48 protein-coding genes and 1 tRNA gene (2 of these 49 cut by a window edge) are annotated in these 57,671 nt (G+C 34.9%); 26 read left to right on the top strand and 23 right to left on the bottom strand.

The genetic code is table 11. The annotated features are described in order from the left end of the window. Together rlmN and SLW70_RS06075 are read right to left on the bottom strand one after the other, a co-directional pair. Positions 1–357, bottom strand: the beginning of a protein-coding gene (gene rlmN / locus SLW70_RS06080; protein WP_320891166.1) for a 23S rRNA (adenine(2503)-C(2))-methyltransferase RlmN. 687 nt of this gene lie to the left of the window's left edge; only the first 357 of its 1,044 coding nucleotides appear in the window; its start codon is at positions 355–357; its stop codon lies off the left edge, out of view. A gap of 194 nt (positions 358–551) precedes the next feature. Next, positions 552–6,362: a T9SS type B sorting domain-containing protein gene (locus SLW70_RS06075; RefSeq protein ID WP_320891165.1), complete on the bottom strand. Its 5,811-nt coding sequence runs from the start codon at positions 6,360–6,362 to the stop codon at positions 552–554. A gap of 314 nt (positions 6,363–6,676) precedes the next feature. Here SLW70_RS06075 and SLW70_RS06070 point away from each other — a divergent pair, with 314 nt between their 5' ends. From SLW70_RS06070 to SLW70_RS06060, 3 genes are read left to right on the top strand one after another with little or no spacing between them, the layout of a single operon-like run. Beyond that, the gene (locus SLW70_RS06070) at positions 6,677–8,977 is read left to right on the top strand and encodes a gliding motility-associated C-terminal domain-containing protein (protein ID WP_320891164.1); all 2,301 of its coding nucleotides are present in this window, start codon (positions 6,677–6,679) and stop codon (positions 8,975–8,977) included. Between the two features lie 53 nt (positions 8,978–9,030). Beyond that, a complete protein-coding gene (locus tag SLW70_RS06065; RefSeq protein WP_320891163.1) occupies positions 9,031–9,951 on the top strand; it encodes a type IX secretion system membrane protein PorP/SprF in 921 nt (306 codons plus the stop codon). A gap of 10 nt (positions 9,952–9,961) precedes the next feature. After that, on the top strand, positions 9,962–11,893 hold the full coding sequence (locus SLW70_RS06060; protein WP_320891162.1) for an OmpA family protein: 1,932 nt from the start codon (positions 9,962–9,964) through the stop codon (positions 11,891–11,893). A 100-nt stretch (positions 11,894–11,993) separates the two neighbouring features. Here SLW70_RS06060 and obgE read toward each other — a convergent pair whose 3' ends face one another. The 4 genes from obgE to hpt all read right to left on the bottom strand — a co-directional run bounded on the left by obgE (position 11,994) and on the right by hpt (position 15,713). Then, positions 11,994–12,995: a GTPase ObgE gene (gene obgE / locus SLW70_RS06055; protein WP_320891161.1), complete on the bottom strand. Its 1,002-nt coding sequence runs from the start codon at positions 12,993–12,995 to the stop codon at positions 11,994–11,996. Between the two features lie 75 nt (positions 12,996–13,070). Then, positions 13,071–14,294 carry a hemolysin family protein gene (locus SLW70_RS06050; RefSeq protein ID WP_320891761.1) on the bottom strand — a complete coding sequence of 408 codons (1,224 nt, stop codon included), beginning with the start codon at positions 14,292–14,294 and terminating at the stop codon, positions 13,071–13,073. Positions 14,295–14,494: 200 nt separating this feature from the next. After that, entirely contained in the window at positions 14,495–15,067 is a 573-nt protein-coding gene (locus SLW70_RS06045; RefSeq protein ID WP_320891160.1) for an adenylate kinase, read from the bottom strand. A 115-nt stretch (positions 15,068–15,182) separates the two neighbouring features. Continuing rightward, positions 15,183–15,713, bottom strand: a complete 531-nt coding sequence (gene hpt / locus SLW70_RS06040) for a hypoxanthine phosphoribosyltransferase (RefSeq protein WP_320891159.1) — start codon at positions 15,711–15,713, stop codon at positions 15,183–15,185. Between the two features lie 279 nt (positions 15,714–15,992). Between hpt and SLW70_RS06035 the strand changes: the two genes are divergently transcribed. From SLW70_RS06035 to SLW70_RS05985, 11 genes are all read left to right on the top strand, one after another. Further along, positions 15,993–16,541, top strand: a complete 549-nt coding sequence (locus SLW70_RS06035; RefSeq protein WP_320891158.1) for a hypothetical protein — start codon at positions 15,993–15,995, stop codon at positions 16,539–16,541. A gap of 146 nt (positions 16,542–16,687) precedes the next feature. Further along, positions 16,688–18,340: a DUF1800 family protein gene (locus SLW70_RS06030; protein ID WP_320891157.1), complete on the top strand. Its 1,653-nt coding sequence runs from the start codon at positions 16,688–16,690 to the stop codon at positions 18,338–18,340. Between the two features lie 27 nt (positions 18,341–18,367). After that, positions 18,368–20,005, top strand: coding sequence for a DUF1501 domain-containing protein (locus SLW70_RS06025; RefSeq protein WP_320891156.1), 1,638 nt, complete (start codon positions 18,368–18,370; stop codon positions 20,003–20,005). A gap of 131 nt (positions 20,006–20,136) precedes the next feature. After that, positions 20,137–21,291: a 5-(carboxyamino)imidazole ribonucleotide synthase gene (locus tag SLW70_RS06020; RefSeq protein WP_320891155.1), complete on the top strand. Its 1,155-nt coding sequence runs from the start codon at positions 20,137–20,139 to the stop codon at positions 21,289–21,291. Between the two features lie 87 nt (positions 21,292–21,378). Further along, positions 21,379–21,609 (top strand): ribbon-helix-helix domain-containing protein, encoded by a 231-nt coding sequence (locus SLW70_RS06015; RefSeq protein WP_220759720.1) that lies wholly within the window; start codon positions 21,379–21,381, stop codon positions 21,607–21,609. Then, positions 21,599–21,940 (top strand): type II toxin-antitoxin system PemK/MazF family toxin, encoded by a 342-nt coding sequence (locus SLW70_RS06010; RefSeq protein WP_220759718.1) that lies wholly within the window; start codon positions 21,599–21,601, stop codon positions 21,938–21,940. The genes SLW70_RS06015 and SLW70_RS06010 overlap by 11 nt, the downstream gene beginning before the upstream one ends. A 30-nt stretch (positions 21,941–21,970) precedes the next feature. Further along, positions 21,971–22,453 carry a 5-(carboxyamino)imidazole ribonucleotide mutase gene (purE, locus tag SLW70_RS06005; RefSeq protein ID WP_320891154.1) on the top strand — a complete coding sequence of 161 codons (483 nt, stop codon included), beginning with the start codon at positions 21,971–21,973 and terminating at the stop codon, positions 22,451–22,453. 43 nt (positions 22,454–22,496) lie between these two features. Continuing rightward, complete coding sequence (locus tag SLW70_RS06000; RefSeq protein ID WP_320891760.1) at positions 22,497–24,524, top strand: M3 family metallopeptidase; 2,028 nt, start codon at positions 22,497–22,499, stop codon at positions 24,522–24,524. Positions 24,525–24,816: 292 nt separating this feature from the next. Beyond that, positions 24,817–26,691, top strand: coding sequence for a gliding motility-associated C-terminal domain-containing protein (locus SLW70_RS05995; protein WP_320891153.1), 1,875 nt, complete (start codon positions 24,817–24,819; stop codon positions 26,689–26,691). A gap of 36 nt (positions 26,692–26,727) precedes the next feature. Beyond that, on the top strand, positions 26,728–27,657 hold the full coding sequence (locus tag SLW70_RS05990; RefSeq protein ID WP_320891152.1) for a type IX secretion system membrane protein PorP/SprF: 930 nt from the start codon (positions 26,728–26,730) through the stop codon (positions 27,655–27,657). Positions 27,658–27,672: 15 nt separating this feature from the next. After that, positions 27,673–29,508 carry an OmpA family protein gene (locus tag SLW70_RS05985; protein WP_320891151.1) on the top strand — a complete coding sequence of 612 codons (1,836 nt, stop codon included), beginning with the start codon at positions 27,673–27,675 and terminating at the stop codon, positions 29,506–29,508. A 54-nt stretch (positions 29,509–29,562) separates the two neighbouring features. On the opposite strand, the gene SLW70_RS05980 is transcribed toward SLW70_RS05985, so the two are convergent. Together SLW70_RS05980 and SLW70_RS05975 are read right to left on the bottom strand one after the other, a co-directional pair. Then, a complete protein-coding gene (locus SLW70_RS05980) occupies positions 29,563–30,675 on the bottom strand; it encodes an ATP-binding protein (protein WP_320891150.1) in 1,113 nt (370 codons plus the stop codon). Between the two features lie 125 nt (positions 30,676–30,800). Next, positions 30,801–31,613 carry a hypothetical protein gene (locus SLW70_RS05975; protein ID WP_320891148.1) on the bottom strand — a complete coding sequence of 271 codons (813 nt, stop codon included), beginning with the start codon at positions 31,611–31,613 and terminating at the stop codon, positions 30,801–30,803. Between the two features lie 226 nt (positions 31,614–31,839). Between SLW70_RS05975 and gcvP the strand changes: the two genes are divergently transcribed. The 3 genes from gcvP (at position 31,840) to SLW70_RS05960 (ending at position 36,762) form a co-directional block, all read left to right on the top strand. Continuing rightward, a complete protein-coding gene (gene gcvP / locus SLW70_RS05970) occupies positions 31,840–34,689 on the top strand; it encodes an aminomethyl-transferring glycine dehydrogenase (RefSeq protein ID WP_320891146.1) in 2,850 nt (949 codons plus the stop codon). A 232-nt stretch (positions 34,690–34,921) separates the two neighbouring features. Then, positions 34,922–35,980 carry a ketoacyl-ACP synthase III gene (locus SLW70_RS05965; RefSeq protein WP_320891144.1) on the top strand — a complete coding sequence of 353 codons (1,059 nt, stop codon included), beginning with the start codon at positions 34,922–34,924 and terminating at the stop codon, positions 35,978–35,980. A 257-nt stretch (positions 35,981–36,237) separates the two neighbouring features. Next, positions 36,238–36,762, top strand: a complete 525-nt coding sequence (locus SLW70_RS05960; RefSeq protein WP_320891142.1) for a methyltransferase — start codon at positions 36,238–36,240, stop codon at positions 36,760–36,762. Here the strand turns inward: SLW70_RS05960 and SLW70_RS05955 are convergent, their stop codons facing one another. Continuing rightward, entirely contained in the window at positions 36,763–37,581 is an 819-nt protein-coding gene (locus tag SLW70_RS05955; RefSeq protein WP_320891141.1) for a polysaccharide deacetylase family protein, read from the bottom strand. It lies immediately after the preceding gene. A gap of 105 nt (positions 37,582–37,686) precedes the next feature. Here SLW70_RS05955 and SLW70_RS05950 point away from each other — a divergent pair, with 105 nt between their 5' ends. The 3 genes from SLW70_RS05950 (at position 37,687) to SLW70_RS05940 (ending at position 40,119) form a co-directional block, all read left to right on the top strand. Further along, positions 37,687–38,544: a glycosyltransferase family A protein gene (locus SLW70_RS05950; RefSeq protein WP_320891139.1), complete on the top strand. Its 858-nt coding sequence runs from the start codon at positions 37,687–37,689 to the stop codon at positions 38,542–38,544. 67 nt (positions 38,545–38,611) lie between these two features. Further along, the gene (locus SLW70_RS05945) at positions 38,612–39,361 is read left to right on the top strand and encodes an ABC transporter permease (RefSeq protein ID WP_320891138.1); all 750 of its coding nucleotides are present in this window, start codon (positions 38,612–38,614) and stop codon (positions 39,359–39,361) included. Next, complete coding sequence (locus SLW70_RS05940) at positions 39,358–40,119, top strand: ABC transporter ATP-binding protein (RefSeq protein ID WP_320891136.1); 762 nt, start codon at positions 39,358–39,360, stop codon at positions 40,117–40,119. The genes SLW70_RS05945 and SLW70_RS05940 overlap by 4 nt, the downstream gene beginning before the upstream one ends. A gap of 64 nt (positions 40,120–40,183) precedes the next feature. Here SLW70_RS05940 and SLW70_RS05935 read toward each other — a convergent pair whose 3' ends face one another. The 9 genes from SLW70_RS05935 to SLW70_RS05895 form a co-directional block, all read right to left on the bottom strand. Further along, entirely contained in the window at positions 40,184–40,783 is a 600-nt protein-coding gene (locus tag SLW70_RS05935; RefSeq protein WP_320891135.1) for a SprT-like domain-containing protein, read from the bottom strand. Positions 40,784–40,896: 113 nt separating this feature from the next. Next, positions 40,897–41,574, bottom strand: a complete 678-nt coding sequence (locus tag SLW70_RS05930; RefSeq protein WP_320891134.1) for an SDR family oxidoreductase — start codon at positions 41,572–41,574, stop codon at positions 40,897–40,899. Positions 41,575–41,717: 143 nt separating this feature from the next. Further along, positions 41,718–42,914: a T9SS type A sorting domain-containing protein gene (locus SLW70_RS05925; RefSeq protein WP_320891133.1), complete on the bottom strand. Its 1,197-nt coding sequence runs from the start codon at positions 42,912–42,914 to the stop codon at positions 41,718–41,720. A gap of 177 nt (positions 42,915–43,091) precedes the next feature. Beyond that, complete coding sequence (locus SLW70_RS05920; protein WP_320891132.1) at positions 43,092–43,751, bottom strand: hypothetical protein; 660 nt, start codon at positions 43,749–43,751, stop codon at positions 43,092–43,094. 3 nt (positions 43,752–43,754) lie between these two features. Further along, positions 43,755–44,765, bottom strand: a complete 1,011-nt coding sequence (locus SLW70_RS05915; RefSeq protein ID WP_320891131.1) for a D-alanine--D-alanine ligase — start codon at positions 44,763–44,765, stop codon at positions 43,755–43,757. Positions 44,766–44,817: 52 nt separating this feature from the next. Further along, positions 44,818–45,528, bottom strand: a complete 711-nt coding sequence (locus SLW70_RS05910; protein WP_320891130.1) for an NRDE family protein — start codon at positions 45,526–45,528, stop codon at positions 44,818–44,820. Next, entirely contained in the window at positions 45,516–46,004 is a 489-nt protein-coding gene (locus SLW70_RS05905; protein ID WP_320891128.1) for a DinB family protein, read from the bottom strand. Before SLW70_RS05905 ends, SLW70_RS05910 begins: the two co-directional genes overlap by 13 nt. A gap of 23 nt (positions 46,005–46,027) precedes the next feature. Beyond that, on the bottom strand, positions 46,028–46,489 hold the full coding sequence (locus SLW70_RS05900) for a YHS domain-containing (seleno)protein (protein WP_320891127.1): 462 nt from the start codon (positions 46,487–46,489) through the stop codon (positions 46,028–46,030). Positions 46,490–46,720: 231 nt separating this feature from the next. Further along, on the bottom strand, positions 46,721–47,857 hold the full coding sequence (locus tag SLW70_RS05895; RefSeq protein WP_320891125.1) for an acyl-CoA dehydrogenase: 1,137 nt from the start codon (positions 47,855–47,857) through the stop codon (positions 46,721–46,723). 160 nt (positions 47,858–48,017) lie between these two features. On the opposite strand from SLW70_RS05895, the gene SLW70_RS05890 reads away from it, so the two are divergent. From SLW70_RS05890 to SLW70_RS05865, 6 genes are all read left to right on the top strand, one after another. Beyond that, positions 48,018–49,085 carry an anhydro-N-acetylmuramic acid kinase gene (locus SLW70_RS05890; protein WP_320891124.1) on the top strand — a complete coding sequence of 356 codons (1,068 nt, stop codon included), beginning with the start codon at positions 48,018–48,020 and terminating at the stop codon, positions 49,083–49,085. A gap of 68 nt (positions 49,086–49,153) precedes the next feature. Further along, entirely contained in the window at positions 49,154–49,858 is a 705-nt protein-coding gene (locus SLW70_RS05885) for a MotA/TolQ/ExbB proton channel family protein (protein ID WP_320891122.1), read from the top strand. Positions 49,859–49,860: 2 nt separating this feature from the next. Next, positions 49,861–50,253, top strand: coding sequence for a biopolymer transporter ExbD (locus SLW70_RS05880; RefSeq protein ID WP_320891121.1), 393 nt, complete (start codon positions 49,861–49,863; stop codon positions 50,251–50,253). Positions 50,254–50,288: 35 nt separating this feature from the next. Further along, entirely contained in the window at positions 50,289–51,086 is a 798-nt protein-coding gene (locus SLW70_RS05875; protein WP_320891120.1) for an energy transducer TonB, read from the top strand. 43 nt (positions 51,087–51,129) lie between these two features. Then, positions 51,130–52,350, top strand: coding sequence for a folylpolyglutamate synthase/dihydrofolate synthase family protein (locus SLW70_RS05870; RefSeq protein ID WP_320891118.1), 1,221 nt, complete (start codon positions 51,130–51,132; stop codon positions 52,348–52,350). 86 nt (positions 52,351–52,436) lie between these two features. Further along, a tRNA-Val gene (locus tag SLW70_RS05865) sits at positions 52,437–52,511 on the top strand. A gap of 166 nt (positions 52,512–52,677) precedes the next feature. Here SLW70_RS05865 and SLW70_RS05860 read toward each other — a convergent pair. The 5 genes from SLW70_RS05860 to SLW70_RS05840 form a co-directional block, all read right to left on the bottom strand. Next, on the bottom strand, positions 52,678–53,631 hold the full coding sequence (locus tag SLW70_RS05860; RefSeq protein ID WP_320891742.1) for a transposase: 954 nt from the start codon (positions 53,629–53,631) through the stop codon (positions 52,678–52,680). Between the two features lie 13 nt (positions 53,632–53,644). Beyond that, a complete protein-coding gene (locus tag SLW70_RS05855; protein ID WP_320888229.1) occupies positions 53,645–54,007 on the bottom strand; it encodes a transposase in 363 nt (120 codons plus the stop codon). A 123-nt stretch (positions 54,008–54,130) separates the two neighbouring features. Continuing rightward, entirely contained in the window at positions 54,131–56,356 is a 2,226-nt protein-coding gene (locus tag SLW70_RS05850; protein ID WP_320891117.1) for a glycoside hydrolase family 3 N-terminal domain-containing protein, read from the bottom strand. Positions 56,357–56,479: 123 nt separating this feature from the next. Next, positions 56,480–57,547 (bottom strand): glycoside hydrolase family 16 protein, encoded by a 1,068-nt coding sequence (locus SLW70_RS05845; protein ID WP_320891116.1) that lies wholly within the window; start codon positions 57,545–57,547, stop codon positions 56,480–56,482. 54 nt (positions 57,548–57,601) lie between these two features. Beyond that, positions 57,602–57,671, bottom strand: partial view of a cellulase family glycosylhydrolase gene (locus tag SLW70_RS05840; RefSeq protein WP_320891115.1) — the 3' end only. Its footprint extends 1,673 nt past the window's final position; the window shows 70 of its 1,743 coding nt (coding positions 1,674–1,743); the start codon falls outside the window, past its right edge; its stop codon occupies positions 57,602–57,604.

Below are 57,671 nucleotides of genomic sequence, written 5' to 3'. Positions count from 1 at the left end.
ATTACAATCTAAACTGCAACCTACTTGACTAGAAACACAGGCAGTTGTACGTGTTTCTGTTGGTATCAATACCGATTCCACCACTAAACCGTCATGTAGACGAACCGCATTTTTAACCGTCCCGTCTTCGGACCGTTGCATGGTATCTACTTTGATATGATTGATTACAAAATTAGTTTCCAGCATCAATCTTGTGGCTTTCGCCAAATTAGTCATATCCTCAAAACTGTGAGCTCCCTTGCTCCACAACCATTCATAAACCTGATTCCCACGGAATGATTTATCACCATTGGCAACAAAAAAATCACGTAATTGTTCTTTTGATAAGGCGCGTATGTCTTTTTTTTCCATTTGCATGGCGCAAATTTAAGGTTTTTTGATGATTTTATTCTTTGTTGAAAATTTAAAAGCACACATTATTATTCTTATATAAAAAATAAAGTAATACTAACCCTTTTAATCCTAAAACATTTTTAAGAAAAAAAAGAGGTTGCCTTTTATGGCCACCTCTTTTTTTTGAATAAAACTATAAAATCAAACAAAGGCAGCAATTATCTCTTTAAAGAGAAATGCCCTTTTATTATTCTACCATCTTTTAATTGCAAAGTGTACCAATAATCATCCGCAGGTAAGGAGTATCCGTTGTAGTTACCATCCCATCCTGGTCCCGAAGTATTTATCTCCTTGACCAATTTCCCATACCTATCAAAAATATTAATTTGTGAACCTGCATTTGCTGTTGCTTCAATACCTTTTACATTCCAAGTATCGTTGATTCCATCATTATTGGGAGTAAAGAACTTTGGAGCACCTACTACAGCAATTGTCTGACTTACAATTCCACAACCATTTTTATCTTTCACAAATACATCGTGAATTCCAGGCTGAACATCATAAAAATAAATTGATTCTTGGTAAAACCCTGATATATCATCTAAGTTATAACCATATTCACCAGACCCCGTTGCATGCACTGTAACTGTGTTAATATCGCTAAAATCTACAATATCGATAGATTGAATGGTAGCTATATTTGAAGCCTTCACTTTGATGCTTCTAATTCTACTACAACCAGAAGCATTGGTTACTTTAACTCTATAAATCCCTTCGGCATTCACATTGTTCAAATTATAGGAAGTTGCTCCTGCTATGTCAATACCGTTTTTAGACCACTGATAAGTATAACTACTTATTGGTGAATTATCTTGAATTCCTGCATTTAGTTGCAATAATATTCCAGGGCTATCAGAACAAATCAATTCATCTTCTCCACCATTAGTATTCAAGTTAATATTAGGCAACGGATTAACAACAAACGATATCGATTCGGTAGCAGGACAACTTGTATTTGCAGCATTTTCTACCCTAACCGTTATATTTTGCGTTCCTGATAAGAAAGGATTAGGAAGCGGACTTGGCAAAGCATTACCCGCTTGATCAAAATATTTAACGATCATTCCTGTTTGATTTCCTAGTATAGCAGATTGAACAGAAGAGGTGTTAAAAGGAAATTTTCCATCTTGCAACAAAGGATCCAACTCATTATCACAAGCTATTAATGGAGCCACTGGATTTGCTACTGGCTTAACATCAACCGTAAACACAATAAGTATTGAGTCAGAACAAGCTTGTGGCGTATTATTAGCCACTACTGCTTTAATGGTTTGTGATGCTGTAGTAAATGTAGCAGGAAATGGACTTGGCAAAGTATTACCAGCTTGATCAAAATAGGTTACTATCTTATTAGTTTGTCCGTTTAACACTGTACTATGTAAGGTACTCGTATTGAAGGTCAATATTCCATCTTGATTATCATCACATTGTCTTGGTACGACTACTGGATTTGCAGTAGGTTTAGCCTCTACAGTTAAAGTAATATAAGGACCAGCACTAAAACAACTAGGACTTAAAGTGTTGTTAACGCGTACCCATATTTGTTGGGTATTTGAGTAACCAACGTTTCTATAACTTGAAATATCAGTTATCGCATTGATTTGTGCGGTAGCGTCTGCTTGATTCCTATAGTAAGCAATAGAATATCCAGCAGGAGGCAAAAGCGCCTCCATAGTTGTTTTTGTAGCACTAATATCAAAAGTAGTAACTCCATCTCGATCATCATCACAAACTGCTGTTATAGGAACATTGTACCCAGAAGGGAAAGCTACAACAACATTCAAGGTAATCTTTGCCACACTTGGACATCCATTAGCGCTCACGACCCTAGCCCAAACATCCATACTATGTTTAGTGGTATTCGTAAAAGCTGTTTTATTTGCTATTAAATCTGCAGGAGTCCCGTTCATAGCACCAGCCTGAGTAGTATAATAATCAAACGTTTCACTCGCAGCATTTGCAGAAATTTGGTTATTATTTGCAGTCAAATTAAAACTAGCAAAACCATCTAAATCTGTATCACAAATTGTTATGGCTGTGTTGTTAACAATTGGAGCTGGATCAACTGTAAAAGTAATAGCAGTTTGAGCCGAACAACTTTGTGCGGTATTGTTTGTCACAACCGCTTTTATTGTTTGTGAACTAGTGGTAAAAGTCGCTGGAAAAGGACTTGTGATTAAAACACCATTGGCATCCTTTAGGGGATTGTTAGCTGCATCAAAATAAGTGACAATTTTATTGGTTTGCCCATTCAATAAAACACTCTCTAAAGTAGAAGTGTTAAAAGTCAACTTACCATCTTGGTCGTCATCACATTGTCTAGGAATGTTAACAGTATTAGCAACAGGTAAAGCTTCTACATTCAATGAAAAATACGTACCTAAGCTATAGCAATTACCAAAATCAGCTGTATTGTTGTTATTCACTCGAACCCATATAGGTTGTGTGTTGGCAATTGTATTTCTATAATTCGACAGATTGCTTATTGGAGATGTTTGTGCAGTTGCATCAGCTTGATTGCTATAAAAAGAAACTGTATAACCTGTAGCTGGAAATAATGCTTCAAATGCTGCTTTGGTTGTTGTTAAGTTAAAACTAGTGATGCCATCTTGTACTGCATCATCGCAAACCGGCGCTGGTGGCGATGCAAAAACAAATCCAGTAGGGATTTTAGCTCCCACTTGAAGTGCAATTTTAGCAACATTAGAACAACCAGCAGCATTTTCAACTCTTGCCCATACATTCATATTATGTGCTGTTGCATTTGTATACCCAGCGGGATTTGAAATTAATTCAGCGGGATTGGCACTATTTGCACCTGCTTGTGATGTATAATATTTAAACGTTTCTACAGTATAATTTGCTGAGATTTGAGGCTCTTTAGAAGTTAAATCAAAAGCCATCTTCCCATCTAAATCAGTATCACATTGTACCATAGTAACATCAGTCACTACTGGGGAGCCACTTAGATTTAAAGTCACCTCCGAAGAAAGTACAGGACATGAATTACCTGTTTTACTCAATTCTACTCGGTATTTATAGCCATTTGTAGCTGCAGAAATAGTTAAGGTATTTGTAGTTGCTCCAGAATAGGTTGCATTATTTGAAACCGAAGTCCAAGTTACACCATTGTCTGAGGAAACTTGCCAAAGATAACTGTTTCCACCATTGTCAGCTATGTTAATGACAGCACTCTGCGTAGTACAATCTGTCGAAACTTGTGGTTGTGTAGTGATTACAATTGGAGCTGAAACGAGATAATTACCGTTTGGGGTGGTATAACCATCTGTTCCACTAGTTACTTTTCCTCTTGCATCTATAGTCGCAGGAACGTTGCCTAATATACCATCGCCATTTGCATCTGTAAATCCAGCCTCGATAACATCATTACATAAATCTCCATCACTATCTAAATCACGAAAATTTTTAATACCATCATTATCCGTATCAATAGCTTTTTCGGCTGAATCTAAAATACCATCGTTATCGCTATCTAAATCCAAATAATCTGGAACACCATCACCGTCAGTATCAACCGGCGCAGTAAAAGGTTCGAAATTATCATCAAGTCCATTTTTATTAGCGTCTAGATTGGCTAATACTTTATTCCCAGCTTGTGCTTCAACGATATCCAAAATACCATCGTTATCACTATCAGCATCTAATTGATCTGGTATTCCATCTCCATCCGAATCCTTAGGAACGCAAGCAGCAAAGAAGCGCAAACTAGAATTGGTCGTATTAGTATATGACAAGTTTTTATGCGTGAATTTAATTTTATTAGCCAAATAACTAAAAAATTTAAATGTTGCTATTGCAGGGTTCAATGAGGTAGCACCATTGATTTTAAATCTAATTTCAAATGAGGTAAATTCTTTTACACCACTCTCATATATACCATCATAATTTGTATCAATCAACAATTGATCATCTGGATTTAAAACCGTGATTGTTCTGCCAATATCTGAATTTAAAATATAATCCGAATCAGTATTCAAATAATTAGCAGGAAGTGTAGTTGGTGCGTAGTCTATCCCAATCGTTATAGGATTAGCAAAAATCATTTCATAAGACACCCAATTGAATGAGCCTGCAGGTACACTTGTTACAAAGGTTCCATCAGCATTTCCAGCATATGGAACAGCAGTAGCTTGAGAGGAAGTAGTACGTATTCCTGTAAAGCTATTGGAATATGCTCCCGTACCAGCTGTTATCGTACCAGCTGTATAAGTTAAAGTATTTACAGGCACATCTCCATATGATTCTGTACAATTTGTAATTCCGTCATTATCATTATCGTTATCAATATTATCATTCACAAGATCTCCATCGCTATCTGTTGCACAAACACTAACCGGAATCGGATCTGATAAAAGTGAGTCGCAACCAGTCACGGTTCTTTTGACAGTATAATAACCTGGAATCGAAGGGGTCATTATACTGGTGTTGTTTCCAGATATGGGGGTATTATTAGCAGGATTGTTGTCTAAAATCGAGTTTACGTACCACGTAAAAGTGTCTGCTGGATTTGTTACAGTTGCCGTTAGTGTCACATTAGGAATACAGAGTGAAGTTGCAGAAACTGGCGGATAAGAAACGACCGGTTTGGTATCAAAACCCGAATAATATCCACCATAAGAAGCATCGTTATTAACCCCATTGTACGAAACGTATAATTGTGAAGTCGATTCAATTTTTACATTTCCAGTCAATGAAACAGAATATCGTACAAAACTCGGACTCGTTTTGCCTGTTACTGCAATAGGGGTAGCAGTTGTATTGACTCCGTTTATTGTAACGGTCGAACCTGCTTCGGTAACAATATTCACATTCCCCGTAAAAGTCAATGTCCCTATTTTATCTATTAAAGGAATATTGTTTACTATTTTAGGTGTAGCACAGTTTAGCGGAGGCACAAAAAACATATTTTGTTTTTTCTCAGGCTCAGAATTATTAGCAGTAACACTTTGGTAAGCAAAAACAGCTTCTGAGGTATTTACATACATATTGCCATTGATATAACTACTACCATCTAGAGCAATATAATCCCCTGGATTCGCAAGAGTAGTAAATGGCGTTGTACTACCATTTAAGTATATTTCTGTATTTGGTTTGTTTGCAATTAATAAAACACGTTCGTAGCTGTTACTGGTAGTTCCTCCACCTCTAACAAAAATATATTCTTTACCTGTTTTTTCATAAGACACAATTTGATCAAAACCTAAATCTCGTCCATTTGTGGTTGTGTTATTACTTCCAGCGATTGACCCACAATTGACCACAACAAGTTTGTTAGTCTGTACCAAACCTCCAATCATTTTTGAGCTATTGCTAATAGCACTTCCATTAATTCGGCTTAAATTCAAAACATAGGTTTCATTCTTTTGTAAAGTGACCGTCAACGGTACTGGAATTAATGATCCATCAGGAAACTGAGCACCTGCACCAAGATTGGTAATAGTTACAATTGTATTATTTTCCGTAGCAAGAATAGAAGCAAAATTGGTGTTTCTTGTGTCTCCTGCATTTGGATTTAGAAAACCTCCTAGTCTAAATTCCTTACCTAACCCACTTGTTCCTTTACTCACTAAACCTCCTGCATGATCACTTCCTGAAGCTTTTACACGTGCACTTACAAACACTTCTTCTGCAGCTTCAATAATGTATCCTTTGTTCAAATTGATTCCAAAGTTTGCATTGTCAACAAACAAAGGAGTATTGATACCTGTACCAATTGAAAGAACATATGGCAAACCATTTCTAACTTGAGCGGTAATAGGTGTACCTCCAATGGGTGTAATTGTTAGGTTAACCCAGCCAACAGTTGGTGTCGAAATGTAAAGGTAATGATCGGAAGGCACCACATTTGACGCCGTAGTCAAAGGCGGAATGTAGTGTGTCTTACTTAATTGCGAATAAGAATTAAATACGCCAATTAATATAAACGATAGAACGATTATTTTTTTCATTTTATTAGTACTATTTTGGTTGTTAATCTTTCACTGCCATAAAACCCCTTGTTTGTTAATTTTAACAAAACCCAGTTGTTTTGTTAAAGCATGTCAAAAAACAGGCTCAAACCACTGTATTATACTCTTTTACACTAGTTTTTTTTAATTGAACTTTTTAATAAAAATTAAATATATATATTATATTTGGATTTCCAAACTGGTATACCAATTTATTTAAGATTGATTTTTTAACACTTTGCTTAAAAAAATGAAGTCGAATTAACAGTTTACTCGACTTAATTAATAATTATTTTAATCTATATTTTTTTATTATGACAGAAAAAACAACAAAATCAATTTTGGAAAGGCTTAGGCCTTTTTTTACGTCAAAAACTTCACAGTTAATTCTTCTGACGTGTTTTTTTGTATCGACAATAGCTCAAACAGTCTTACAATTGGATATAGGCAAAAACAGAAGTACTATTTCGACTCAAGCTCTAGCTGTAGATCCACTAGATATTGATGGAGATGGAGTTCCCAATAATATTGATTTAGATGATGATAATGATGGGATTTTAGATGTAGATGAGTCAAAAGTAAATTATGTAACATTAGATGGTTTTTCTCCCTTTAGCCCCTCCACAATCCCTTCAAGCGGATTAGTAGTTGGAAACAGACTGATAAAACCAAATGCACTTAGCTCTTTAGGCTTTACTTATGATGCTATAGTCGAAATAACAGGCGTATCACTAGGCACATCAGGAAGAGTTACTATCGAATCAACAGGAAATATAGTAATTCAAAATGTAAATGCTGTTGAAAACCCATACTTCACTTATTCACTTAAATTTGTACCTGCAGGCTCAGCATCTGCTTCAGGGCCTATAACACCTTCAACTGTTGGACATATCACATTATCTCTTGCAGATATAGATGGCGATGGAACTACAAGACCCTTCGGAGAAGTTGTAGGATACGCAAACACAAACAACATAAAAGGAGCTCCTATTGTAGGGTCAACTTTAACAGCAGCTGGTTTTACTTTTGGGAACACTGGCATTGGAGGTCCTGGAACCAACTTTAATTATTATAGACCAGCAGCATTAACTTCAACTGTTGGTATTCCTAATCATTCAAATTCTGACTATAACAATGCTAATTACAGTTTAATTCTTTCATATGATTCACATACTGAAAGTAATTATGTTTTTGGTATCACTGGAACGTACACAACCTTAGTTGGTGAAAGAAAAACAATAATGTTAGCTAGTATAGGAAATGCTACGGATACTGACTTAGATGGAATTCCAAATATTTATGATTTAGATTCAGATAACGATGGTTGTTCGGATTCAAATGAATATTATTTTTCTAACACAGCTGCAGCACCAGGACAACAATATGGTATGACTAATGGAGCAGTAGCGCCAGTAGATTCTCAAGGTAGAGTTCTAGGCGCATCCTATTATGGAACCTATGATTTAGCAATTATACCTAGCAAAGTCAATGCACCCTCAGATCAATTATTAGCCACAGGTGTAACAACAGCTACCTTCACAGCAACAACACAAGGCCTATCAACTAACCCAACCTATAAATGGCAGTTAAGCACAAATGGAGAAGCAAACTGGTCCGATATTTCAAATGGAGGTAATTATAGTGGTGCCAACACCATTAATTTAAACATCACTGGTGTAACTCTTGCGATGAAGGACTATAGATACAGAGTTTTAGTAACATCAGATGACTACTTATGTGGAACTATCACTTCATTGTCTGGTAAACTAGGTTTCTTGAACATTCCACCAATAGCTAATAACGATAATGCTACGACATTAATGGGAACTTCAGTGATTGTTCCAGTAGCAAGTAACGATACTGATAGTGATGGAACTATTAATGCGACAACAATAGATCTAGACCCATTAACAGCTGATATTCAAACTTCATTTACTGTTACAGGTCAAGGAACATATACTGCTAATAGCAATGGAACTGTAACATTTGTTCCAGTAGCTACTTTCAAAGGAAACTCATCTATAAGTTATGTTATTCAAGATAATTTAGGGGCAGTATCCAATGTAGGTACGATACAAGTAGTAGTAACATCTTGTTTTGATAATCCAAATTTAGACTGCGACAATGATGGTTTATCAAATTCAGCGGAGGTCAGCAGAGGAACAGACCCTGCAAATCCAGATTCCGATGGAGACGGAGTAATTGACGGCACAGAGGTTACAGATAACACTAACCCTTTAGATCCTTGTAATTCAAACCAATCACATGCAACACTTCCAAAGTCAGGACTTTATTTATCCACAAGTTGTGATATCGAAATTTTTAATGGAGTCTCTCCTTTAAGTAATGATGAGGACAACAGAGTCTTTATGATTAGAAATATTGAAAAATACCCTAATAACTCACTACAAATATATAACCGATGGGGAGTTGTTGTTTATGAGGCAAATGGTTATGGAATTGGAAATAAATATTTCAGAGGAGTATCAGAAGGTAGAACTACGGTATCCGCATCCACTGAATTACCAGAAGGGACATATTTTTACGCACTTAAGTATGTAAATTCTAATGGAGAAACAAAGGAACGTTCAGGGTATCTATACATCAATCGATAAAACTATTGTATAACTGTTTATTGTAAACAGGTTCTCAATTTTAAAAAAAATATATGAAGACAAAATTTATAGGATTCGTTTTAGTGCTTTTATCAAGCATCAGTTATGCCCAGCAAGATGCACAGTTCACTCAATATATGTACAATACTATTGTAGTCAATCCTGCTTATGCTGGATCAAGAGAAACCTTGAGTGTATTTGCTTTGCATCGTACACAATGGGTAGGTCAAGACGGTGCACCAGTGACCAATAATTTATCACTTAACACACCTATTAGTAAGAATCTAGGACTAGGAGTATCTATTCTAAATGATCGAATAGGCCCACAAGACAAAAATAATATCGCAGTAGACCTTTCATATAGCGTACCAGTTTCAGAAAACTACAAATTGTCTTTGGGTATAAAAGGAAGTGCTAGTTTACTGAATGTAGATTTTACAAAATTACATCTTGCAAATCCAGGAGACCCAAGGTACCAAGAGAATATTGACAATAAGTTTTTACCAAACATTGGTGCCGGTATTTATTTACATTCTAACAAAGCCTATGTTGGATTTTCAGCACCTTATATCCTAGAGAGCAAACATTATGATGAATCAGGAAGTACATCAAGCTTTATCGCCACTGAAAAAATTCACTATTATTTCATTGGGGGATATGTGTTTGATTTGTCTCCAAGCCTTCAATTCAAACCTTCTTTGCTTACAAAAATTGCACAAGGAACTCCTTTACAAGCGGATTTATCAGCTAATTTCTTGATTAATCAAAAATTCACCGCTGGTCTTGCTTACAGATGGGATGCTGCTTATAGTGCTCTAGTTGGTTTTCAAGCAAGCAATTCATGGTTTATAGGATATGCTTATGACAGGGATGCCACAAAGTTTGCGAATAACAATTCAGGCTCACATGAAGTATTCCTTCGTTATGAATTATTTACAAAGAAAAACATAATAATCTCTCCAAGATTCTTCTAAAAGTACAATTATGAAAATACAAAAACTCGTATACAGTGCACTTTTGCTAGCTGTTGTTTTACAAAACGGATACTCCCAAAAAGCTCAAGTAGAAGCAGCCGATAAAAAGTATGAAGATAATTCTTTTGTTGACGCTATTGCTACCTACGAGCGAATAGCGGAGAAAGGTTATAAAAATGAAAAGATGTTTCAAAATTTAGGAAACGCTTATTATTTTAATGCGGAACTGCCGAAAGCCGAAAAATGGTATGGAGAGCTTTTTGCGATGAATAAAAATCAAGAAGCTGAATATTATTATCGTTATGCACAATCCTTAAAATCAACTGGCAAATATGATAAATCCAACGAAACGATGGATCAATTCAATAAAAAGTCAGGTAACGACAAAAGAGCAAAACTTTATGCCAGTCATAAAAATTACCTTGAAGTTATCAAAGCCAATTCCGGTCGATATACAATCGAAAATGCAGGAATCAATTCAGAATCTTCAGATTATGGTAGCGCCTTAGTCGGAAATAAATTGATATTCGCCTCTGCAAGAGAGGGAAGCACAGGAAAAGTTTTTGAACAAACCAATGAATCCTTTACTGATTTGTATGCTTCGAAAATTTCACCTAATGGAAAATTAGAAGAACCTAAACCTTTTGGCGGGAAGAATATCAATTCAAAGTTTCATGAATCGACGCCTGTATTTACAAAAGATGGTAAAACGGTTTATTTTACTAGAAACAACTTTTTGGATGGTAAAAAAGGTAAAAACGCGGACAAAGTTACCATGTTAAAATTATACAAAGCGACCTTAGTAGGCGATACTTGGGATAATGTTACTGAACTTCCTTTTAATAGTAATAATTACAGTGTTGCTCACCCTGCATTAAGCCCAGATGGTAAAACCTTGTATTTTGCTTCGGATATGCCAGGAACTTTAGGACAATCAGACTTGTATAAAGTAGCTATCAAAAATGATGGGAGTTTTGGAACCCCAGTAAACTTAGGAGCCACAATTAATACTGAAGCGAGAGAATCATTCCCTTTCATCTCAGATGACAATAAATTATACTTTGCGAGTGACGGACGTCCGGGATTAGGCGGTTTTGATGTTTTTGTTTCTAAAATAGAACAAGATGGAAGCTTCAAAGAAGTTCAAAATGTAGCCGCTCCCATCAATGGTCCTCAAGATGATTTTGGATTTATCATAGATAGTAAAACAGGTACTGGTTTTTTTAGCTCCAACAGAGCTGGTGGAAAAGGATATGATGATATTTACAAATTTGCTGAAACTCGTTGCAACCAACAAGTAGAAGGAGTTGTAACCGATTTAGAAACAAACATGGTGCTTCCAAATGCAAAATTAAGTTTGTTTAATGAAAAGTTTGAACTTCAAAAAGAATTCACGTCTGATGCACAAGGACATTATGCTTTTGAGGCAGAATGTGGAAAAACATATTACGTGAGAGCTACTGCTGCAAATTATGTTACTAAAGAAAGTAAAGTGGCTACTAGCACCATCACTGGTAAAACAAATCAACCGATGGCGTTAGAAAAAGTAGGTTGTCAAATTGTAATTGGCGGTGACTTAGCAAAATGTTTTGGCATCAAAGTAATATACTTTGACTTGAATAAAGCTAATATCACTAAAGAAGCTGCATTCGAACTAGAGAAAATATTAGATGCAATGAAACAACATCCAAAAATGAAAATTGATGTTCGTTCGCATACTGACAGTCGTCAATCTACTTCATACAATGAAGCCTTATCAAACAGAAGAGCTAAATCAACGATAGATTGGTTAGTTAAAAATGGTATTAATGCCAATAGATTAACCGGTAAAGGCTATGGTGAATCTCAATTAGTAAATAAATGTTCTAATGGTGTGGAATGTTCTGAAGAGGAACATCAAGCCAACAGACGAAGTGAGTTTATTGTGACTGCAATGAATTAACAAACTTACTTCCTGAAAAGGAAAGTATTAAATCAAAAAACCACTATGAAGCGACTTGCAACATAGTGGTTTTCTTAATTTATGTAGAGACAAATTGAATTTACTCATTCAACATCTGCCATAATTTGTCTTTCAACTCCGTCAACCCTTGTTGTGCGACTGAAGACACAAACAAATAAGGAATATCTTTAAAAGCTACGTCTAGTTCCACTTTCAGTTCTGCTTTTAGTTCGTCGTCTAACATATCACATTTTGTGATAATCAACAAACGTTCCTTATCGAGCATCTCAGGATTATACTTAGTTAATTCATTCACTAAAATATCATATTCCCCTTTGATATCAGGAGTATCTACGGGTACCATAAACAACAAAGTCGAATTACGCTCAATATGACGCAAGAAATAATGACCCAATCCTTTTCCTTCGGCAGCACCTTCGATAATTCCAGGAATATCAGCTATTACAAAAGATTGAAAATCTCTGTACGCCACAATACCTAAATTAGGTTTTAAAGTTGTAAAAGGATAATCCGCAATCTTAGGTTTTGCAGAAGTTAAAACAGAAAGTAAGGTTGATTTTCCAGCATTAGGAAAACCTACTAAACCTACATCAGCTAAAACTTTTAATTCTAAAATCACATCCATCTCCGTTCCAGGCAAACCTGGTTGAGAGTAACGAGGTGTCTGATTCGTTGAGCTTCTAAAATGCCAGTTTCCTAATCCTCCTTTACCACCACGAGAAAGAATTCGTTTTTCACCATGCTCGGTAATCTCAAATAAGATTTCACCCGTTTCTTTATCTTTTACTACAGTTCCTAATGGTACTTCGATAAATTTATCATCACCATCAGCTCCTGTACTACGATCTCCTCCACCATCACCACCGTGACCTGCTTTGATATGACGAGCAAACTTGAGATGAAACAACGTCCATAGCGCTTTGTTTCCCACTAAAATTACGTGACCTCCACGTCCTCCATCACCTCCATCAGGCCCACCTTTCTCAATAAATTTTTCTCTATGTAAGTGAGTAGATCCTTTTCCTCCTTTACCAGACGAAACAAATATTTTTACGTAATCTACAAAATTCCCTTCAGTCATATTCTTTTGTTTAAAGTTTAAAGTTCAACGTTTAAAGTTCTGCAGAGAACTTGAAACTTGAAACCTGAAACCAATTTAATTCTTAATAGCTTTCACCATTACTTTATCAATCTTTGCGCCATCCATATCGACGACTGTTAATTCCATTTTTTGCCAAATCAAGATTTCGCCTTCTTTTGGAATATGTGTTAATTCGGTCATGATTAATCCACTTACCGTGGTTACTTCATAGTCATTGGTTAAATCGTCTAACTCAAAATACGTTAAAAAATCGTGTAATGAATAATGACCATCTACAAACCAACTCCCATCTGGATTTTCAATTAACTTGAATTCCTCTTTATGAAAATCTGAAGCGTCACCTACTAAGGCTTCTAATATATCATTGATGGTTATCATTCCTTGAAAAACTCCATATTCATCGGTTACTAAGGCATAGCGAATATTTGATTTTTTAAATTCTTCTAATGCCTTATAAGCTGTAGTGTGCTCCATCATAAAAGGAGGTTCAGCCATAATACTTTGCAAACCAAAGTCGGCATTTTCAATTGTGGCAAAAATATTTTTCAAATCCACTACCCCAACTATATCATCGTAATTTTCTCCATAAACAGGATAAACTGAATGCAATTCCTCTAGAACACTTGCTCTCACTTGGGTTTTATTTGCATTTAAAGGCAGTAAAACCACCGCTTTTCGGTGCGTCATTAAGGAATTAATCTTTCTATCTCCAATATGAAAAACACGTTCTACGATATCCTGTTCTATTTCTTGAACTTCTCCCCCTTCGGTTCCTTCTTTGATAATGGCTTTGATTTCCTCTTCGGTTACACGACCGTCAGCAGAAGGTTTTATTTGGAAAAAATTCAATAAAAATTCAGTAGAATTTGTTAGTAACCAAATAAATGGTGCGGTTACAATCGAAACCATTTTCATGGGCATAGCCACCAATTTGGCAATCTTCTCAGGATAATTTAATCCGATGCGTTTAGGAACTAACTCTCCTAACACTAAAGAGAAAAAGGTCAAAACCACTACTACTAGTCCAACGGCAATCGAGGAAGCATAGGGTTTTAATATTTCAAATGAACTCACAAACAACTTTACATCGGTAGTGATTTTATCTCCAGAATAGATACCTGTAAGAATTCCGATTAGTGTGATTCCGATTTGAACTGTTGACAAAAACTCATTAGGTGAATTGGCTAACTTAAGTGCCATTTTAGCACTTTGATTTCCTTTTTTTGCCGATGATTCTAATCTGTTTTTTCTGGCAGAAATCAAGGCGATTTCGGACATGGAGAAAATTCCATTTAGTAGTATCAGAAAAAATATGATGAGTATTTCCATTGTTTTAATTAGCCCAGATGGTAGTGAAAAGCCCGGAGTACTTACCACTTATTTTTCTTGCTAGAAAAGAGCGACCGGAGGAAGCTCCTTTTATGGCTTAGAAAAATAGGTGGTAAGAACGAGGACTTGTAACGTACAGCTGGAAATTGCTACAAATTATCAATAACTTGCGATAATCTCTCTGTAATTTCTTCAATTGTTCCTATACCGTTTACGGCGTGAAACTTATTTTGTTCCTTATAGTACCCGATTAATGGTGCTGTTTTTTCGTTGTATTCGTCGTAACGATTACGGATTTTTTCTTCGTCTTGGTCATCAGCTCTTCCAGAAGTTTTTCCTCTTTCAAGCAAACGTGCCACAAGAATATTATCATCAGCCTCTAATGCTACTGTCCCGGTAATGTTCCATCCTTTAGATTGCAAAAATGCATCCAAAGCATCTGCCTGAGCAATTGTTCTAGGGAATCCATCAAATAAAAATCCTTTTGAATCCAGGTTATTATTCACCTCATCCTCAAGCATTTTAATGGTTACTTCATCTGGAACCAATTCTCCTTGATTGATATATGATTTTGCCAATTTTCCTAAATCAGTGTCATTTTTCATGTTGAAACGAAAAATATCTCCTGTTGAAAGATGTGTCAAATTGTATTTTTCTTTCAAAAATTCGGCTTGTGTTCCTTTTCCTGCACCTGGTTTCCCAAATAAAACAATGTTAATCATATTCTTTTTTAAATTTTAATTTTTAATGTAACAAATTGAAAACAGTTAAAAAAACCAAAAGAAGTAAACTCCATAAATTTAGCTTTTTTATATCTTTTCGATTATTTTATTTTTTTTATTCTACTACTTGATAAACTTCGGGTAAATTGCGCCCTAATTCATTATAATCCAAACCATATCCTACGATAAACTTATTTGGAATTCGGATTCCTACGTAATCAATTTTGATGTCTTTTTTATAAGCTTCAGGCTTCAAGAAAAGGGTAGCAATCTTAAAATGTTTTACATTTTGTTTTTTGAACAGTGCTTTTAACTCCTCTAATGTATTTCCAGTATCGATAATATCTTCGATAATGACAACGCTTCGTCCCGCTAAATCTTGGTTCAAACCAATGAGTTGTTTTACTTCCGCTGTCGAGCTAGTTCCTTCATAAGAAGACAACTTAATAAAACTTAGTTCACAAGCGCCTTTATATTGCTTCATAAAATCAGAAACAACCATAAAAGAACCATTGAGCACACCAATAAAAACTGGGGTTTCACCAACAAAATCATTTTCAACCATTCGCACCATTTGTTCAATTGCAAACTCTATTTCTTTTGCAGAAATAAAAGGTTCAAATTGTTTGTCGTGTAGTTGAATCATTGTTTTGTTTTGAATAATCGACAAAGATACAGAATTGTGTTTACTAAAAAAAGGTTTTACTTGTGGTTAGCGCTTTGGCATTGAAAAAGTTCAAACACTAAGAGCACAAAGGAGACACTAAGATTCACAAAGCTTTTTTAAAATCAAAAACAGTAATACTTTGTGTAACGCTGCGGCTCTTTGTGAATCTTTGTGAAACAACTTCATCAATGTTTGATTTTCAATGAAAAATTTGAATCTTTGTTTTGAAAACTGTTTTGAAATAAATTTTCATACCAAATGACGGAATTAGAATCCATTATCGAACAAACTACAGGCTATAAAAATAGTCGGCAAAGCACTGCTGATTATATGTTGGCTCGCCCTGAGTTACTCGATCTATTTCTTTTTTCTTGTTTCGAAATTGACAATCCCAATCACTACAAAGCCTGCTGGGCAATGGAATTGATGGCGTATGAAAAACTAGAATGGTTTCAACCCTATTTAGATTTGATTTGTTCCAAGTCTCAAAAATTAACGAATGAAAGTGCCATTCGCCCTATTGCCAAAGTGCTTTATTTACTTCTTGAAGCGCATTATAAAAAAACTGACGATAGAATCACACTAACAGAAGAACAACGTCAAGACCTTATTGAAACAAATTTTGACTGGTTAATCAACGATGCTAAAGTCGCTGCAAAAGTATACGCGATGCGTTGTTTATATTTGTTAGGCAATGAATACGATTGGATTCATCCCGAATTAAAAACGATTTTGGTAAAAGATTTCAGCACTCATACGGCAGCCTACAAGGCCGTTTCAAAACATATTTTGAAGAAGTTAAAATAGTACTTAAATTTTACTCTCAAACATGGTAACACAGTTACTTATTATCTCGATTTAGTAGCGCCCTATCTTTTTTTAAAAACCAATGGAACTTTTAATTATATTTGAACAACCAAAAATCAAATAACTAAGAACCAACCCATTACACCATGGCTTCACTAGCTACAAACTCCTCCGTTTTAGGTAAAAAAAATGCGCGCCATTTATTACGACGCGCCACCTTTGTTTACACTAAAAGTCTTGTTGACCAATATGCCTTATTGACGCCTACTCAAGCATTAGATCTTTTATTTCAGGAAAAGCCATTAGCTGTAAACCTGCCTTATGACACTAGTTTATACAATGGAGTCGAGGCTGGTTTTTGGACTGAAACTGTACCTGTAATCAACTATACCAACGAAAATGTAAAATCCCGAATCGTAGCTGGATGGTGGTGGTACAATGCAATTAACAGTCCCAACCTTAAATTCAAATTATCGTACTTTTTATCCACTCGATTCACGGTCAATAAAGAGGATGCTGTAGGGAAACGTTCAACTTCCTTTTTCCATCATTTACGACTATTGCTTCATTATTCGTTTGGTAATTACAAAACATTGGCAAAAAAAATGTCCTTGGATAATTCCATGTTGTATTATCTAAACAACAATACAAACACCAAGACAGCGCCCAACCAAAATTATGCTCGAGAATTTCTAGAACTTTTCACCATTGGTAAAGGCCCTCAAGTAGGCCCTGGAGACTACACCAATTATACTGAAAATGATATTGTGGAAGCCGCGAAAGTATTAACTGGCTTCAGACAAAAAACAGATACTTATGTCAATGATCCTGATACCAATATCCCAAGAGGCTATTATGATTTTACGCGTCATGATGTAACCACAAAAAGATTCAGCGCCGCTTTTGATAGCGCTTCCATCTCCCCAGCAACAAATGCAACAGATATGGATAGAGAGCTGAATGACTTTGTTGAAATGATTTTTAACAAACAAGCTACAGCGCTTAACATCTGTCGAAAACTATATATTTACTTCGTAAAAGGAACCATTACATCAGAGGTTGAAACAGATATTATCATACCTCTTGCTACCGAATTGAAAGCAAATAATTACGAGCTTGCACCTACCGTGAGGCGCTTATTACAAAGTTTGCATTTTTACGACCTAGATGATAGCGATAGTAATGACGAAACTATTGGTGGAATTATCAAATCTCCTATTCAACAAGTTTCTGAAATTTGCACCTATTTGAGTGCTACTATCCCAAATCCAAATACCAATCCAAACGATTATTATATCCGTTTTTGGAACGGATTTGTGCACAATACCTACCTTACTTTATCAGACATGCTTATTTTTAGCCCTGAAAATGTTGCGGGACATTTTGCTTATTACAAAGCACCTGAGTTTGACAAAAACTGGATATCGGCAGCCACTTTGATTGCCCGTTATCGTTTAGGCGAATCAATGATTGAAGGCAAAAACCTCATCAATGCCAACAATAATATTTACGCTAAAATTGACATCATACCTGTAATCAAAAACAGCGGTATCATTTCCGACCCTAGTGATGCTTTCACGCTCACCTCTGAACTTTGCAAAGCTTTATTTGCACAAGAACCTGATACGGATCGAATCAATTACTTTATGAACGCCTATTTGCTTCAAGACCTAGCAACCTTCTACTGGAAATCTGCTTGGACAGACTATATCAATACGGGCAATATTAAAGTCATCGAACCGCGTTTAAAAGCATTATTGACTGCTATTTTACGCGCACCCGAAACTCAAATATTTTAATTTTTCATCGCCTTCAATATTTATCCCATGAAAAGAAGAAACTTTATAAAATTGACGTCCTCCGCCAGTGCACTATCGATGTTGCCTACAGAGGTATTTGCTCTTTTCAAATCAGCAGGCATGAATGCTTGTCCTGATCTTAGTGCTAAAAAAATAGTTCTTATCCAATTATCAGGCGCCAATGATGGACTCAACACCTTGGTCCCTATTAATCAATATGACAAATACGCTAGCTTACGCCCTACTATTAAACTCAATAATTCGGGTGCCAATGGCATTATCCAACTCGATTCTACCTTGGCTCTTAATGATCAAGTAGGATTACACCCTGCATTGACGGCTTTCAAAAGTTTATACGATCAAGGATTAATGCGAATTATTCAAGGAGTAGGTTATCCCAATCAAGATAAATCTCATTTTGGCTCTACTGATTTATGGCTAAGAGGCGGTGATGGAACCCAAGCCAACTCTAATTTACAAGACGGCTGGATGGCTCGATTTATTGAAAATTTTTATGCTAATTTTTTAAACGCTAATTTTCCACTTGGAATTCAATTAGGCAGTAATGACAACTCATTAGGTTTTCACGATACTAGCGGCAATACTTTATCAATCAATATTAACGGTCAAAACCCTGCTGGTTTTTATTCGGTCATCAATGGATTAGGAGGAGCAGCTCCTACGAATATCCCAAATTCTGAATACGGGAATTTAATTAAATACATTTTAGAAAACGACACTACCACCAAAACCTATGCAGAAACCATTTCAACTGCTTTCAATAACGGTTCAAATTCTGTTACTTATTCCAGTTCTAGTTTATCCAACCAATTAAAATCAGTAGCTCGATTTATTTCTGGAGGATTAAAATCCAAAATTTATTTGGTGAAAATTGGTGGATTTGACACCCATGCTGCTCAAGTGGCTTCCACAACCGATTCCCATTTAGGAAAACATGCCGACTTACTAACAGAACTATCGGATTCCATCAAAAACTTCGTTACCGACCTAAACAATCAAAATTTAGGTGAGGATGTGGTCACGGTTACTTTTTCTGAATTTGGTCGAAAAGCAGGCGGAAATGCCAGCCTTGGAACGGACCATGGTCAAATTGCCCCTATGTTTGTTTTTGGAAAATCCATTAATCCTGGTATTTCAGGAACCAATGTGAATCTTGACGAAGCCAAATCTACTAATGATTACCAACTATATACCGTTCAACACGATTATCGAAGAGTATATAGTACCATTTTGCAAGATTGGTTAGGAGCTAGCAACCGAGTTTTAGACTTGACTTTTTACGACAAAACCAATAATTCTGGCTTCTCAAATAAAAAAGTAGCCCAAGTAATCAAAGAATCTCAAACTGTTGCTGAAAGTTGCTATATCGACAACATTCTAGGAGTGCGTGATTTTAAAACTGAAACATCGATTGTAATCTTCCCTAATCCAACATCTGAAAGCGTTACAGTTAGCACCGTAAATAACACTATTAATGCTATAACCATAAATACTATGGACGGACGCGCTTTACACAGATATTTGAATCCAGAAACTGCTACGCAATTCACCATCAGTACTAGCCAATTGGCGGTAGGTATTTATATTTTAAAAATTGAGACTGACAATGGGGTTTTAACTAAAAAAATTATTGTTCGTCGTTAATGTTGTTGTTTTTGAGTTTTAACTCTTTTTAATATTCCCAATTAAAAAGTATCTTTGCCCGCAACAAACAAATTACAATGACACGAGCGGAGCGACTGCATTTGACCGTTAATAAACAATAACATAAACAAATGAATTATTTTTCTTCTGATTTTAAATTGGGAATTCTAGGTGGTGGACAACTAGGTAAAATGTTGTTATTTGACACACGTAAGTTTGACATTCAAACCTATGTTTTAGACCCTAGTGAAGACTCACCAAGTAAAGTAGCTTGCAATCAATTCTTCCAAGGAGATTTGATGGATTTTGAAACCGTATATAATTTTGGAAAAAAAGTCGATGTTTTGACTTTCGAAATTGAATTGGTCAATTTAGAAGCCTTAGAAAAATTAGAAGCCGAAGGATTACCTGTTTATCCTTCGCCAAAAACCCTTCGTTTGATTCAAAACAAAGGCGTTCAAAAAGATTTTTACACCCAAAATAATATCCCTACAGCGGACTACAAGCGTTTTCCTGATTTGAAAGCCTTGCAAAAAGCAGTCGAAAGAGAAGAAGTCTTGATTCCGTTTGTATGGAAATGCACCGAATTTGGTTATGACGGAAACGGTGTGAAAATAATTCGCGCCACTTCGGATTTTGAGAATATGCCTAACGTAGAATGTATTGCCGAAGAGATGGTGCCGTTCAAGAATGAATTGGCCGTTATCGTGTGCCGCAATCCTTCTGGCGAAATCAAAACCTATCCTGTGGTCGAAATGGAATTTCATCCAGAAGCCAACCAAGTGGAATATGTAATTTGCCCTGCTCGTATAGACGATTCCCTAGCCGAAAAAGCCAGAGCCATCGCATTGAATGTGTCAGAGAAATTCAATCATGTGGGATTATTGGCCGTTGAAATGTTCCAAACCGAAGATGACCAAGTAATCGTAAACGAAGTGGCTCCTCGCCCACACAACTCCGGTCATTATTCTATTGAAGCAAGTTATACTTCCCAATTTGAGAATCATTTACGCGCCATCTTGGACTTACCATTAGGAAATACCGACAGTAAAGTGGCCGGAATCATGGTAAACCTAGTGGGAGCCGAAGGTTTTTCTGGAAATGTGGTTTATGAGAACATCGAAACTATTTTAGGATGGAACGGTGTAACTCCTCATATTTATGGTAAAAAACAAACGCGCCCTTTTAGAAAAATGGGCCACGTAACCATCGTCAACGAAAACATGTCCGAAGCCCGAAAAATTGCTGAGGAGGTAAAAAATACAATTAGAGTGATTAGTGGTTAGTAAAATGATATCGGTTATGCAATTTTATATTATTATTATAATTAGTATATACTTTTTATATATACCTTTATAGAAAATAATTGCGTTATGAAAACGATATCTTTAAAAATTGATGACGAAATATTTGGCGAAACTGAAACTATTTTGGAATCACTCAATAAACCTCGAAATCGCTACATCAATGAAGCAATCGAGTTTTATAATAAACTGAATAGAAAAAGTTTATTAGCTAAAAAATTAAAATTCGAATCCAAATTAGTAGCTGAAAACTCAATGGATGTTTTAAAAGAATTTGAAGATTTTGATTATGAAAATTAATCAATACGAAATTTGGCTTGCCGATTTAAATCCTCGAAATGGTACTGAATCAGGAAAAATAAGACCTGTATTGATTATTCAAACAAATTTACTCAATGAAGCTAATCATCCTTCAACTATTATTTGTCCTTTGACCACTATTGTACAACCTAAAGCTGAAATTTTACGTGTTCATATTCCCAAAGGAATTGCAAACACCGAAAAAGATTGCGACATTATGATTGATCAAATCAGAGCAATTGACAACACGAGACTTATAAAGAAAATCGGTGTTTTACCGAACAAACTAGCTCAAAAAGTAAAAGAAAATTTAAAAATAATATTGGAATAATAAATTTCAAAAAGCATAAAAAAAAAGAAAATGAAAGTAGCCGTAATCATGGGAAGCATCTCCGATATGCCCGTAATGCAAGATGCCATCGATATATTAAAATCATTTGATATTGAAGTAGAAGTGGATATTGTATCCGCACATAGAACTCCTGAAAAATTATTTGATTTCAGCAACAACGCTCACAATCGTGGCATTTCAGTAATTATTGCTGGTGCTGGTGGAGCGGCGCATTTACCAGGAATGGTGGCTTCGATGTCACCACTACCTGTTATTGGAGTTCCTGTAAAATCAAGCAATTCAATTGATGGCTGGGATTCGGTTTTATCTATTTTGCAAATGCCAGGAGGAGTTCCTGTAGCCACTGTAGCACTTAATGGAGCTAAAAACGCTGGAATCTTAGCTGCACAAATTATAGGAAGTGCTAATACTGAAATTTTAAACAAAATTGTGGCTTATAAATTAAGCCTAAAAGAAGCCGTTATCAAGGCCTCGGAAGGATTGAAAAAATAATTAAACAATGTACGGACAGGTCGCGACCTGTCCCTTCAAAAATATGGAAATACTTACTCAACATTTCGATACCAAACACAATACCGCTCCTTTTTCAAAAATAAAAATCGGCGATTATTTGCCTGCGATTCAAGAAGGAATTGCTTTGGCGAAAGCCGAAATTGACGCCATTGTAAACAATCCTGAAACGCCTACATTCGAGAACACTATCGAAGCTATGGATTACTCTGGAGATATCTTGGACAGAGCTTCTAGTATTTTCTTCAATTTGAATTCGGCAGAGACCAATGACGAAATGCAAAAAATCGCTCAAGAGATTTCGCCTTTGTTATCAGAATTCGGGAATGACATCCGTTTGAATCCGGAATTATTTGCTCGTGTTAAAACGGTTTATGAAGCCAAAGATTCATTGGACTTAACTCCTGAACAAAGCACTTTATTAGATAAAAAATACAAAAGCTTTTCGCGCAACGGGGCTAATTTATCCGAAGACAAGAAAAATAAACTACGTGAAATCGACAAGGAATTGTCGAAATTGAGTTTGCAATTTGGCGAAAATGTTTTGGCAGAAACCAATGCTTTCCAGATGCATTTGACAGACGAAAAAGACTTAGCTGGTTTACCGGAAGGCACTATTGAAGCCGCACGTTCTTTGGCGAAAGCCCAAGACAAAGAAGGCTGGATTTTCACCTTAGACCACCCAAGTTATATTCCGTTTATGACCTATGCGGATAATCGTGAATTGCGCAAAAAATTAGCGATTGCTTTTGGCGCAAGAGGATTTCAAAACAATGAATACGACAATCAAGAAATTGTTTTAAAAATTGCCAAACTGCGTTTTGAGCGCGCCCAGTTATTAGGTTATGCTACGCATGCTCATTTTGTACTAGAGGAACGTATGGCCGAAAGTCCTGAAAAAGTGACTTCTTTTTTGAATGATATGTTGGCCAAAGCCAAACCCGCAGCCCAAAAAGAGTTTGCTGAACTGTCTGCTTTCGCCAAAAAACTAGACGGAATCGAAACCTTGGAAAAATGGGATGGTGGCTATTATTCGGAAAAATTAAAACAACAGCTGTTTAATTTGGATGATGAAAAATTAAAGCCTTATTTCCAACTAGAAAAAGTCTTGAACGGGGCTTTTACGATTGCTAAAAAATTATACGGACTTACTTTTACCGAAGTATTTGATATTGACAAATACCACGAAGAAGTGATGACTTATGAAGTTACCGACGAAAACAACAAGCTGGTTGCTATTTTCTACGCCGACTTTTTCCCAAGAAAAGGAAAACGCAACGGTGCCTGGATGACTTCGTTCAAATCGCAATATGTGAAAGATGGCGTAAACGAAAGGCCACATATTTCGAATGTTTGCAACTTTACCAAACCTACGGAAACTAAACCGTCCTTATTGACTTTTAACGAAGTAACTACTTTATTTCATGAATTTGGACATGGATTACACGGCATGCTGGCTAACACTACTTACCCGAGTTTATCTGGAACCTCAGTATATTGGGATTTTGTTGAATTGCCGTCTCAGGTGATGGAAAACTGGTGTTACGAGCCAGAAGCCTTGGCTATATTCGCCACGCATTACCAAACGGGCGAAGTGATTCCGCAAGAATATGTTGAAAAAATCAAAGAAAGCGCCAGTTTCCAAGAAGGTTTAGCCACGTTACGCCAGTTGAGTTTTGGATTACTCGACATGGGTTGGCACGGACAAAACCCAACAGCGATTACAGATGTAAAAGCATTCGAAACCGAACAGTTCAAAAACACGCAATTATATCCAGATGTAGCCGAAAATGCTATGAGTACGGCGTTCTCTCACATCTTTCAAGGAGGCTATTCATCAGGCTATTACAGCTATAAATGGGCCGAAGTTCTAGATGCTGATGCCTTCGAATATTTCCAAGAAAAAGGGATTTTTGACAAAGAAGTGGCTACCAAATTCAAAGAAAACATTCTCTCTAAAGGAGGCACTGAACCACCAATGGAATTATACAAACGCTTTAGAGGTCAAGAACCAAAACCAGATGCTTTGTTGAAAAGAGCGGGGCTTTTATAGAAATTAAATACAAATACAAACCGAAGTAGTGATGCTTCGGTTTTTTTTGTAAACTAAAAAAGATCTTGACATTATGCAACATTACCTCAATAACGAATGAAAAAAATTTAATCTCCACAAAATTCATCTAATATTATTAATATTTCTTCATATAACTATTCCTTTGTCTAGTTTAAATATAGTTCTTAAAAATTTTTTTAAGCGAATTACCCATTAGGTTTGTAACAGTAATAGTGGCAAAATCATTATTAATTTTCATCAAATATAACCTGTTAACTAAGCAATTAACCAAATGAAAATAACTAACTTAAAAAAAATATTTCAAATAGGAATACTCCTTATTTGGAATTTTTCATGGACTCAAAACGTTAAAGTAGAATTAACTTTTACTTATTTAAACTCTGTTACAAAGACTTATACAGTAGCAGATTTAAAAGTTATTGATTTACCATCAGGTTCCACAGCTACCTGGTATGATACCCTAACTGGAGGAAATGCATTATTACCCACAACACCACTTCAAAGTGGTAAAACCTATTATTTACAGACAACTCCTATTGCTCCCATTGGAACACGTTTACAAACTATTGTTTATGAAATTTCTCCAACAATTTCAGCTAATAAATCAAACCCTGTTTGTGCTGGAAATGTGGTAAAAATAACTGCCAACAACATTCTTTCTGAAGAACAGTTTACCGCAGAAAACACGAATGGCAAGGGTTTAAATTTAATCAAAATAACTCAATTCGGAAACTCAACTTATTATATAAAACCCACTGCCATGACATGGGAGGATGCCAATACCCTCATTAGCTCTATTCCAGGAGCTTCAATGTACATAATAAACAGTCAATTAGAAGAAGCCACAGTCTATACGGGATTACAAAGTAAAGGATATACAGGTGATGATAATATTGCTCTTTGGCTAGGTTTAAAGCAGTATGAAAATGCCTCAGACTACTCAGAGGCAAAAGACACATTTGGTGGTTGGTATTGGATAAATGGTACTAAAGTAACTTCATCATATAATAATTGGTCTGCTACAGAACCTAATAACTATTATCCAAACCCAGGAGTGCCTCCAGGATATTTGCTATACCAAAATAGCCCTGGAAATATTGAAGGATATGCTCAATTTGAATTCCAAAATAGGGGAGCTCAATGGAATGATGCCGGAAATACTAATGTGCATTTTTCTTATCCTATTTTTGAGTTTACAGCTACAACAGGTCTTCAATGGTATAAATTAAATACGACAACTAACTTATACGAAATAATTTCTGGAGAAACTAAAGCAGACTTAACTATAACCGCAACAGCTGGCAGTCAAAAATATAGATTAGATATGCTAACTAACGGAATAACATTACAGTTATTTTATGAAGTTATTGCAGATGCCATACCAACAACTCCAACTGGGAAAGCAATACAAAATTTCTGTTCAACACAAAATCCAATAGTTGCTAATTTAACAACGACAACTGGCACAAACATTTCGTGGTATGCTACCGAAACTGGAACAACTGCCTTGAATTCGTCAACAAAGTTAACTGAGGGTGATTATTGGGCAGAGGCAAAATCTACAAATGGTTGCCCAAGTCCTTCACGATTAAAGGTGTCTGCTTCAATTACTACTGCTGGAGACGTTACAGTGCCTAATGATGAAATGGAATTTTGTCCTGCGCCAAAAATTCCAACAATTGCTGACTTAATCGCATCGACAACTGAAGGAAATTCTATTTTTTGGTATGAAACTGAAACGGGGACTACTTCAATATCACAAACTACAGAACTAAAAGCAGATCAAATTTACTGGGCAGCAAGTAAAAATGATGGAACAGGATGTGAAAACCCTACAAGAAAATCAATCACTATTAAATATAAATGTCCTGAAGATGTGATATATACTGGATTTTCCCCTAATGATGATGGCGTAAACGATACTTATTCTACATCTTATATTAAGAACCTATACCCTAATTTTACTATTGAAATTTTTAACAGATGGGGAAGAACAGTCTATAAAGGAAATGCAAACACTCCAGAATGGAACGGAAGAAAAGATGGAACGGGAGATTTAGTTCCAGTAGGTGTTTATTACTTCCTTATTACATTTAATATAGACGGCAAAGAACCAACTTCAGGAGAATTATACTTGAGTAGATAATTCTAAAAATTAAAAAATCATCTAATAAAGTTGAAAATGACTAAAATTAAAATAATCATAATATTATTAATCGTTGGTTTTTCTTTTAATGTAAAAGCCCAACAAACACCACAATTCACTCAATACATGTATAATATGAGTATTATAAACCCTGCTTATACAACAGGACAGACAGAAGCTATAAACTTTGGTTTAATTCATAGAAAACAATGGACTGGTTTAAATGGACCGTTAACAACCTCATTCTTTGCTCACAAAGCGTTTACAGATAATGTTGAAGCAGGCATATCTTTTACTAATGATAAAGTTGGGAATTTTTTACATTCTAAAAACATAAATGCTGATTATGCTTATAAATTGAATTTGGGAAACCAAAGAAGTTTATCTTTTGGTATTAAAGCGGGAGTAAATATCTATGATACTGACTTTAGCTCCGTAGAATTAGAATCAACAACTCCTGACAAAGCTTTTGAGAATGATATTTCCAAAGCCTTTTTAAACTTTGGATTAGGAGCCTATTATAATACAGACAAATTCTATGCTGGATTATCTGTTGCGAATTTAATTAACTCAAAACATATTGATGTCAGTAACGGCGAATATGTTGGTAGAGAAGCGATGGTCTCGTATTTAACCGCTGGTTATGTATTTAATTTAAGTGATCAATTTAAATTAAAGCCTGCCTTTATGACAAAATATGTTCAAGGTTCTCCAATATCTTTGGATGCTACAGCAAATATATTATACAACAATCGAATTGAATTGGGAGCTGGTTATCGTCTTGAAGAATCTTTTAGTGGATTAATCAATATTAGAATAACTCCAGAATTAAGAATTGGATATGCTTATGATCGTATCACAAATAATTTGAATGCTGTTACCTCAGCATCGCATGAATTTATTCTTTTATATGATTTAGGATTATTATTTAACAAAGGCTACGACAAATCTCCAAGATTCTTTTAATAAAAACACATAACAATGAAAAAAATTGTAACTATATTTTTGACTCTTGTAGCATTTACTACTTCAACAAGAGCACAAAGCTTAAAAAAAATTGATAATCTATTAAATCAGAAAGACTATTCAAAAGCGATTACCGAACTTTTGAAAATAGAGTCTAAATCTCAGGAAGTTTTAGAAAAATTGGGAGATGCATATTATAATACCAAGGATATGCCTGAAGCAAAAAAATGGTATGGTATCTTGGTAAAAAAATACGAGAAAAATGTAAGCATTGATTATTTATACAAATACAACCAAACCCTAAGAAGTACTGGCGATTATACTACTGCTGACATCTATTTTCAAAAAGCTACAGGTAAAAAAGTAAATACTAATGAATACTTCAAAAACCTAAAAAACAACAGTATAACTAGCTCAAAAATAGAAAAAATAACCACAAATTCTACAACTTCTGATTTTGCACCAAGTTTTTATGGAGATAGTCTTGTTTTTGCTTCTTCACGTGGAAATGGAAAAATTTACAAATGGAACAACCAACCTTATTTAGATCTTTATGTAGGTGCTATAGAACAAAATGGAGACATTCAATCGGCAAAAGCATTTTCAAAAAGCCTAAACTCTGATATTCATGAGTCAAATGCAACTTTTAGTAAAGATGGCAAAACAGTTTATTTTACTAGAAACAATAATGATAATGGTAAAAGAATAAAGGATGAGAATAAAATAACTCAACTGAAAGTTTACAAAGCGACACTTACCAATGGGATTTGGGGAAACATAACCGAATTACCATTTAACGGTGATAATTATTCAATTGCTCATCCGTCTTTAAGTGCAGATGGAAAACAATTGTATTTTGCTTCTGATATGCCAGGAACATTAGGCAGTACTGACATTTATGTTGTTTCAATTAATGCAGATGGAACTTATGGAAAACCTAGTAATTTAGGTACAATAATAAATACAAATAAAGCGGAACAATTCCCTTTTATTAGTGATGACAACACCTTATATTTTGCTTCAGAAGGACTTTTAGGATTAGGAGGTCTAGACATTTTTAAAAGCAAATCAACAAACGGCACTTTTGAAACACCACAAAATTTAGGTGATGTAATTAATAGTAGTGCAGATGATTTTTCTTTTATTATAAATGGAACAAAAACCTTAGGTTATTTTGCTTCAAACAGAGAAGGTTCATTGGTTGATAACATATACCGTTTTAGTAATACAATAACAAAATCATTTATTAGTGGTACTATAGTTGATTCAAGCACAAACAATCCTGTGTCAGGAGCATCAATTAACTTAACAGATAGTAGTTTTGACGTTTCAAAAGAAATTACTGTTGGTAATGATGGTAAATATTCTTTCCAAATCAAACCAGGTGTTACCTATACAATTGTTGTTAACAAAGAACAATATAAAGAAAACAGCAGCACGTTTTTGGCTCCAGAAGCAGGTTTAAAAAAAGAAATTGCTTTAGTTAAGGACGTACCTAAAAAACCTGTATTTGACCCTATTTACTTTGATTTTGATCAATCTAAAATCACTAACTCTTATAAAACAAGTTTAGATGCTTCAGTTGCAACAATCAAAGCAAATCCAGATATGAATGTACGAATTGAAGCCTATACGGATGCTATTGGAACTTCTCAATACAATTTGAAACTGTCTAAGGAAAGAGCTCTTGCCGTAAAAAAATATTTAACTTCAAAAGGAATTCCAGCAGAAAAAATCGAATATGTCGCTCATGGAAACTCTATGGCGGTAATCAACTGTGGAAACACGGACGAATGCAAGAAAGCAAGTGCAAAAGAAAGAAAATGCGTTATTGAACTTTTTACAAATTAACAGAAAATTTACAAATAGATTTTAAAGTACCGAAGTAGAAATGCTTCGGTTTTTTTATTTCAAAAACTCCCTAAAATTATCTGCTGTAACAACAGTAAAATTCCCTGAATAATTATCTGAAAACGCTTTGGGCAGTTTTGCTTTCTTAGCTTTCCATTTGATTTCAAAAGCATTTACTTCGTCGGCAACTACCTCTACATAATCCACTTCTTGTTGCTGGGTAGTTCGCCAAAAATAAGGTTTGGCATTCCGATTTTCATAACTTAATAATTTCATTCTTTCAGAAATCAAAAAATTCTCCCAAAGTGCCCCTTTGTCTTGTCGGAACTCTAAAAAATTAAAATTTCCAATCAACATATTACGAACCCCAGTATCGTAAAAATAGATTTTTTTATTGGCCTTAATCTCGTTTCTGTGGTTTCTGGTAAAACTATTTAGTCTAAAAATCACAAAGCTTTTTTCGAGTAAATCAATATAATTACTAACCGTATTTTTATCCACTCCTACTAGTTGGGCGATTTCATTATAACTCACCTCACTTCCTATTTGAAACGCTAAAGCCTGTAAAATTTTCTCCAAAACTTCGGATTTCCGAATCCCAGCCAAGCTCAAAATATCTTTATACAAATAACTCGACACTACGTTTTTAAGAATTTCATATTCATTTCCTAGATTATTAATCACATCAGGATACATCCCATACAACAATCGAATTTCCAATTGTTGTTGCGCTTTTATATAACCAACATTTTTTTCAAATTCATTCCACGAAATAGGATACAAATGGTATTCAAACTTTCGTCCTGTAAGCGGTTCTTGTGTCACATGATTGATATCAAAAGCCGAGGAACCACTTACAATCACCTGAACATCTTTGATTTGATCAACAATGATTTTTAATTTCAAACCAATATTGGGTATGCGTTGTACCTCATCAATAAAAACATATTTATAGTCACCTATTATATTTTTTAACGTTTCGGTATTCGCATTCGACAAAGTTTCAACCACAACAGCATCATCTCCATCAAGAAACAAAAAAGGAATCCCTTTTAACAACTCATGAACCATTGTAGTTTTCCCTACCTGACGAGGTCCTATAAGTACAATTGCTTTCCCTTTATTGAGTCGTGTTGCAATATTTTCAGTTAAAAACCTATGTATCATTTGTTTAATTTTAAAACAAATGTACAAAAAAACATTCTATTCACCAATTTAAGGTATTATTTGGTGAACGTATTCACCAATTTAAGGTGTTATTTGGTGATTATATTCACCAATATTAGTGTTTTTTAAAGTAAAATTACCATCAACCACCAAAGAATCGGGATGCTTTCTACCCAAAAGGACGAATAATACTTAGAGCGCTTTTCATTGGCGAAAACCAAAAATAAAGCCAGCAAAACAACTAATATCAAATTGACGACTAACTGCTTTTGGATAAAATTAGTTTTTAAAAACTCTAAAAAATAAAACGGCAGCAACAATAACAAACCTAGTATTTTAGTTTGCTTCACTCCTATTTGCTGCGGAACGGTTTTGAGGTGCGGGTCGTCATTGGTTAAATCGATGATTTCGAAAACCAAAATCAAGTTAAAGACTAATACAAACCGTTGAATACATTTGATAAAAAAATCAAGCCCTAAATCCTGATGTGCATTCACCAAGGGCAATAGCAAAGTTACACCCACCCAACATAAAGCAACAATATAAATTTTGACACCAGCCCAGTTTCGGGCATTTTTTTGGTTCGGGAAAAAAGGAAGTGTATATAACAAAGTCATAATCAAAACTCCAACCGCCACAAGTTGAGTTACTAACTCCAATTTAAAAAAATAAAAACCGACAGCCATGAACGAAAAAAAGCTGAAAATAGCGATGATTTTCAACTCTTTACGCATCATATTCTTTTTGGCTCGAGCCAATGCATCATATTTTACAAAGTTATACCCTACAACAGTACCGAAAAAAGCAAAAAGTGCCATAGGTTCATCATAAGGAATTTGAAACATAAAATGAGTCATTCTCACTAAAGCATACACAGACAAGGCCACATGAATACTGCTCTTAATGTAAAAATCGAGAAAGGTTTGAAAACGAATCATCTAGCAAAATTAAGCATTTGAATAGATTTTTTTTCGCAATCTAATAAACAAATAAAATGAATCTTAAAAAACAGCACTTTAAAACGGAATTATGTTTATTTTTGCACCACGAAAAAAACAACCTTTTTTACATTTAAATGAAATAAGCATGAACTAATATTTGTCACAGAAACAAATAATGATTTATGTGAATTCCATTTTACAAAAAAACAGATATTATCTACAAATGAAAACAGATGCTTTTGCTTTAAGACACATAGGTCCTGAGGAATCAGACCTACAACAGATGTTGAAAACAATCGGAGTTGAGTCAATTGATCAACTTATTTACGAGACACTTCCAGATGATATTCGTCTAAAAGCACCTTTAAATTTGGATCCAGCCATGACGGAATATGAATATTTAAAACATATTACGTTGTTAGGAAGCAAGAACAAAATGTTCAAAACCTATATCGGTTTAGGATACAACCAAGCGATTGTTCCTGCCGTAATCCAAAGAAATGTTTTTGAAAGCCCAGGATGGTACACAGCATACACACCTTACCAAGCAGAAATTGCTCAAGGTCGTCTAGAAGCTATCTTGAATTTCCAAACTACGGTTATCGAATTATCAGGAATGGAAATTGCTAATGCATCCCTTCTTGATGAAGGAACAGCAGCAGCGGAGGCTATGGCATTGTTATTAGATGTTAGAACTCGCGAACAAAAGAAAGCAAATGTGTGCAAATTCTTTGTGTCTGAAGAGATTTTACCACAAACCTTATCTGTTTTACAAACACGTTCTACTCCAATTGGCGTAGAATTAGTAGTAGGAAATCACGAAGAATTTGATTTCTCGGAAGAATTTTTCGGAGCTATTTTACAATACCCAGGGAAATTTGGACAAGTAAACGACTACACCGATTTCATTGCTAAAGCAGCTGAAAACGATATCAAAGTAGCAGTTGCAGCTGATATTTTGAGTTTGGCTAAATTAAAACCTCCAGGAGAAATGGGAGCTGCAGTAGTTTTGGGAACAACACAACGTTTCGGAATCCCGTTAGGTTATGGTGGTCCTCATGCTGCTTATTTTGCTACCAAAGAAGAATATAAACGTAGTATGCCAGGAAGAATCATCGGTGTAACCGTAGATACTGACGGAAATCGTGCGCTACGTATGGCATTGCAAACACGCGAACAACACATCAAGCGCGATAAAGCGACTTCAAACATCTGTACAGCACAGGTTTTATTGTCGGTTATGGCGAGTATGTATGCTGTTTATCACGGACCTAGAGGATTGAAATATATTGCTACCAAAGTTCACGCATCAGCCGTGACATTGGCAAATACCTTGGCAAAATTAGGTTATGAGCAAACCAATACGGCTTTCTTTGATACGATTGTTATTAAAGCGGATGCTAAAAAAATACGTGAAATTGCCGAAGCAAATGAGGTAAATTTCTTTTATCCAACCGAAAATACCGTTTCTATTTCGTTGAATGAAACCATCGGTTTTGGAGATTTGAACAAAGTGGTTTCTATTTTTGCTGCAGCAAAAGAATTAGCAACCATCACCATCAGTGAATTGTCAGAAACACTTCATTTCCCAGAAAGTTTAATAAGAACTTCAAGCTTCTTACAACACGAAGTATTTAATAAATACCACTCTGAAACCGCTTTGATGCGTTACATCAAAATGTTAGAGCGTAAAGATTTAGCATTAAATCACTCCATGATTTCGTTAGGTTCTTGTACGATGAAATTGAATGCTGCTGCCGAAATGTTGCCATTAAGTGCTCCAAGTTGGAACAGTATTCACCCGTTTGCTCCGTTAAACCAAGCGCAAGGATACCAAGAAATGCTATCTAAACTAGAAGAGTACTTAAATGAAATTACTGGTTTTGCAGCAACTACTTTGCAACCTAACTCAGGTGCGCAAGGGGAATATGCAGGATTGATGGTGATTCAAGCCTACCACCAATCGAGAGGAGATCACCACAGAAATATTGCTTTGATACCATCATCGGCTCACGGTACCAATCCGGCATCAGCAGCTATGGCAGGAATGAAAGTCGTTGTTACCAAAACACTAGAAAACGGAAATATTGACGTAGAAGATTTACGTGAAAAAGCGATTTTACACAAAGACAATTTATCATGTGTAATGATTACGTATCCATCAACACACGGTGTTTATGAAAGTGCTATCAAAGAAATTACTAAAATCGTTCATGATAACGGTGGTCAAGTATATATGGATGGTGCCAACATGAATGCACAAGTAGGATTAACAAATCCTGCAACTATCGGTGCTGACGTTTGCCACTTGAACCTACACAAAACATTTGCTATCCCTCATGGTGGTGGTGGACCAGGTGTAGGACCGATTTGCGTAGCGCCACAATTAGCGCCATTTTTACCAAACAATCCTATTATTCCAACAGGTGGTTCAAATGCTATTACAGCAATTTCTGCAGCGCCATGGGGTTCTGCTTTAGTTTGTTTGATTTCGTATGGATACATCAAAATGTTAGGTGCTGAAGGGTTGAAATCCTCTACAGAACATGCTATTTTGAATGCGAATTACATTAAAGAAAAATTAAGCGGTCATTACGATACTTTATATTCTGGAGAAATGGGGCGTGCGGCTCACGAAATGATTTTAGAATGTCGCCCTTTCAAACAAAAAGGAATTGAAGTAACTGACATCGCTAAACGTTTAATGGATTACGGTTTCCACGCTCCTACGGTTTCTTTCCCAGTTGCTGGAACTTTAATGATTGAACCTACAGAAAGTGAAAACTTAGACGAATTAGATCGTTTTTGTGATGCGATGATTTCCATTCGTAAAGAAATTGAAGCTGCTACAATTGAAGACAAAAATAACGTTCTAAAAAATGCACCGCATACATTAGCGATGCTAACTGCCGAAACTTGGAATTTCCCGTATTCTAGAGAGCAAGCTGCTTTCCCATTAGAGTACATTGCCGAAAACAAATTCTGGCCGAGTGTTCGTAGAGCTGATGATGCTTTTGGAGATAGAAATTTAGTATGTTCTTGCGCGCCAATCGAGGCTTATATGGAACACTAATAACAAATAAAGTTGCTAAAAAACGTCTCGTGATTTCGGGGCGTTTTTAGCATTTTAGTAATAAACAGCGATTTATCTCGTATAACGAAGAAATCATCTCCAATTCAACAATAAAAAGAGATCTTTCAATCAAAACAATTTAAGATTCGTAATTATCGCTAAACCTTCTTTGTTTTTTCATAGAATCCCTTTATTATCTTTAAATTAGCTTAACCTTTTTTGGCAATCCCACATGAAAATAAAAATAACCGGTTCAGGTAGTTACATCCCTGAAAACAACATACACAATACCGACTTCTCCGAACATACTTTTCTAAACGAAGATGGTAGCCCTTTCAAATATCCTAACAATGTAATTATACACAAGTTTAAAGGAATTACAGGAATCGAAAAAAGACGTTATGCCGAGGATGAATATACTTCGTCTGATTTGGCTTTTTTCGCTGCACAAAAGGCTATTGCAACCGCCAATATTGATGCTGAAACGATTGATTACATCATTTTTGCACACAACTTTGGCGATGTAAAACACGGTACTGTTCAATCTGATATGCTACCTAGCTTAGCGACTCGTGTCAAAAACAAACTCCAAATCAAAAACCCAAAATGCGTGGCTTATGATTTGCTTTTTGGTTGTCCGGGCTGGATTGAAGGTGTATTACAAGCCAATGCTTTTATCAAATCCGGAATGGCAAAACGTTGCCTTGTAATAGGCTCTGAAACGTTATCACGTGTTGTGGATGACCACGATAGAGATTCGATGATTTATTCAGATGGTGCGGGAGCAACAATCATAGAAGCCTCAGATAATGAAACTGGTTTACTTTCATACGAAAGCGCTACCTACGCAATAGACGAAGCTAATTATTTGTTTTTCGGAAAATCATATAATACAGATTTAGATCCAGACACAAGATACATCAAAATGCACGGTCGTAAAATTTACGAATTTGCACTTACAAATGTCCCTCTAGCCATGAAAAGCTGCCTTGATAAAAGCGGCGTTGCCATTGATGATGTCAAAAAAATATTGATTCACCAAGCTAACGAAAAAATGGACGAAGCTATCGTAGATCGTTTTTATAAACTCTACGACAAAACTACTCCTGAAAACATTATGCCTATGTGCATCCATGAATTAGGAAACAGCAGTGTGGCAACGGTTCCAACACTTTTTGATTTATTAGTAAATGGACAAATTCAAGACCACGAAATCAACAAAGGTGATGTCGTAATTTTTGCTTCTGTAGGAGCAGGAATGAACATCAATGCTTTTGTATATCGATATTAGAAGCTATTTCCAGCTATCCACTACAAGTCCACACCCTAAAAAGGTGTTTTTATAAACCCCATAAAGAGCTTCTTTCAGTCGCTTTTATGAGGCAATAAAAACTACCTTTTTAGTGTCGTGGGCTTTTCGTTTCTATCTGGGCTAGGGATATTTGCATAAAAAATATTTCGCCATCTATTCCTTTCTATTCACCATAAACTTGCTTAGCATTACAGATATCTTTGTACATTTGCGCCTTGGATAAAACAAATTAAATCATGTACGAAAAAACGTTTCCGAATAAACGATTCAAACTCACACTTGAATTTTTACAAAAACACATTCCAACCTCTGAAACTATATTTGATTTAGGCGTTCCCAATCCTTTTTCCAAAATAATGATTGAAAACGGCTATACAGTCCTCAATACGAAAGGAGAAGACCTTGACAATGATCAAACCGCATTGCAAACTGAAAACTATTCCGTATTTACTGCCTTCGAAATTTTCGAACACCTACTAAACCCTTATACTGTTTTACAAAGTGTAAAAGCCGATAAGTTGTTAATCTCGATACCTATGAGACTGTGGTTTTCGTCAGCTTATAGAAGTAAAACCGACAAATGGGACAGGCATTACCACGAATTTGAAGACTGGCAACTCGACTGGTTATTAGAAAAAACAGGATTCAAAATTATAGATAGTATTCAATTCACTCATCCCGTGAAAAAAATTGGCTTAAGACCTTTATTGCGATTTTTCACTAACCGTTATTATTTGGTTTATGCCGAAAAAATAAAATAATTAAGCTTTGATTTTAGACAAATCAGACAACGTATAAAATTTCATGTGCTTTTTTTGCACATATTTACAAATGGATACTAGGTCCTCCATTTTTGTTTGATAATTATCCGTTACCACATCAACAGTTCTATGAGAATAGAGTATTAATATTTTATGATTCTTTTCAGCATAATCTATAAGATTAATGATGTAAGGTAAACTAAAATGAGGATAATGGCTGTCAATTCCTAAACCGAAAACTACTTTTTTTGAATTTTCGAAATAACAAGCTTGATTCACTGGATTCAAAGCACCATAGGTTGTACCACGTAACACTTTGAATGTATTGAACAACTTCTGATCCACAAGAGGATTCCTCGCTCCATAAGGATAAGCAAAAGAACTAACATTCAAACCGTTTTCTTTCATCTTATCCATCATTGAAACTATCTCATCTTCATAAAATTTTTCAAAACCATTAGCGGCTATATAATCCAAGGTATTCACATGATTAGCACCGTGTCCTGCAATTTCGTGACCACATTTTTGAAACCATTGAAGCGTTTTTACATTTTCTGGATTCATCTGACTAATTTTACAAACACAAAAAGTAGCCTTCCAATGAAATTCCTTGAGTATCGTATCTGCCATTTTCCAATTTTCGACATAATCATCATCAAAGGTCAAAACCACACCTGAATCTCCAAACTTAGCCTCATCTATCTTAGTTCCGTCTACAACAACCTTTTCTTGATCAACCATCTCCTCTGTAGTATCATCCTTACTACAGGAAAACAAAACTACCAAAAAAACAAGGCTACAGCATTTTAAAAGTTTCATTGTAATAGGATTAAGATAGCACACAAATATGGCAATTATTTTTGAATAAATTCACGCCCTATATCCCCACAATAATATAAATTTGCCTATCGTAAAAAAAGACAAATGAATTACTACATTGTTATCCCTGCTCATAACGAAGAAGCGCTTATTTCATTGACCTTGGACTCATTACTATCGCAAACGGTCTTACCTAAAAAAGTAGTGATTGTCAATGACAACTCCACAGACAAAACCGAAGAAATTGTTTTGGCCTACGCCAAAGAGCATCCGTTTATTAGCTTGGTAAACAAATCCTCATCTGCTATACATTTACCAGGAAGTAAAGTCATTCAGGCATTTCACGAAGGTCAAAAACAGCTTGATGAACAATACGATATATTGGTAAAAATTGATGCCGACTTGATTTTTCCATCCAATTATTTTGAAACTATTATTACCCATTTCAAATCAGACGACCGCATCGGAATGGTCGGCGGATTTTGCTATATCGAAAAAAATGGCGAATGGGTTCTAGAAAACTTAACCGACAAAGACCATATTCGTGGCGCTTTGAAAGCCTATAGAAAAGAGACTTTTAAACAAATTGGGGGGTTAAAACCAGCTATGGGCTGGGACACTGTAGATGAACTATTATGCAAATTTTACAACTGGAAAATAGTTACTGACCAATCATTACATGTAAAACACTTAAAACCCACAGGAGCCAACTACAACAAAACAGCACGTTACAAACAAGGCGAAGCTTTTTACACTCTAGGTTACGGATTATTAATCACATCTATTGCCTCTCTTAAATTGGCCATGCGTAAAGGAAAGCCATTGCTCTTTATCGACTACATCAAAGGTTTTCTAAAAGCCAAATCAGCCAAAACACCTTTATTGGTCACTAAAGAACAAGCCCAATTCATTCGCAATTATCGATTAAAAAAAATGAAAGAAAAACTGTTTGACCTTTTTTAGACATCTTTCAAATAAAATTATAGTATTTTTACTGAATACTATAAACTGAACACTGAATCCTAATAAAATGATGCTCATTCGATATATATCCCAAATAGGACGCTACTTCTTGATGATAAAGGAGATCTTTCACAAACAAACCAAATGGTCTGTGATGCGAAACCTCATTTTCAAAGAAATTGACGACTTAATTATTAATTCTCTCGGTATCGTTGCGTTTATTTCTTTCTTCGTTGGAGGTGTTGTTGCAATTCAGACAGCATTAAACTTAACCAATCCTTTAATCCCAAAACACCTTATTGGTTTTGCTACTAGACAATCGATAATTCTGGAATTTGCACCCACTTTTATTTCCGTGATTATGGCTGGAAAAATGGGTTCTTTTATCACATCGAGTATAGGAACTATGCGCGTTACGGAACAAATAGACGCACTTGAAGTAATGGGAGTTAATTCCCTAAACTATTTAGTATTTCCTAAAATTATTGCTTTGCTTTTATACCCTTTTGTAATTGGGATTAGTATGTTTTTAGGAATTCTTGGAGGATGGACTGCTGGTGTTTATGGCGGATTTACTACTGCGGCAGATTTTATAACGGGAGCACAAATGGAATTCATCCCATTTCATGTGACTTATGCCTTTATAAAAACCTTTATTTTTGCTATTTTACTTGCTACTATTCCTTCTTTTCATGGTTACTACATGAAAGGTGGTGCACTCGAAGTAGGTAAAGCCAGTACCGTTTCCTTTGTATGGACTTCGGTTTGTATTATCTTATTCAATTATATTCTAACCCAATTATTACTTGGTTCATGATAGAAATAAAAAACATAGAAAAGTCATTTGGCGAAAATAAAATCCTAAAGGGGATTTCGACTGTTTTCGAAACTGGAAAGACGAATCTTATCATAGGACAAAGTGGCTCTGGAAAAACAGTTTTACTTAAAAGTCTTTTAGGTATTCACACCCCAGAATCAGGACAAATTATTTTTGATGGAAGAATCTATTCTGAACTAGAACCAGACGAAAAAAGGGACCTACGTACTGAAATCGGAATGGTTTTTCAAGGAAGTGCTTTATTTGATTCCATGACCGTTGCCGAAAATGTAGGCTTCCCGTTAAAGATGTTTACCCGAAATAACAGAGCTCAAATAAAAGAGCGCGTTGATTTTGTATTGGAAAGGGTAAACTTAACAGATGCTCATAAAAAACTACCCTCGGAAATTTCAGGGGGAATGCAAAAAAGGGTAGCTATTGCTAGAGCCATTGTTAATAATCCAAAATATCTTTTTTGTGATGAGCCCAACTCTGGTTTAGACCCAAACACCTCCATTTTAATTGACAACCTCATCAAAGAAATTACAGAAGAATACAATATTACCACTGTAGTTAATACGCATGATATGAACTCTGTAATGGAAATAGGAGATAATATTCTTTTTCTTAAAAACGGACTGAAAGAATGGCAAGGCAATAAAGATGAAATTTTCTACACCGAAAATGAAGCCGTAACTGCTTTTGTATATTCATCCAATTTATTCAAAAAAGTAAGAGAAGCACATTTGAAAGGATAATCATTTACATTCCAAAAAATCGAAATCCCAAATTCCACTTATAAAACAAAGGGAATTTTGGATTTTAATTTTGTATCATTTCTACCTCAGCATTTGGATTGAAGAGATAGGTTTTACCTGAATCCATTTCGATACACTCAAAACGTTTGGTTCTTACGGCTATTTTCTTAAATATTTTTCCGTTTTTGATTCTAAAAACACTACCGTATGGGATTTCAAAAATATAGTTCTTATCGGTTGGTGCATCGAATTGTTTTAGTGCCAATGACAAAGTAGTGTCCGTATCACTGCTAGCGCTAGGATTCCTAAAATGTCTTGCCAACAAAGGCAATAATTGAGTGGGAAAAATTTCTGGCCGAATGTAAGGCACCATTAATTGCTGAAAAGTATACTTCCACTCGTTACCATGTGGCTTAATTTTTCGTCCATATTTTTCAAAAGCTACTAAATGGGCAATTTCATGAATAAGGGTAATCAAAAATCGGTATTTATTTAAACTACCATTAACGGTGATTTCATGTTTTCCACTCATTCCTTTGCGATAATCACCGTGACGTGTGGCACGTTCGTTAACAATTTTTAAATGCACCCCATGAGTTACAATCAAATCAAAAATTGGTTTGACTGCATATTCAGGAATATATTTAGATAAAGTTTCGTTCAAAGAGAGCTATGATTTATATGTTATTAAGTCTAAAGGTATTGTTCATTTGTTGGGTTTTGGAATTTAATCATTTCATTAAACTATATGCCAACATTAACAACCTATACATTTTTTTATGGATTTGACGACGATACTTGAATTACTTTTCCATTAAAATATTTATTTCCTGTAAGCGTAAAATCATAAATATAATTGGCCATTTCTTCGGCCGATATTGGAGCTTGATAGCCCGGAAAAGCTTCTTGTAACATTTCAGTTTGAACAGCTCCAAGCGCTAATACATTAAATGAATAACCTTGTTCTTTGTATTCTTCAGCCAATAACTCCGATAAAGTTATCACTGCCCCTTTACTTGAGCTATAAGCTGCTAGTCCAGCAAATTTTAGACTTCCTTGAATTCCTCCTATCGAACTAATAGTTACAACATGAGTTCCTTTTTTAAAATAAGGCAAACATACACGTGTTAGATTAGCAACAGCAAAAACATTGATTTTATAGATTTTTTCAAAATCCTTTTGAGTCGTTTCTGCAAATGGCTTCAAGATTAAACCACCAGCATTATGTACTATGGCATCAACTTTTTTCCAACTGTTGCCAACAAAATTGGTTATCTTAACCAAATCATCTTCAGTTGATAAATCGACAGATAAACAAGTAATATTTTTATGCTCGATTAAGATACGTGGCGTTTTTCTTGAAAGTGCCAAAACTTGATGTCCCGCATTTGCGAATTGCAAAGCCAATTCATATCCAATTCCTCTACTGCTTCCAGTAACTATTATATTTTTCATTCTGATATTTTTGCTAAATTAAAAAAAATCCATCAAATCTATGATTTAATGGATTTTTTTAAACTGAATTTACTTAGTTAATATTCTTACTTAAAACTAAAACCAATAACCTCTTACAAGACATAAAACACTAACCAACACAGCTAGTCTTTAATGAACTTTGTTTGATTTTTTTTATTGCCCGAATACACTTCTAAGATATAAAGTCCTGCTGCCAATTCATCTACTTTTATTTGGTTCAGATTAGTTTGTTGTTGTAAAACTACTCTGCCCATAACATCCGTAATTATGACTTTATCAATCGTTTCCAAAGCTGGAAAATCAAGATTTAGTACGGAACTAGCAGGGTTAGGAAAAACTTTTAAATCCAAATCCAAAAGCTCTGGATTTTCGGTTGACAAAACAATTGAATTGTTGTAATTATACGTGGTTCGATTGTTAATACTATAAGTATTGCTAAAACTATTAAAAGAGTAATTTGTTGCAGTAAGAAGCTTATTTACATATGGGAAATCCTCTGTCAAATAATCAACCCCGTTTTTATCTTTATAAGGATGGGCAAAATTATTCATAAGACTTGACTCATCATAAGCATACTCAACTTTATTTTTATAGGTAATGTTATTGTACTCGGAAACATTTACTTCAACGATTCTATTACCCGCAAGATCTAATTCATAATCTGTCCTCTCATTTTCACTCCAAAGATTATTGAAGTCATCCCATTCTGCTCCTCTATTGTTTAAAATTTTGTTATTTGCATTATAGGTATACAAAGTTTTATAGGAGTTAATCCAAGTGGAGTTTACCCAATCTTGAGAGGTTTCTGTACTAACTCTATTGTTACCATCGTAAGAAAATGTTCCTTGAGACTCTACCACCCATTGTGAACCATCCCATTCATAAGACAAATAACCCGACGGCAAATTATTACCGCCATAACTTACTTCAACCTTCCACTCATTAACCCAATTTGAACTTTCCCAATATTCCGATACTTGACCTGAAAACTTCCCATTTACATAGGTATAAGTATCTCTGTAGGAATTCTCAAGCATACCAGTAGTGGAATTCCAATCCTGTCCCAACTCTAAAATAACTTTGTTATTTACATCATAAGTGTAAGTTGTTTTGTCATGTATTTCCCAATGGTCGAACACCCAATTTAGATTTGTTTCGGAAATTAAATTGTTGTTGCTATCATACTCATAATTATAACCCCAACTTTTTTCCCAACTACTACCCGTATAATATTCATTAATACTTGACAATAATTTGTTTTGTGCTCTTCCTAAAATTGTAAATACAATTAAAAAAATAATAGTGTAAAGTTTTTTCATAGTAAATCTTTTAAATTAGTACTCATTAAATTTCTACGATATTGTAGGAATTTGCATTTGTACTAAAATTAAACTAACTACAACTTAAAAGAAATACCCCAAAAGAGGTATTTTTAAACTACTAAAAACTAGACATATAGAAGGTAAAAAGTGAAGTCCTTTGATTTCTGGCTATATTCACAATAATTCCTTCTCACCGCTCAAAAAATGCTTCCTATACACTTTCCTCGTTTGAATCAAAGCTAAAACAAAAAAGAACCCTGGAATAATTACTGGCATAAGATAATTAGTCAAAAAACTAATTTTGGCTGTCAAAGTATTCAAAACATAAATTATTGTCAACATCCCAAAAAAGATACCCAATAAAGTCCCAAAGAGATAATAGAACTTTAATTTGCCACGAGTCACAATATACCTTTCGTTAACGAGATATAAATTCCAAGCAGTCCAAAAAGGCAATTGTAAAAAATTAAAACAATTTAAAACCACTCCCATTAAAAAGGCTGAATACTGAATATATTGATTTAAGACTGACTCTTGCTCCATCGATTCAGATGCGTGGTCGTAGAAGGAATATCCAATAATCAACAAAAAAAAGATTCCAAAAACATCAATCCATTTCATTAACTTTTTATTGTTTACCAATTGATTAGCAAAAATCAACGTAAAGTAAATCACAAAAGCCTCAACTAAAATGATACCTAAAAGAAATAAGACAAGAAACTCCATTCCTAATTTTGAATAAATTTCGAGTCCTACAAAATTCAAATAGCCTAAAGGCAGCGAACCTAAGAAACTCACAACAAAGCCTACAAGGATGTTTTGCAATAGTTTCATATCCTAAAAATTCACGATTTTAGCACTTTGCTCCCAATGCGATTTCAATTCTTGAACACCTAATTTATGCGGCAAAAAAGTGGCTCCTCTTTTATTATTCTCTACACTTATTTCATACATATAGGTAATATGTCTTGCTAATTCTTTCCAGGCAAAAAACAATGAATGTCTAGGGTCATAAATATGTGTGGGCTCACTCGCTGCACCATTAAGTTCAACAATTAAAAAATTATTCCCTAATTCTAATTCCTCCAAAGATTGATACATGATATCAAGTCTCCCAAAATAAAACTCTGGAATTTGTTGACACATTTCATCAATCATTTTTTCTAAAGCGGGAGTTACCCAATGACTCCCATCTATGAACTTTGCACCGCGTGCATGATTTCCATAAGGGACTAAATTCATTTTCTCACCCTCAGGCAAGACTTTATTTAAGCCTAGCCCATATTCTTTTTTTAAAACGGTAAATTGCAACGCATATCTAGGGTTTTCAAGAATTAATTCTTCAATCGTAGCGGCTCCATTGCCAGTAACCACTAAAAATTCTTTAGAAACAATACCGGTAATTTTCCCTTTTTTTTGATTTGGATAACGCACATAAAAAACACCTATTTCATTTTCATATGGGATCAAATCTTGAACTATAAAATCAAAATTTGCTTTTTGGGCATATTGATTTAAATCAGCAATCGTGTTTATTTTCTTAACCGCTGAACCTCTTAATCCGATATCTGGTTTAGCGATAAATGGAAATTGAATTTGAGCTTCATCTACTCTTTTTTTGATTTCGTCAATCGAAGAACCTTCTTTTATTAATTCGGTTTTGGGGTAGAATTTTTGAGGTATCAAATCATAAATAGCTTTTTTGGATTCCATTACAAAGCCACCATTTTTAATTGATGGGTTTGAGGCACTGAAAAAAAAGATAGATTTGGACTTAATGGCATAAAAAAACCATAAAAAATAAATAGGGACATACACCAATTGATAAGGCCAATATTCCCAATTCATTATTTTATGAAATAGTAAATTTTTATTCTTTTTTAAAACCACCTGAATTTATTTAATTTATTTGAAATGACATCTTAAACTCTGTCTCATTAATCAAATCATAATGTTTGACTTTGACTTCATTTTGTTGCAATACAGACTGGGTGATACTCAAGGTTTTTAAAAAATCATTCCTATTAATAACCAATCCGTTTTCTGGATTATCGGCTTCAGTATACCGATGAAAATGATACATTTCAATTTCTGAAACATCTTCCTTATTATCTAAAAAAGCATGAAATAATTTCGCTCTTTTATCTCGAATTTCTTTTGGATATAAAGTCGACGAAGCCCAAATATGTTTTTTATTCACGTCTAATAAATTAGTATACTTGAAAGTCCCATCCCAGCGAAGCTGATACAATTGTCCCTCTTGATATAGTACTATCGTAAAAGGCTCAATGTTATCTAATTCAATAGTGTCCCAATATTGCTTTGGCGAAAGATTGCCTATGACATCCAAAACAATTAATCCTCTACTTTTTCTATACGGAGGTTTATATTCATGTTTCTCTTCAGCACCATTCAATAAAACTAAGACGGTTCCGTTTTCATCTATTGCATACCAAGTTCCTCCAGCTTTTGGGTCTTTTGGGTAAATTACTTTTTTATTATTTACAATATATTCCATAGGATGTATTGCATTTAATCGAATCACACTTTCATCTCTATTAGAAGTGATAATTACCTTATCATTTGTTTTTACAAAACTTACTGTACACATTGGTTTCTATATTCGATTGTTGAACGAGCTACTCCAAAATTTTCATTTAGCGTAATGGAACAATTTTGGATAACTCCAACTTTTATAAGCGCCTGATGATGTATGCAATGTTCTAAATTATATAGTAATTCTCTAAAATAATTTGTTTCGATTCGCAACTCCTCAGCATCTACAATTTGCTGCAATTGCAATTTTTTATTTTCTTTTTCTAGAACGTTTTGAATAAACTCAATTTGACTAATCGCAAATGATGTATCAGTTTGTATTTGATGGTTTCTTTCCCTATTATCATAATTCACAATTCCCGAATCGTAATTAAGCACCAAACATTGAAACATTTCAATAATATGCCTGGTGTGTTCCCCAATGGTCGAATTACTTAATGAAATACAAGGTTTTGAATACTCAACATTTGATAATTGGACTAACAAATCCTTTAATTCATTTAAACTATTATTTATAGAATGTAGCAACATATTTTTATAGTGAATTTGGTGTTCTACTTATTAATTCTATCCCAATTTTCATTGGCTTTTGATTTCAAATTAGCCTCATCTTTATTCCAATCTTTGAGAGTGTTATTCAAAAAAGCGTTGTAAAATAAATAGAGTTTTCCATCAACAATTTTAAATGTCTTGGGATTTACTGACACTTTTTCTCCAGATTTACCAATGGCGTATGCACACCACCCCCCGTATTGGGGCTCATAAGAAGATGGATTCTTTAAAAACGTCTCTTTATTTTTTTTTGATGAAAAATAATAAACAACACCTTTGTAAGTCACCGCAATTTCTTTGTTCCCTTTAATCGCTTTCGATTCCACAAAATAAGAAATTGGATCATAACCTTGAATCGCTATGCCATTCTCTAAATTAAATTGAGAAGCTCTTTTGATTTCATTTTGTCCAAAGACCAATACTGAAACCAATACTAAAACTAAAATTGGAATGATTTTTTTCATACGCTTCTTCTTTAAAATAAAATATATCTAATAGCTCACTTAAATAAAGACGGTACAAATCGGGATTCCTTACACTACTTATTAAAAAAGGAAACTATTTCAAATTTCTTTTAAAAAATCCATCTACTTATGAAACGGCAAATTCACTACCAAAAGCTATTATATATATATACGTCCCAAATTGTCATTTGGTTTCAAAAAAAGTAATTGATACACCATTTCATTATTCTATTAAAGCAAACTTCTGGATATTACAATTTTCTGGATTTCGGAAGTTCCTTCGTAAATCTGAGTAATTTTAGCATCTCGCATCATTCGCTCTACATGATATTCGGATACATATCCATTTCCACCATGAATTTGAACCGCTTCAATCGTTGTATCCATTGCGGTTTGCGAAGCAAATAATTTAGCCATCGCACCAGATTGCGTGATATCCTGCCCTGCATCTTTCTCCAATGCCGCTTTATAACATAGCATTTTAGCAGCCATAATCTGCGTTGCCATATCAGCCAATTTAAAAGCAATCGCCTGATGTTTAAAAATTTCTTTCCCAAAAGCTTTTCGCTCTTGCGAATATTTTAATGCCAATTCATAAGCTCCTGTAGCAATTCCTAAAGCTTGGGCTGCAATTCCTATTCGCCCCCCATTAAGAATTTCCATAGCAAAATGAAAACCAAAACCATCTTCCCCTATTCTATTTTCTTTTGGCACTTTTACATCATTAAACAATAACGAATGTGTATCAGAACCTCGAATTCCCATTTTCTTTTCTTTTGGCCCAATATCAAAGCCCTTCCATCCTTTTTCGACAATAAAGGCATTGATTCCTTTATGCCCTTTTTCAACATCCGTCTGAGCCATAACTAAATAAGTCGAAGCTGATGAACCATTTGTAATCCAATTTTTGGTTCCATTCAACAAATAATAATCCCCTTTATCAATAGCAGTCGTTTTTTGGGAGGTAGCATCGGAACCTGCTTCAGGCTCAGACAAACAAAAAGCTCCTAAAACTTCGCCTTTTGCTAAGGGAACTAGGTATTTCTGTTTTTGCTCTTCGTTGCAATATTTTTCCATTCCGGCACAAACCAACGAATTATTGACAGACATAATAACCGCAGCCGAAGCATCCACTTTGGCTAATTCAACCAATGCCAAAACATAGGCCAAATTATCTAAACCTGCTCCACCATATTTAGGATCCACTACCATTCCTAAAAAACCAAGTTCAGCTAACTTCTTTACTTGTTCTGTTGGAAATTTAGAATGCTCATCTCTTTCAATCACACCAGGCAATAATTCGGTTTGAGCAAAATCTCTAGCTGCTTGTTGAATCATCAAATGCTCTTCTGATAAATTAAAATCCATATTTATTTTTGATTATTATTCATAATACGCTACTTTCAAAATAAAATTAAATTAACTGAATTACAATTATTAATTTTACCTGATAGAAAATTAGCCTATTTATTTGATTTTATCTAATTATAGAGGAAGATATTTAGGCCTAAATAAAAAATATTCCTGCATGAAAAAAGAATCTTATAATATTATTGGTGTAATGTCTGGGACTTCATTGGACGGAGTAGATTTAGCACAAATTCAATTTACAATCAAAAACAACCATTGGGATTTTGAAATTATCCATAGCGAAACTGTACCATACAATTACGCTTGGATTTCTATTTTAAAAAATGCCGTTACTTTTTCAAAAGAAGCGCTTGAAGAATTAAATCATGATTACACACTGCTTTTATCTTCAATAATAAATGAGTTTGTAAACAAGCACCAAATAAAAGAGCTCGATGCTGTTTGTTCTCATGGTCATACTATACTGCATCAACCTCAAATAAACTATACACTGCAAATTGGAAATTTACCCGAAATTGCTAAACTTACTCAGCAAACAGTAGTTTGTAACTTTAGAGTTCAAGATGTGCAATTAGGTGGACAAGGAGCGCCACTCGTACCTATAGGTGACCAAATCCTATTTTCAAATTACCATTATTGTATGAATCTAGGTGGGTTTTCGAATGTATCATTTGAAGAGAATGGAAATAGAATTGCCTTTGATATTTGTCCAGTAAACACCATTTTAAATTACTATGCTAATCAATTAGGAATGGACTATGACAATAAAGGTGAAAATTCACGAAATGGAACAGTAAATATTGAATTACTAAACGAATTGAATAGTTTAGAATTTTACCAACTAAAACACCCTAAGTCACTTGGTTTTGAATTTGTTAAAGAAATCGTTTTGCCATTAATGGAAGAGTACGAAATCGAAATCAAAGATAAATTGGCCACTTTCACCGAACATATTGCTTTGCAAACTGCTTTGGCTTTGCCAAATAAAAACAGCACTCTATTTATCACAGGAGGAGGAGCTTACAATGATTATTTGATAGAACGCATTAAAAACCATTTGCCTGAAATGAAAATAATCATTCCAGAACCAACTATTTTAGAATACAAAGAAGCTTTAATTTTTGGACTTTTAGGAGTATTAAAACTAAGAGAGGAAGTGAATGTTTTAGGCTCAGTTACAGGTGCCAAAAAAAATCATAGCTCTGGTTTTGTTTACTCGAAATAAACATTTAATTCAGTCATACTTATAATTTTTATAATATCTTAGCGTTTCAATAAAAAAGAAAATCTACTATGAGTTTATTGTTACAAGCAGACACTTTATCTGTTGCAAATGAAAATTTAGCCGAAGCGGTTCCAGTTGAAAAAACCTTATCAATCATCGAATTAATGTCTAGTGGCGGACTAGCGGGGCAAATCATTATGATTGCTTTATCTATAATGCTTTTCGTAGCTTTATATATTTATTTTGAACGCTTGATGGCCATCAACGAAGCCTCAAAAATCGACGGTGGGTTTATGGCACAAATACGAGACAACATTCGAAATGGCCGAATTGATAGTGCCAAAATTTCTTGTGCTCACACCAAATCCCCTGTAGCACGATTAATTGAAAAAGGAATTTCTAGAATTGGGAAGCCTCTTGATGACATTAACACCGCTATTGAAAATGCTGGAAAACTGGAAATATATAAACTAGAAAAAAATATTAGTATTCTAGCCACAATCTCTGGAGCTGGACCAATGACTGGTTTCCTAGGAACGGTGGTAGGTATGATTCAAGCTTTTCATAAAATGGCAACTTCTGGTGGCCAAATTGAAGTGGGTGCTTTATCAGAAGGAATATACACCGCAATGACAACTACTGTTGCAGGATTAGTCGTAGGTCTAATTGCTTATATAGGTTATAATCATTTGGTAGTAAAAACAGACAAACTAGTTCACCAAATGGAAGCTAATGCCGTTGATTTCTTGGACTTATTAAATGACCCAGCTTAATTATGAATATTAGAGGACGAAATAAAGTAAGTGCCGAATTCAATATGTCTTCCATGACTGATATTGTATTCTTACTATTGATATTTTTCATGCTAACATCAACCATGGTAACTACCAACGCATTAGACTTAGTATTACCTAAAGCAAAAGGAAAAACAGATAGCAACAAAAACATAGCAGTAAGTATTAATAAAAAATTAGAGTTTTTTATTGACAAAGAGCCTGTTTTAGAATCTGATTTGGAATCTAAACTACTGGGGATATTCTCAAGTGACAATTCAAAAGCAATTATATTGAGAGCCGAAGAAGGTGTTCCAATTGAAAAAGCAGTTAATGTTTTAGATATTGCTAACAGAAATCAAATTAAAGTTGTTTTAGCGGTACGCCCAAAATAAACCTATTTGACCTTCAAAAAACAGATTAATTCTACATGAAATATTTAGAAACAGAAGAAGAAAAAAAATCATTTGTTATCACATCAACCATTTTTGTGATACTATTGATCTTGTTTTTTTATCTAGGCTTAACTTCTCTTGATCCACCACCTGAAAACGGAATTGCCATCAATTTTGGCACAACTGAATTTGGTGCAGGCGAAATTCAACCCAAAGAAGCTATCCAATCTGCTCCCACTCCTACGGCTGCAAAACCATCAAGGTCAAGTGACGATGATGTTATTTCGCAAGACATGGAGGAAGCAGTTGTTATGAAAAAGGCAAAAAAAGTGGAACCTACCAAAGAAGTTGCCAAAGAAGAAGTAAAACAAAAACCAGTTGAAAGTCCAAAACCTTCAAAAAGTACCACTGATGCATTATCCAGCTTAATCAACGGACCAAAATCAGACGGAAAAGCAAAAGGTGGCGAGGGGAATGATGATAAAGCAGGAGATAAAGGAAGCTTAAACGGTGATCCATACGCGAATACTTACTATGGTTCTGGAACTGGAGCTGGAGGAAACAGTGGCTGGGGACTTAATGGGCGCACCATAAGTTCAAGAGGTAAAGAAGTTCAAAAATGTAACGAATCAGGGACTGTAGTGGTACAAATTACAGTGAATCGAAATGGAAATGTAATTGCAGCTAAATACACTAAAGGAACCACAAATACGAATCCTTGCCTGATAGAACCTGCTCTAGCAACAGCTAGGAAATACAAATGGCAACCAGACAGTAATGCACCTGAAACACAAATTGGGTTCATTACGGTAAACTTCAAATTAGGGGAATAAATCCTTTAAAAAAAATATTGATTTCAGTACAATCAACAACAAAATGAATTATCAAGAAACAACCCAATGGATGTTTAATCAGCTCCCTATGTATCAAACACAAGGAGCCACTGCTTATAAGGAAGATTTAACCAACATAAAAGCACTTGCCAACCACCTTAACAATCCACAAGAAAACCTAAAGTGCATTCATATTGCTGGAACAAATGGCAAAGGCTCCACCTCACACATGCTAGCTTCCATATTACAAGAAGCTGGATACAAAGTTGGCCTATACACTTCACCTCATTTAAAGGATTACAGAGAACGTATAAAAATTAACGGTCAAGAAATTAGTGAAGCATTTGTTTGCGAATTCATTGCCAAAAACAAATCTTACTTTGAAACAAATGACATCAGTTTTTTCGAAATGAGTGTTGGACTTGCCTTTGATTATTTCGAAAAAGAAAAGATTGATTTAGCCATCATTGAAGTTGGTATGGGCGGAAGACTTGACGCTACTAATATCATCTCCCCTCTCCTTTCGGTAATAACAAACATTGGATTAGACCACGTACAGTTTTTAGGAAATACACTCGAACTTGTTGCTGGTGAAAAAGCAGGAATTATAAAAGAAAAAACACCGGTAGTAATTGGGGAATACACTCCAGAAACCAAAGCTGTTTTTATTGAAAAAGCCAAAGAAAAAAATGCTGCCATTTATTTTGCTTCTGAATTAATTTCAGAGACTTTCCCATCTGATTTACTTGGAGACTATCAAGTTTTTAATAAAAAAACCGTTTTACAGGCTATTGCCGTTTTGAAATCTAATAACGGAATAGCGGTTTCAGAAGAACAAATCAAAAAAGGTCTACTAAATGTGACTAATAACACCAACCTTCAAGGTAGATGGCAGCAATTAGGAAGTTCGCCCAAAATAGTTTGCGACACTGCTCATAACAAAGAAGGACTTAACATTGTATTCAATCAAATTCAAAAAGAGAATTTTAATAGGTTACATATTGTTTTTGGAGTTGTAAACGACAAAAACCTAGAGGCTATTTTACCTTTATTGCCAAAAAATGCTATTTATTACTTTTCAAAACCAAATAATCCAAGAGGTTTAGATGTTAAAATTCTATTCGAAAAAGCAACAGAAAACGGACTTAAAGGAAAAACATTCAACTCAATACCAGAAGCTTACGAAAACGCTATAAAACAAGCAGAGAGTGATGACTTTATTTATGTAGGTGGTAGTACCTTTGTAGTTGCAGAAATACTTTAATTTTTTTGAGTTTTATAGTTGCAAATACAAAAAAGAGTCTTATATTTGCACTCGCAATCACAAAATGATAGCAACCTAATAAAATAGGGCGATTAGCTCAGCTGGTTCAGAGCACCTCGTTTACACCGAGGGGGTCGGGGGTTCGAACCCCTCATCGCCCACAAAACTTCTCAAGAAATTGAGAAGTTTTTTTTTGCTCACTTTTTATTAATAAAAAAGGATCAATCAGGGATCAATCCGGATCAGGAACAAAAGTTGGGGATTAGGGAATATAAATAAGACCAAAAGAAAAACGGATCAATCCTAAAACCTGTGGAGCGACAAAAATTAAGCATAAATATTAGTTAGCCTAAAAAGGAAAAACTCAATGTTTCTAACTCCTCTAAACTGCGACCTAAAAGCTTTTATTTTGGCATTGAAGGATTCTGCCGAAGCATTAGTACTTCTGTTGTCAAAATAGTTTAATATGTTTTGATAATGATTGGTTATGGTTCGAGATATTGTGTTGAAAGACTTAAATCCTGATTGATTTACTTTTTCATGCCATTTGGCCAGTCTAGTAAAAGCAATTATTTTATCAGTTGTGTTTTCAAAGATATTGCGTAAGTCTTGTGTTAGATTGTATGCTTTATGAATATCGGGATATAAATTGAATAATAAGTCCGCACGTTCTTTTTGGTTCTGAGACCATTTTGATTTGTTTTTGTATAAAAAATAACGACTCCTAGCTAGTAGTTGTTTGAGGGTATCGCCGTTGGTTAATATTTTTGGTTCATACTTCGTTTTGCTGCTTTTAGCTTGTTCCATTGCTTCGTTTTCTTGGTCTATAGCTTTCCATCGGTGTTTAATTCTGATCTCTTGCAAAGCTTCAGTGGCAAGTTTTTGAACATGAAAGCGGTCGGTCACTTGTATTGCTTTAGGAAAACATTTTTTAGCAATTAATCCCATATTACCAGCCATGTCCAATGTTATTTCATTAACTAGGTTTCGTTGTTTAAGAGGGATTTTTTCAATAATTGCAATTACTGTTTCTGCTTTTGTTCCAGCAACCATCGCTACTATAGTGCCTTTTCTACCGTTAGCAGCTTTGTTTGTTAAAACGGTGTAAAGCTCGCCATTAGAAAGAGAGGTTTCATCAATAGATAACCGTTTTCCAATGTTTTCAGGAAAAATAAGCCATTGTTTCGCATGTGCTTTTTGATTCCAGATTTTAAAATCACTTAAGAAATCCTTGTATTGATATAGTAGGTTTTTGCCTTTGACACCATAGAAAGAGGCGATAGCATTACAATCATTAGGCTTTGAATCTATTGATTTCTTTTAAAAAAGACGCAAACTCCTGTGTTACCCGAGTTCCGTCTGCTACTAAATTCCAATCTCTAAATACAACTTGTCCAGTATCTTCGTTAAGCCATCTTCTACGAGTAATGTGTAGGTACACTTGATGTCCACGTATTGGAAAATCTTGAACAGTTATCTCATCAAAAAAACCTTTTGAACTTAATTTGTTTTGACGGTATTCTTTTGGAATCGAATTAATCTCTTTTAAGTATAAATGAAGAATTTCTTCACCTTTTTCATAAGAAGTAAGTTCAAAATAATCAACGATAATTTCTGGCAACAATAACTTGAGAAGTTCAACTAAGGAATCTTTCATTTGCATTTAATTTAAAACACAAATATCGAAATTTAATATTTCCCCACAACTTTTTGACTTGATCCAGAAAAACTCCATTACGAATAATGGAGTAGAAACAAAAGAGAATAATCAATATTTATTTTATTCAATTAGCTCAAAAATAGTTTTTAATCTAATATCTGTTGACGACGAACCAATCATTAAATCAAAATCGCCAGGTTCAGCTATCCAATTCAAATCTTTACCGTAGAAGGATAATTTTTCTTTGTTGATACTAAAACGGATTGTTTTTGTTTCTCCTGGATTTAATTTAATTTTTTGGAAATCTTTGAGTTCGATAACGGGTCTTACTACCGATCCTACTTTATCTCTCAAATAGAGTTGAACAACTTCTTCTCCAGCAACTTTTCCTGTATTTTTTAATTGGAATGCTAGTTCGATTGTTTCATTCTTTTTCATCTTTGTTTGAGACAACTTCAAATTAGAATACTCAAATTGCGTATAGCTCAATCCAAAACCAAAAGGAAATTTAGGACTATTTTTCAAATCGATATAAGCAGAAACATAATGCGTTGCAGTGTCGTTTGGTGCGGGTCTTCCTGTATTAAAATGATTGTAATAAATAGGAATTTGACCTTCATCTCTTGGGAAAGTCATCGGTAACTTAGCCGAAGGATTGTAATCACCAAATAAAACATCGGCAATTGCATTTCCAGCTTCGCTACCCAACCACCAAGTATAAAGAATGGCTGGAACACTATCAGCAGTCCAATTGAACACCAACGGTCTTCCAGCGTTTATCAAAACCACCACTGGCTTTCCTGTTGCCTGAATTGCTTTGACTAATTCTTCTTGAACTCCAGGCAAATGAATATTGGAACGGCTTTTGGCTTCGCCACTCATATCCCATCGTTCACCAATACTTAAAATCACAACGTCTGCTTTCATGGCAGTCGCCACAGCTTCGGCAAAGCCTTCTTTGTTATTATCATCGATTTCACAACCTTTGGCATACAAAAGTTCCGCGTTTTTACCTACTTTGTTTTTTAGTCCTTCCCACTGTGAAACAATCTCTTTATTATAATCAACTTCGGGTAAATCTACCGCCCAAAACCCCATATTGGCTTTGTGCTCTTTGACCATTGGACCTATAAAAGCAATTTTTTTTGTGCTTTTGGCAATAGGCAATAAGTCGTTTTCATTTTTCAAAAGAACAATACTTTTGGCAGCAACTTCTCTGGCAATTTTTCTGTGCTCAGGATTGTTCAATTCGCGTTGCTCTCTTTCGGTATTACAATATTTATAGGGGTCTTCAAATAAACCCAACTCAAATTTTTTGCGCAGAATTCTTCTTACAGCATCATCAATAAGAGTAATTGAAACTTTGTTTTCTTTAACCAATTGTGCCAAATTATATCGGTAAGCGTTACTTTCCATATCCATGTCGCTTCCGGCTGTAATGGCTGACAAAGCCGCTTCCTTATTGTCTTTCACATATCCATGAGCTACCATTTCGCCAATAGAACCCCAGTCTGAAACCACAAATCCTTGAAAGTTCCATTTTCCTTTCAGGATGTCTCTCTGCAAGTATTTATTTCCAGTAGCAGGAATTCCGTTGAGATCATTAAACGAATTCATAAAGGTAGCTGCCCCAGCATCCAAAGCCGATTTGAAAGGAGGTAAATAAGTTTCCCATAACATTCGCTCACTCATATCAACCGAGTTGTAATCTCTACCGCCAATAGCAGCTCCATAAGCCGCAAAATGTTTCACACAGGCCAGTACCGAATTGACATCGCCTAATTTTCCTTGAATTCCTTTTACTCGTGCCGCAGCAATTCTTGAACCTAAATAGGTATCTTCTCCAGCACCTTCCATCACGCGTCCCCAACGAGGATCTCTGCCAATATCAACCATAGGAGCAAATGTCCAATGAATTCCTGAAGCGGCTGCCTGAGTTGCAGCCACTCTTGCAGACAGTTCCATAGCTGCTAAATCCCAGCTCGCTGCCTCTGCCAGTGGAATAGGGAAGGATGTTTTGTACCCATGTATAACATCCTGAGCAAAAAGCAAAGGAATTTTAAGTCTGGATTGCATAGCCAGTTCCTGATACTGTCGGGTGTATTTTGTTCCCAAAACATTCAACATAGAACCTATTAAGCCTTGTTTAATTTCGGCTTCCTTATTCGGGTTTATGGTGATGGGTCCAGTGGCTTGGTTGTCACCTGTGTATTGATTCAGTTGTCCTATTTTTTCCTCAATGGTCATTTTTTTCAATAAGGCATTTACCTTTTGATCAATCGTATTTTGTTGCGAAAAAGCAAAAAAAGAGAGCATTAAAAAACCAACCGTTATTTTTCTTTTCATAGTAGTGAAATTTATTCTTTCTGTTTTTAAAATGTAGCTTTCTGTACAACCATTTTTCTGAAGTAGTTGAATAGCATTTGTTGTTTTTGCAGATTAAGCTGTGCTAAAACTGGCAAAAAAACTTTAATTAAAAATTCGGATATAATCAATTTCAAAAGTTGATGAAGTGAAATTAGGATCAATTGCTCCACCAAAATTTCCACCGATGGCCGTGTTAAGAATCAAGAAGAAATTCTGATTGAAAGGAAAACTACTTGAATTTGTGAAAGTATAGAACAGCTTGTTGTCAACATAAAATTTAATATAATTCGCAGTCCAATCAGCGCTGTAAATATGAAACTCAGTGGTCGCATTTTCAATTAATGTTGTAGCCGTATCCGGAGTATTTCCAAAACGTCCTGGTGAGTGCAAAGAACCATGAATCTTATTCAAACTATTCCCTACATGCTCCATCACATCGATTTCACCACAAGCCGGCCAACCAACAGTTCCAATATTATCACCTAACATCCATAGTGCAGGCCATGTTCCTTTACCTTCAGGTAGTTTAGCTCTAAATTCTATCTTACCATATTTAAAAGAAAATTTCCCTTGTGATTTTAATCGGGCAGAAGTATAACTACTTCCCATATAGCTTTCTTTAATGGTTTTAATTTTTAAAACACCATTTTGAACAATGATATTTTCAGGTCTAGAAGTATAATATTGAGATTCGTTATTACCCCAACCATTTCCGTCACCTAAATCATATCCCCAAATAGCACTGTTAGGCGCGCCATCAACGTTGAATTCCTCTGACCAAACTAATTTTGATGCAACTGTAACGGCAACCGTAGTACTGCTACTAATGAAATTCGTTCCATTATAGGCTGAAACATAAATGACATACGTATTGGTTCCAGAAGTTGTGAAAGTATGTGAATAATCAGTTGTTGTTTGTTCTACGGTTTTTCCATCTACCAAAATTTTATATGAAGTAGCATTGTTAGCCGAGATTTTAAAATTCACTATTCCACTACCATCCCCATTTGGATTAGCTGTAGTTGCCCCAACAACAGTAGCACTAATGGACAAATTTGATGGTGTTAGCAAAGCAGCATCATCAGTAGAGTCTCCGCTACTACTACAAGACTGTAGTGTATAAAGTAACACTAGGGTTAACGATATAATTCTTTTGGCAAAATTTTTCATTTAAATGTTTTTATTTTGTTGTTATTCTTATTTGTTGAGTTAAAACCTGTAATATTATTTTTTGTCTTTTATAAAATCAAAGTAGTTTAGATTGAAACCTCCTTTTTCAAAAACAACTTTGATT

This window comes from Flavobacterium sp. NG2 (assembly GCF_034119845.1).
Lineage (GTDB): Bacteria > Bacteroidota > Bacteroidia > Flavobacteriales > Flavobacteriaceae > Flavobacterium.
The sequence above is the reverse complement of the archived record's forward strand: the minus strand, read 5'-3'. Positions and strand labels throughout refer to the sequence as shown.

Coding starts and splice junctions, on each gene's coding strand:
- SLW70_RS06075 (WP_320891165.1), bottom strand. CDS start 6,362: ATGAAAAAAATAATCGTTCTATCGTTTATATTAATTGGCGTATTTAAT.
- SLW70_RS06070 (WP_320891164.1), top strand. CDS start 6,677: ATGACAGAAAAAACAACAAAATCAATTTTGGAAAGGCTTAGGCCTTTT.
- SLW70_RS06065 (WP_320891163.1), top strand. CDS start 9,031: ATGAAGACAAAATTTATAGGATTCGTTTTAGTGCTTTTATCAAGCATC.
- SLW70_RS06060 (WP_320891162.1), top strand. CDS start 9,962: ATGAAAATACAAAAACTCGTATACAGTGCACTTTTGCTAGCTGTTGTT.
- obgE (WP_320891161.1), bottom strand. CDS start 12,995: ATGACTGAAGGGAATTTTGTAGATTACGTAAAAATATTTGTTTCGTCT.
- SLW70_RS06050 (WP_320891761.1), bottom strand. CDS start 14,294: ATGTCCGAAATCGCCTTGATTTCTGCCAGAAAAAACAGATTAGAATCA.
- SLW70_RS06045 (WP_320891160.1), bottom strand. CDS start 15,067: ATGATTAACATTGTTTTATTTGGGAAACCAGGTGCAGGAAAAGGAACA.
- hpt (WP_320891159.1), bottom strand. CDS start 15,713: ATGATTCAACTACACGACAAACAATTTGAACCTTTTATTTCTGCAAAA.
- SLW70_RS06035 (WP_320891158.1), top strand. CDS start 15,993: ATGACGGAATTAGAATCCATTATCGAACAAACTACAGGCTATAAAAAT.
- SLW70_RS06030 (WP_320891157.1), top strand. CDS start 16,688: ATGGCTTCACTAGCTACAAACTCCTCCGTTTTAGGTAAAAAAAATGCG.
- SLW70_RS06025 (WP_320891156.1), top strand. CDS start 18,368: ATGAAAAGAAGAAACTTTATAAAATTGACGTCCTCCGCCAGTGCACTA.
- SLW70_RS06020 (WP_320891155.1), top strand. CDS start 20,137: ATGAATTATTTTTCTTCTGATTTTAAATTGGGAATTCTAGGTGGTGGA.
- SLW70_RS06015 (WP_220759720.1), top strand. CDS start 21,379: ATGAAAACGATATCTTTAAAAATTGATGACGAAATATTTGGCGAAACT.
- SLW70_RS06010 (WP_220759718.1), top strand. CDS start 21,599: ATGAAAATTAATCAATACGAAATTTGGCTTGCCGATTTAAATCCTCGA.
- purE (WP_320891154.1), top strand. CDS start 21,971: ATGAAAGTAGCCGTAATCATGGGAAGCATCTCCGATATGCCCGTAATG.
- SLW70_RS06000 (WP_320891760.1), top strand. CDS start 22,497: ATGGAAATACTTACTCAACATTTCGATACCAAACACAATACCGCTCCT.
- SLW70_RS05995 (WP_320891153.1), top strand. CDS start 24,817: ATGAAAATAACTAACTTAAAAAAAATATTTCAAATAGGAATACTCCTT.
- SLW70_RS05990 (WP_320891152.1), top strand. CDS start 26,728: ATGACTAAAATTAAAATAATCATAATATTATTAATCGTTGGTTTTTCT.
- SLW70_RS05985 (WP_320891151.1), top strand. CDS start 27,673: ATGAAAAAAATTGTAACTATATTTTTGACTCTTGTAGCATTTACTACT.
- SLW70_RS05980 (WP_320891150.1), bottom strand. CDS start 30,675: ATGATACATAGGTTTTTAACTGAAAATATTGCAACACGACTCAATAAA.
- SLW70_RS05975 (WP_320891148.1), bottom strand. CDS start 31,613: ATGATTCGTTTTCAAACCTTTCTCGATTTTTACATTAAGAGCAGTATT.
- gcvP (WP_320891146.1), top strand. CDS start 31,840: ATGAAAACAGATGCTTTTGCTTTAAGACACATAGGTCCTGAGGAATCA.
- SLW70_RS05965 (WP_320891144.1), top strand. CDS start 34,922: ATGAAAATAAAAATAACCGGTTCAGGTAGTTACATCCCTGAAAACAAC.
- SLW70_RS05960 (WP_320891142.1), top strand. CDS start 36,238: ATGTACGAAAAAACGTTTCCGAATAAACGATTCAAACTCACACTTGAA.
- SLW70_RS05955 (WP_320891141.1), bottom strand. CDS start 37,581: ATGAAACTTTTAAAATGCTGTAGCCTTGTTTTTTTGGTAGTTTTGTTT.
- SLW70_RS05950 (WP_320891139.1), top strand. CDS start 37,687: ATGAATTACTACATTGTTATCCCTGCTCATAACGAAGAAGCGCTTATT.
- SLW70_RS05945 (WP_320891138.1), top strand. CDS start 38,612: ATGATGCTCATTCGATATATATCCCAAATAGGACGCTACTTCTTGATG.
- SLW70_RS05940 (WP_320891136.1), top strand. CDS start 39,358: ATGATAGAAATAAAAAACATAGAAAAGTCATTTGGCGAAAATAAAATC.
- SLW70_RS05930 (WP_320891134.1), bottom strand. CDS start 41,574: ATGAAAAATATAATAGTTACTGGAAGCAGTAGAGGAATTGGATATGAA.
- SLW70_RS05925 (WP_320891133.1), bottom strand. CDS start 42,914: ATGAAAAAACTTTACACTATTATTTTTTTAATTGTATTTACAATTTTA.
- SLW70_RS05920 (WP_320891132.1), bottom strand. CDS start 43,751: ATGAAACTATTGCAAAACATCCTTGTAGGCTTTGTTGTGAGTTTCTTA.
- SLW70_RS05915 (WP_320891131.1), bottom strand. CDS start 44,765: ATGAATTGGGAATATTGGCCTTATCAATTGGTGTATGTCCCTATTTAT.
- SLW70_RS05910 (WP_320891130.1), bottom strand. CDS start 45,528: ATGTGTACAGTAAGTTTTGTAAAAACAAATGATAAGGTAATTATCACT.
- SLW70_RS05905 (WP_320891128.1), bottom strand. CDS start 46,004: ATGTTGCTACATTCTATAAATAATAGTTTAAATGAATTAAAGGATTTG.
- SLW70_RS05900 (WP_320891127.1), bottom strand. CDS start 46,489: ATGAAAAAAATCATTCCAATTTTAGTTTTAGTATTGGTTTCAGTATTG.
- SLW70_RS05895 (WP_320891125.1), bottom strand. CDS start 47,857: ATGGATTTTAATTTATCAGAAGAGCATTTGATGATTCAACAAGCAGCT.
- SLW70_RS05890 (WP_320891124.1), top strand. CDS start 48,018: ATGAAAAAAGAATCTTATAATATTATTGGTGTAATGTCTGGGACTTCA.
- SLW70_RS05885 (WP_320891122.1), top strand. CDS start 49,154: ATGAGTTTATTGTTACAAGCAGACACTTTATCTGTTGCAAATGAAAAT.
- SLW70_RS05880 (WP_320891121.1), top strand. CDS start 49,861: ATGAATATTAGAGGACGAAATAAAGTAAGTGCCGAATTCAATATGTCT.
- SLW70_RS05875 (WP_320891120.1), top strand. CDS start 50,289: ATGAAATATTTAGAAACAGAAGAAGAAAAAAAATCATTTGTTATCACA.
- SLW70_RS05870 (WP_320891118.1), top strand. CDS start 51,130: ATGAATTATCAAGAAACAACCCAATGGATGTTTAATCAGCTCCCTATG.
- SLW70_RS05855 (WP_320888229.1), bottom strand. CDS start 54,007: ATGAAAGATTCCTTAGTTGAACTTCTCAAGTTATTGTTGCCAGAAATT.
- SLW70_RS05850 (WP_320891117.1), bottom strand. CDS start 56,356: ATGAAAAGAAAAATAACGGTTGGTTTTTTAATGCTCTCTTTTTTTGCT.
- SLW70_RS05845 (WP_320891116.1), bottom strand. CDS start 57,547: ATGAAAAATTTTGCCAAAAGAATTATATCGTTAACCCTAGTGTTACTT.